Raw genomic sequence first — 46,667 nt, 5'->3', positions numbered from 1 at the left:
TTTTCCTACATTTTACGGGTGCCTTTTACACTTAGAAGGCTTTGAAGGTTTTATCAAGTTTATGGTTGGTTATACTGATGAGACTGGTGGATGGAATCCGTTTCATCCAATTGGTGTGATGGCCGTTGGAATTATCGTTGGGACCGACATTACCTATTGGCTTCAACAACGAATGGTGCTAAAAAATCAATAAAAATCCAAAAAAATAGCGTAGTTCTAAATGTCTTTGTTCAACATTTAAAACTACGCTATTTTTTTGGATTTTTATGAAGCTTCTACCAAATGTTTGTAAAAGGCAGTATAAACACCTTGAGAATATGGAATATACCAGATAAATCCAATTCCAAAACTGACTAAGCACAAGAGATACCAACCAATCATACTTAATTTCAAGGTGAAAAATTCAAATTTATGGCCCATCATCAATTTACGACTCATGGTAATACAATCAACGTATTCAATGCGATCAGCATTCCCAGAAGCCAACTGATCTTTGTAAATTAAATAGGATTGTGAGTATGAAAAGTATTTAATAATTCCTGGAATGATAAATAGTAAAGTCCAGAGGAATTGAAAGATAAATTGTAAAACAAAAATCGCTAATGCTGGAATAAAGTAACGTTTGGTGAAGACCTGGAATGCACCTTTAACCGGTGAAAATTTCAGCTCTGGATTTCGTAACCAATCGAGAAAAGTATAATTAATACCTACACCAATAAAAGTCATCAGTGCACCACGAACGAAATTCCAGACTTCACTGTGGTTATTTGAGCTGGTTACTTCTTTATAAAATTCTGAACTGGTTGAATCACCAGATGTTAAATTGGACCAATAACTCGGGTGGAAAATATCAGGATGGGTACTGATTAAGTAAATTGACATTAGGATTACCATGGAAATAATAAATCCGGCAACTGCTTGAATAATTATTGGGATAAGGGCGGTTAGAGATGCTTGACCCCAATGCCCCTTAAAAGTTTGTTTAACTTCATTTTTTAATTGGTGCCGTATACGATGGTTTGACATATGGTAGGCTCCTCCTCTTTTTATCTATTTTAACATTATCAAAGGAATTCACAATAATCATAAGGTAGCTTTATTAGGGCTTTGAACTTGCGGCGTGTTAAAATAAATTATTACTTACGAGGAGAATAGTGTTATGAAAGAAGTTGAATCAGTCCGTACGCAACTTCAGCAGTTACGTGCAAAACTACAAAATGGTGAGATTTATCAGTCGCTAATTCCTGAAGTGGATAATGTGATTAAGGCAATTAAACCTACTGCACCAACTAAGGTTGTTTTGCCAGATGATCAAGATGGGATTAAAGACTTGATTGAGAATCTTAGAGAGCAATTAAGTGCGCATAAACTAGACGAAATTAGTGATGCAGATTTAACCCAACTATTTCAACATATTGGATCAACCAATTTATTTATCCGTGATAAAGGGGTTTATTTTTTATTCAGTGATATCATCCAGCAACAAATTACATCTAAAGACCAGCTTAAGCTAATTTTTAAACATTTAATTCAAGACGAAAGCCTATTTCCACATATTACTGAGCCCCAAAATGATGCTGTTTTTCAGCGGTCATTCAGTGTGATGTTTTTGTCAACTTTACTTTATGTTGATCGGGCGGGGTCTAATTTCATTGATGACGAGAGTAAAAATACGTTAGTCGATCAAATGCTAACCTATATTGCGTTGGAGACGGATACTCGGGGGTATGCCGGTGAAAAAGGTTGGGCGCATGCGTATACGCATATTGGAAATGTTTTAGACGAATTAGCTTTTGATAAGAGTTTAGTACGTGCTGATAAATTGTTATTACTGGCTGTGTTGATTACGCGTTATAAACGACTCGCAACACCTTTAATTTTTGGAGAACCAGAACGTTTGGCCGGGTATATGGCTGATTTAACAAAACAAAATAAATTATATAGTGATTTTCTCTTGTTAGCTTTAAAAAATTGGCGGCATGAACTTGTCTCAATTCAAGCTCAAGAAAATGAACAGATGTGGACAAGCTTATACAATCGGCAACGGTTACTACAAGCGATGGTTTTAAATCCAGAAATGCCAAAAGAAATAACTACTTATTTGAATGAAGAAGACGATTTTCGATTTTAAGGAGTAAAGAAAAGATGAATGAACAGGTACAAGCAATTGGTTTTTATAAAGGATTACCAATTGAAGATGCAAGTAGTTTGATTGATTTAAAAGTGGCTCGCCAGACAGCAGCCGGTTACGATTTATTGATAAAAGTTAAGGCTGTTTCGGTGAATCCGGTTGATACTAAAACTCGGCAGAGTCACCCAGAAACGGAGATCCCAACTATTCTTGGGTTTGATGCTTGTGGCATAGTAGAAGAAGTTGGCGACCTGGTCAAAGGGTTTTCAGTTGGTGATTCTGTGTTTTATGCTGGGACCAATCAACGACCAGGAAGTGATCAGGCCTATCAGTTGGTAGACTCACGGCTGGTTGCCCAAGCACCAAAAAAAATTAGTATTGAAGAAGCTGCAGCAATGCCTTTGACTAGTTTAACGGCCTGGGAATCACTATTTGAACGAATGCCATTGGTGGCAAAAAAAGATGCTAATACGGGTCAAAAGATTTTAATTATTAATGGTGCTGGTGGGGTAGGATCGATTGCGATTCAGTTGGCAAAGTGGGCCGGTTTAACGGTAATTACAACCGCTTCACGGCCAGAAACTGTGGAATGGGTAAAAAAGATGGGGGCAGATGTTGTTCTCGATTACCATCATTCGCTTGAAGCGCAATTAAAAGAACAAAAAATTCAAAACATTAAATTTGGAGTAATCTTTCAATCAACTGATGCGTATTTACCAAAGTTAGCTAAATTGATTGCTCCTGAGGGCTACATTACTTCGATCGTGGAAAATGAAAAACCGTTACCAATGGGCGGGCTGTTAAAAGCTAAAAGTATCACGTTTGCCTGGGAGTTTATGTTTACAAAGAGTATTTATCAAACCGAAGATATGGCTTCACAAGGTGAAATCTTGAGTCAGGTTGCAGATCTTTTGGATCAAAAAGAATTACAGTCAACGTTAACCTTAACGTTGAACACCATTAATGCCCAAAATTTACGAAGAGCACATGAATTAGTGGAGAGTAATAAAATGATTGGTAAACTGGTGATAACTGGTGATTTTAACGCCAAGTAATTTGGATGTTAAAGTTTTTTTCTCTAGAAAACCGTGGTACAATTTAGATTCAATACAAAATCTATACGTTAGGATGAGATTTTATGAGTACGGACAAAAAAATTCATGTAGGACTACTATTTGGAGGTAATTCATCTGAACATGATGTTTCAAAGCGGTCTGCACATAATATTTATGATGCAATGGATAAAGATCGTTATGAAATCAGTTTGTTCATGTTTACCAAAGATGGTTATTTATTAAGTGATGCTTCATCAAGAAGAATTTTTGATGGCGAACCAGAAGAGCAAGTCGTTAAAGAGGCTGTTCAAACGATTGATGAAGGTAATCCATTATCGCCAATTTTAAACATGGGCGAGCAGAGAGATATTGACGTTTATTTTCCAATTATCCATGGTAATTTAGGGGAAGATGGCACGATTCAGGGGCTATTACGGCTACTTCAAAAACCTTATGTAGGTAGTGGTATTTTAGCTTCGGCAATTTCTTTTGATAAAGATGTTACAAAACAAATTTTGACTCATAATGGCATTCGAAATACTAAGTATGTTGTTGTTACACCTGAGAACCGCACTGAATATTCTTATGAAATTTGTCGTGATTTACTTGGCGAATTGATGTTTTTAAAGCCAGCTAATCAGGGATCTTCAGTAGGAATTCATAAGGCGACAAACGCCCAAGAATTTGAAGCTGGTCTGGATGACGCTTTTCGTTATGATTTTAAGGTTCTAGTAGAGCAATCTATTGAACAACCAGAAGAAGTTGAAGTCTCAATCTTAGGAAACGAGGCACCTAAAGCTTCTAAAGTGGGACGAATTGTGGTTCCTAAATCAGATACATTCTACGATTATAACAACAAGTTTGTGGATGCTAGTGGTGTTCAATTTGAATTGCCAGCCAGCATTACCCCCGAACTTGCTAAAGAAGTTCAACAAATGGCACTAGATGCGTTTCGAGTGCTTGGCTGTTGTGGGTTGGCCCGCATCGACTTCTTAGTGGATCATGATCAAGTACCTTATTTGAGTGAAATTAATACTTTGCCTGGTTTTACAAATATTAGTTTATATCCTCAGTTATGGGAAGTTTCAGGAATTAGTTATGAAAAACTGATTGATCAATTGATTGATTTAGCGTTTGCAGAATTTAAACGTCGTTCTAAAATTCATTACGATTTTACGCCGCTTGATGCTGAATAATCGGAAGGCTGCCATTTTTGGCGGCTTTTTATTTTGCCGATTTTTCAGACAGTTATTCAGTTCGTGTACCGCTGGTGGTAAGATTATAATAGTGGGGAGAGGTGTAAAATGAAGCAATTCTTTTTTCAAGATTATCGACGATTAAAACAGTTAGTTAATTACATGATTAATTCTGACGAGAACTTGTATTATGCCGTTTTGACTGGTCTAGTTGGTGTAGTCACTAGTATTTTAATTGAACATGCACTTTTTTTATCAGAGAATTTTTTATTGATTCCTTTGAAAATTGTTTTTGCAATTGTTATTATTTGGGGATTCTTTTCAGGATTATTAGCAACTTTATTAATGATTAGTGGATTCCAATCAAAACGACCGGTTAACTTTGGCCAGCTACGCCATCTAATCCAACGATTATTTGAGAAAAACTGGGTAATGACAGTGGCGTATTTTTTCTTCTACGCGGTGATCACAATTCCATTGGGGGGGTTTGGATTTTCAACGGTGATTCTGGCACACATTCCGACCACAATTGGATTCCAAAATTTTGTTTTTGCCAATCGCTGGGTAATGGGTTCCATTTTTGTTGTCCTGTATATAGGATTATGTTGGGTGGCATTACGCATGATTTTGGCCTTGCCAGCGATGGTTAGTCGTGAATGTTCTTTGTCCGAGGGGATTCGAACTAGCTGGCAGTTGACCAAGGGTCGAACGGTAAAAATGCTGTGGCAAATTTTATTAACTGTCGTGCGGGTTTCAATACCGATATTTGTTTTTGGTGGTCTAGTATTGCTAGGATTGGCTAAGTGGAATCAGTTACTTCGATCTGAACAAGTAGGCCTTATCTTAATGATTTTTGCAATTTCATTTGCAGAATTATTATACGTAGTCTGGTTTCTATTATTTTCGACAGGATTTTTGTCTGAATTAAATAAATGGGTCACAGATGTGAATCTACCACTCACGAGCGTGCCAGTTTTTAAAAAAAGTTCGCATTCCTACCCTAAATGGGATCTCAAGCAAATTAAGCAAACGGGGCTATCTTTGTTGGGACTTTTATTATTAATAACGCCGTCCTATGCATATTTTTCAATTCAGAAGAATGATAATCATCCGTTAAAAGTGCTCACAATTTCCCATCGGGGAGTTAGTGATGGAAACGGAGTTCAAAATACTACCATGGCTTTGAGGAAAACACATCGCCTTCATCCTGATTATATTGAGATGGATGTGCGTGAAACAAAAGATAACCAATTTGTGGTCATGCATGATTCAAATTTGGCCCATTTAGCCGGTAAAAATGTGATGCTAAGCAATCTTACCTTAAATCAGTTAACCCACATTACATTGCACGAGAATGGCTATCATGCCAAAATTAGTAGCTTTTCTGAATATCTTAAGACGGCTCATCAATTGCATCAACGTTTAATTGTTGAGATTAAGCCTAGTAAGGGTGATTCTTCCAATTTAGTAAAACTGTTTAATAAGCGTTACGGTGCGAGCTTGCAAAAGCATGGTGACAAAGTGCACTCGCTTAATGCTACGTTTATGAGGCAGCTAAAAAAGAAAAATCCAAAATTACAAACAGGGATTATCACGCCGTTTAATATTGCCAAAATTCCTAATAATTCTGCTAATTTCTATTCCTTAGAGTTTCATACGCTTAATCGGCAATTCATGCAGCAGGCTTGGGCTAAACACAAACAGGTTTTTGTTTGGCCAACAGATGGGACTTCACCGATGAAAAGAATGCTGGCCCTTCGAGTTGATGGAATCATTACTAATCATTTGGGAAGGCTGCAGCATGTTCTCAAGACGCAAACACGACAAGAACTCATGCAATATGAAGTTTTAAATAATTTAATTGAATTGTGGTAAAACAGCGAATCTTATTCATACTCGGGAAGGAGATAGAATATGAATCGTTGCTCATGGAGTACTAAAAATGATCGACTTATGCAATATCATGATTTGGAATGGGGGGTTCCAATATTAGAATCAAATCGGTTGTTTGAATGCTTTGCCTTAGAAATCTTTCAAGCTGGTCTAAACTGGTTAACTGTGTTACAACGCAGGCAGGCCTTGAGAATAGCCTTTTCTGAATTCGATCCGCTGAGATTAAGTAGCTACTCACCAGATGAAATTCAACAAGTGATTAAAGATCCAACGGTGATTCGTAATGCACGGAAGATTCAGGCTATTTTTCATAATGCGGACGTTGTCACACAATTACCAATGACCTTTTCTGACTATATCTGGCATTTCGTGGATTTTAAACCGATTCGTTGTCCAGAGATTTTATTCAATTCAAACAAGGCTCAGGAGTTATTAGCAAAACGCATAGTCCGGCAAATGAAACAAGATGGTTTTGTTTTTATTGGACGCAAAAATATATATGCATTTGTTCAGGCAGTTGGTTTGATAAACGATCATGAAGTTGCTTGTTTTCGTTATCATGATTTGGCAGTTTTATAAGTAAACAAAAAGTCGATCACTCCGTTACCGGGTTGATCGACTTTTGTTTACTTGTGAAAAAATTATTTATTAAGCTTAACGGGTTGGTTATCTAAATCAGTCCGAACAACCAAGACGTCACAACTTGCAGTTCTTGTAACATACTCAGTTACCGATCCAATTAAGAGACGTTCCACGGCATTTAATCCAGTTGCACCGATCATAATAAGATCAGTATGCAATTGTCTAGGCATGTCGTTTGCGATCACAACTTTTGGTGCGCCATATTCAATTGAATAGTCAACGTTTTCCAAGCCCTTGTCCTTTGCTTCTTTAATATATTTATCAAGGGTTGTCTTCGCTGTTTCTGTCACTTGTTCTACCATAGCTGTATCAAAACTCGAAATGTTTTGAAAAGCACGAGTGTCAACAATGTGAACCAAATGTAATTCGGCACCCTTATTTCGTCTGGCAACTGCCACGGCCTTTTCGAAAGCTAATTCTGCTTCTTGCGAACCATCTACAGGAACCAAAATATGTTTATATTGTTGTGTCATATAAATCACCTCTCCAACTTTATAACTTCATTTTACGTTAAAATTGCCAAAATAAAAAGAAAAAAGAGCGTTTTCTTTTTTTCTAGGGCATAAAATGAGTTAAACCAATTAGGATACCCGTAGTTGTAAAGCAACCAAGGAGTAAGATAATACAAATTAGGATCGTGACATGGGTCCAGGCAATAACAAAGGCAATGACTGCCATTAGGCAAAGGGCGATCCCACCGATACGTAAAAGCTCTTGGAGAGCAGGTTGATTTGTTGGATCAAAGAGTAAAAAGGGACGTTGTTGATGTCGATAAAGATAGATACCAATTGTACCTAATAAAATTGAAAAAACAACCATAAGGATTGAAATTAACATGGGAGACGCTCCATTCAACAGAATTATTATTTTTTGAGTTTATTTAAACTAAACAAAAAGGGATTAGTACGTAATGTCCTAATCCCGAAACCCTTCGTGGTGCCGTTAATCGTTTCCCAGTGAAAGCCCGCAAGTATATTTAGCGGTGGGACCAATTGATCTGGCTTTAAGTTTCCTAATTAAAGGCCTACATGCCACCAGATACCCTCAGTCCCTATACAAATTATTTGAACGGCAGTACATAAATGAAACAACGCGTACACCAAAGAAATTTCAAGTTCATTTTAGCATGAGTAAGCAGAAAGTTCAATTTTTTGCTTATCCCTTTTAGTCTCGTTGGGCGTGAAGAAGTCGTTTATATTGAGCGCCCAATGCTTGTTCAAATTTACCATTTTGTTTAGGCTCATAATACTCCGCAGATTTTATTTTATCTGGTAAGTACTGTTGTTTAACCCAATCATTAGGGTAGGCATGGGCGTATTTGTAATGATTGCCGTGCCCCAGTTTGGATGCGCCTTTATAATGAGCATCTTTTAAATCTGCTGGGATGTCTCCATAATTACCTGTCTTTACTTCATCTAGGGCAGCATCCATCGCTGAAATTCCTGAATTAGACTTGGGTGACAAACAAAGTTCGATAACAGCATCAGCTAAAGGAATTCTTGCCTCAGGAAATCCAAGCTTTTCGGCGGCTTGCACAGCCGTAACAGTTCGTGCACAGGCGGGCGGGTTTGCGAGGCCAACATCCTCATAGGCAATGACCATTAAACGACGGGTAATGCTTGGAAGATCACCGGCTTCAACAAGCCGTGCCATATAGTGAAGTGCTGCATTGACATCACTACCACGAATGGATTTTTGGAATGCAGAAATAACGTCGTAGTGCGCATCGCCATTTTTATCTTGGGTAAGTGCCTTTTTTTGCAAGCATTCTTCAATTACGTCAAGAGAAATTTTTATAATTCCTTTTTCATCAGGGGTAGTTGACATAACAGCCAGTTCTAGACCATTTAAAGCACTTCGTAAATCACCGTTAGTGGAATGAATCAAAAAATTCATTGCAGGTATTGTGACGTTAATATTAAGTTTACCAAGACCATTTTCTGAATCAGTTAGGGCCCGATTAATGGCTTTTTTTATATCATCCGCGTCTAACGGATGAACCTCAAAAATCTGGGTTCGACTTCTTATGGCGGGATTGATTGAAATGTAAGGATTCTCGGTTGTAGCTCCGATTAAAATGATGCGGCCACTTTCCAAATGGGGGAGTAAGAAATCTTGTTTAGTTTTGTCCAATCGGTGAATTTCATCGAGAAGCAAGATAACTGTGCCGCTCATTTTTGCTTCTTCCGCAACAATTTGCAGATCCTTTTTTGAATCAGTAGCTGCATTGAGCTTGCGAAAAGCATATTTGGTGGAACCAGCAATTGCACTGGCAATACTTGTTTTTCCGGTGCCCGGGGGACCATATAAAATCATCGAAGAAAGCAATTTTGCTTTGACCATTCGTGAAATTATTTTGCCTGGGCCAACTAATTGTTGCTGACCCACGACATCTTCAATTCTTTTGGGACGCATTCGGTACGCTAAAGGTTGTTGCATGATAAACTCCTACTTCAAAAAACTATTTTTCAATTTATCCAATAAAGATTTTGGCTTTTCTTGATTGCTAGTCGGTGTCTTTGATGATTGAAAGTGACTAATATCGATATCCTGCACATTGATTGATTCTTTAGACGCCAAGACTAAGGCTAGGCTCTGATCGGCAGTGGTATAAATATCATCAGTTTTAATTGTAAATTTTAGAGAAATTTGGCTAGCCGCTTTCATATAAGGACCGATCAATTCTTGTCCGACATTACCATTAATGAAGAGCTGATAATCAGGATGTTTCTTTAATTCTTGAATGAAGGTATCCTGGTACTGATTTGATTTTAACTGACTTACTGACATGGTAACGGCAACTCGTTCTCGAAAAGTTCCCAGATATTTTCGTTGTTCATCTGGATTTAGCTTTGGAGTGCCAAGAGCAGCATCCTGTAAACGGGTATTAACATCATTTGAATTATTAGCCATTGCGCTCACAATCCTTTCTAGATAGTATAATAAGTATAGCATTTTGAGGGAGTTCAATCTTGTTTTAAGATTAAGCGCACACGAGAAAGTGGGGAACTAGAAGATGTTCAGTGATCGATTGTTTTCAGTTTTTAAAGAACCTGATGTTGAAGGACGATTAGCTTTGATTCGGAAACAAGTTGATCCGTTTTTTGAAGAAGTTAGTCAGCAAATTTTACCTATTTTAAATACGAATGATCATCAATACCAAGCATTTATAGCAAAACACGCGCGCCGGCATGTTAATCCACCTATGAATACCTGGGTAGCATTTGGCGAGCACAAGCGTGGTTATAAAATGATTCCACATTATGAAGTTGGTATTTGGGATGATCGGTTATTTATTTGGCTCGATTTAGAAACAAATATCCAAGAACGCGAAACGGTTATAAAAAAATTGAAACAAAAACAGACAAACTTTTTAGATCTAGGAGCGCCATTTGTTCTTTCTAATAATCATATGATTAAAGGTGAGGTGTCATTAACACCTACAAATTATGAAAATCAGTTATCTAATTATGAAAAACACAAGCAAGCAGAGTTTTTGATTGGTCGGTGTGGGTTAGACGACGAGTTACAATTAAAAGATGAGCAGGAGGTTATGCGACTTATTGAACGAACGATTCAGCAACTGGCAGAAATTTGGGACAAATAAAAAAGCATTTGGAAGAAATCCCAAATGCTTTTTTGAAACAAACAATAATTAAAAATTAAAGTTTGTTATAGTATTCAACGATTAGTGATTCATCGATATCGGCCTCTAACTCTTCACGTTCTGGGAGACGAGTTAATGAACCTTCCAACTTATCAGCGTCGAATTTAACGAATTGAGGACGACCAACAACAGCTTCAACAGCTTCGCCAATGATCTTCAAATCTTTTGACTTTTCACGAACGCCAACAACTTGTCCAACTTCAACTTCGTAAGAAGGAATGTCAACACGTTTGCCATCAACCGTGATATGACCATGGTTAACTAATTGACGTGCTTGACGACGAGTTGTTGCCAAACCTAAACGATAAACAACGTTATCGAGACGACGTTCGAGCATGATCATGAAGTTAACACCATGTTTACCTTCATTGATCTTACCAGCACGTTTGAATAAGTTTGAGAATTGACGTTCAGTTAAACCGTACATCATACGCAACTTTTGTTTTTCACGAAGTTGTTGACCATATTCTGAAATGTTACGACGATTGTTTTGGCCGTGATCACCAGGGGCATATGGGCGACGAGCTAGTTCTTTACCAGTACCGCTTAATGAAATACCTAAACGGCGGGAAATTTTCCAACTTGGACCTGTATAACGAGACATAAAGTATATCCTCCAATATTTTTGTTGGAGTAAAATAATCCGATTGCGAGTTTAGTATTCGTGCAGACTGTTTTGCAATTTTCACCTTTTGCAGCCGCAGGTTACTAATTGAACCAAAGAAATGGCACCAGTCTGTTGACGAGCTTACCACTCGCCGCTGCATTATTTTACACAATGATCAGTTTACAACAAGTTAAGCCGGCATGTCAACGTGGGACAAGAAAACCGCAGCAAAACTTTCTAATTCTTCTTGGTTATCAGAAGTAAAACGATTAAGTGATTGTGAATCAATATCTAAAACGCCTAGCTTGTGACCATTTTTAATTAGTGGAACAACAATTTCTGAATTGCTGGCACTATCACAAGCAATGTGCCCGGCAAACTCATGAACATTAGCAATCCTTTGAACATTTTCCGTAGAAAGGGCAGTTCCACAAACACCACTTCCATTTGCAATGTGCATGCAAGCAACATTTCCTTGGAAAGGTCCGAGAACCAATTCATCAGCGGATGCATCGTACTGATAGAAACCTGCCCAATTAATATCTGAATAGCTAGATTTTAAGAGCGCTGATGCGTTGGACATGTTAGCGATTAAATTAGTTTCACCATGCAGAAGTGCATCTAATTGTTGATTCATCAGTGAAAGTGTTTTTTTTGCCATGATAAATTCCTCCATATTGAATTAGAAATATAAAAATCACATAGTGAAACAGCGAAATCCTATGCTATAATTTAACTTGGATATCATTTTATATTGAAAAAAACGAGAAAGCAACAAAATTCATTTTTAAATGAAAAAAATGGCATAAAAGGATGGGGTTCTCATGTTGGGTGTATTAATTGGTATAATCGTGGTGGCAATTCTAATATATATCGGAATTGTTCTCTATCAGCGATATTTATTAAAACAAATTACGGATCTTGTAAATAAGAAAAATGATTTGATGGATTTACCCGTTGCTAGCGATCTTGATGAAATTGGCAACATAAATTTGGCGGGTTCTTCCTTAGAGGAATACCAAAATCTTCAAGATGACTACCGCAATGTCAAAAACAATAAGTTTCCGGAAATTGATGAGTTAGCAGAAACGGGTCAACAAAATGTAAATGATATGAAGATCTTTGATGCTCGTTCAGATGTTGCGGGAATTAAAGACGCGATTCAAGTTATTCAGTCTGAATCTGATCGAATTCAAGCGGCTTTAGATCAAATTAAACAAGAAAATGAAGATCAGCAAAATGAAGTCAAGGTTTTACGTCATAAATATCAAGATTTAAGAAAAACGCTTTTGGCCAAAAATATGACTTATGGGCCAAGCATTGATATGTTAAATGACAATCTTCAACGTTTAGAAAATGCTTTTGAAAACTTTGCGCAAACTGTTGAGAGTGGTGATCACAAGAAGGCTCAAGGACAGTTACAACAATTACAAAGTAATACAAAAAATTTGGAAAGCAATTTAGAGGCAATTCCAGATTTGTACATTCAGTTAAATGAAACTTTTCCTGGTCAGTTAGATGAAATTAAGACTGCTTACAGTCAATTGATTAATCATAATTATGCATTCACGGACGAAAGAATTCCTGATGATATTAATGATATTTCACAGAAAGTTACTGAGAACTTGGATACGCTTAGTAATTTACGTTTAGATGCAGTCAAAGGAAACAACGAAACAATTGCTAATCGGATTGATGGTTTATACGACGCTATGCAAACAGAAATTGATGCTCGAACAGAGGTTGATGGAAGTTTTCAAACGATTGCGGACTATATTGAGCATGCTGAAAAGCAAAGTCATACTTTGTTAATTGAAATTGATCGACTTGGGCAAAGTTATGTTTTAAATGGTAAAGAAGATGACCAAGCACATGATCTTGAGGCACGTTTACAAGACATTCGCAATGAACATGATCAGGATGCAGAAGCTATTACTAATCAACCAGTTGTTTATTCAGAAATCTTACAGCGGATGCATGAAGAAAATGACCAGTTAGATGATATTGAATCAAAACAAACAGCAATTAATGATAGTATTCAAAAATTGATTGAGGAAGAAAAAGATTCACGAAGAACTCTGCATCAGTTTGATCTTGAAATTCATGAAATCAAACGACATATCGAAAATCTTAATTTACCGGGAATTCCGGCCAGCTATATGGATTACTTTTTCGTGGTTAGTGATGAAATTGAAAAGCTGTCAGAGAACATGAATCAAGTTAAAATTGATATGAAACAAATCGATCAGCAATTGGGTATGATTGATAAGGATATGAAGACATTAGCTAAAAAGACGACTGAAATTACTGACAATGCGGCATTGAGTGAACAAATCATTCAATATACAAATCGTTATCGCCACAGCAATGAAGCGGTTGATAATGCTAGCAAACGAGCACAAAAATTATTTGATGAAGATTATGACTACGCACAGAGCTTGAGTGTGATTAGTCGTGCTTTGGAGGCTGTTGAACCAGGCATGGTAGATAAGTTAACACAAAGTTACCAAGATCAGAAAAATACCCAGTATTAATTATTCGCTAGAAATTAAAAATAGCAGGAAGAATTTATTTTGAATTCTTCCTGCTATTTTTTAATTCATCATACTGGAACTCAATATGAATACTTTGTGTTTAAGACAGTTATTGAGTATTATAGTTAGGGTTGTTGTAATGACCTTGTTCAACATTGAATGGGTTGTTATAATTAGAAATGGTTTTTAACAAGGATTATGCCGAATAATGGTGGGAGAAATAGAATGATTTATTTTGATAATAGTGCAACAACAAAAGTTGCTCCTGAGGTTTTAAAGACCTATCAAACAGTGAGTGAAAAAATATGGGGAAATCCCTCAAGTTTGCACAACATGGGTGAACTTGCATTTAATTTATTGGAACAATCTAGAAAACAAATTGCTGATCTTCTAAATGTAAAACCACATGAGATCTTTTTTACGAGTGGTGGTACTGAGGGAGATAACTGGGTAGTAAAAGGTACGGCAATTGAAAAGCGTACTTTTGGTAAACATATCATTACGACGGCAGTTGAGCATCCAGCAATTACAAACAGTATGGAACAGTTAAAGCAACTAGGTTATGAGATTACCTACCTTCCCGTTGATAAAGAGGGAAGAATTTCGATTCAAGATTTAAAAGATGCTATCCGGCCAGACACAATTTTAGTTTCGATTATGGCTGTGAATAATGAAATTGGTACCTTACAACCAATCAAAGAGGCCGCTGAGGTTTTAAAAAAATATCCTAAAATTCATTTTCATATTGATGCTGTACAAGGAATTGGTAAGGGAATTCAGTCTCAGATTTTTAATGATCGGGTTGACTTCATTACATTTTCAGGGCACAAGTTTCATGCGCCAAGAGGAATTGGCTTTATTTATGCTCGTGAAGGCCGAAGAATCGCGCCATTGATGACCGGTGGCGGTCAGGAAAAGAATCAACGAAGTGGAACTGAAAATTTGCCTGCAATTGCTGGCATGGCAAAGGCTTTACGGTTGCTTTTACAGAACGAAAAGCAGAACGTGCAACAGCAGCAATCAGTCAAAGAAACGATTTATGACCATGTTAGCAAATTTGAAAATGTGACGATGTTCAGTCACCGAAACGAGGGGTTTGCACCACACATTCTCTGTTTTGCCATCAAAGGGGTTCGCGGGGAAACAGTGGTCCATGCTTTTGAGAAGTACGATATTTTTATATCAACAACTAGTGCTTGCTCTTCAAAAAAACAAGTAGAGTCAAGTACATTAGCTGCAATGAAAACGCCGGAAGACATCGCAACGAGTGCCATTCGAGTTAGTTTAGATGCAGAAAATACAGTGGCAGAAGCCGAAAAATTCAATCAAGTTTTTGATAAATTATACGCTGAATTTGCCAAATTAAATTAGCGGTTGAAAAGACAAGGAGTTACTCACAATATGCAGTATACAGAGATTATGGTTCGTTACGGCGAATTATCAACAAAAGGTAAAAATCAACGCGATTTTGTAAGCCGCTTGGGTGGCAACATCCGTAAGAGTCTTCATAACTTTCCCAAACTTGAGATTTATCCCAAACGAGATCGGACTCATGTGACATTGAATGGCGAAGACTCAGAAGCTGTTATTGAACGGCTGAAACAAGTGTTTGGGATTCAAAATTTTTCACCATCTCTTAAAGTTGATCGAAACATGAAGGCCATTCACGAGGGCGTTTTGAAAATGATGACTGACCAGCTAAAGCCAGGAATGACGTTTAAGATCAATACACGTCGATCAGATCACAACTTTGAAATGGATACCAATGAGCTTAATGACGATTTAGGCGGTTTTGTATTAGATCATTTTCCTGAAGCAGTGGTTAAAATGCATCATCCAGATCTTATTTTGCGAGTTGAAGTAAGAAATAACGGTGTGTTTCTTTCGAGTGAAACGATTCAAGGGGCTGGTGGATTGCCAGTGGGAACTGCTGGTAAAGGAATGATGATGTTATCCGGTGGAATTGACTCACCAGTTGCTAGTTACCTGGGAATGAAACGTGGCGTTGACATGGAAATGATCCACTTCTTTAGTCCGCCATATACCAGTGAACAGGCGTTGGCTAAGGCTAAAGAGCTTACTTCACACTTAGCAGCCTATGCCGGAAGTTTGCAATTTATTCAGGTACCTTTTACTAAAATTCAGGAAGAGATTAAAGAAAAGGTTCCTGAGGGTTACTTAATGACAGTTCAACGTCGAATGATGTTAAGGATTGCAGTGGCAATTGCTAAGAAACGTGGAGGAAAGGCCATTTTTAATGGTGAGTCTCTGGGGCAAGTTGCTTCCCAAACGATGGAGAGTATGGAAGCTATTAATGATGTGACTAATATGCCAATCTTGCGCCCAGTGATCTCTTTAGACAAAACTGAAATTATTAAAAAAGCAAAAGAGATTGGGACTTATGATTTATCAATTTTGCCATTTGAAGATTGTTGTACTATTTTTGCACCACCAGCGCCAAAGACAAAACCTGATACAGAACGAACCCGTTATTATGAAAAGCGGATTGATGTTGAAGGGTTAATGAAAGAGGCCATTGATGGCGTTCAGGTTAGCGAAATAAAAGCAGGCCAAAATTTCTTGAACCAAAATGAAGACGTTTTTGCGGAATTACTTTAAAAACAGTTTTTTTAATTGATTGTTGTTGTGGAATGGGTTATGTTTAACTTAATCTTTCGAGAGCCAAATTTACGGAATTTGAGGAGTGATAAGTGTGGATGTTTTAAGTGGTGGAGAAAAGGTTGCCCTTGTTGGTAACCCTCCAGAAGTTGGCGAGCAATTACCAAAGTTTAAATTATTTGATGCTAACAATCAAAAGGTAAAGACTAAGGATTTAATTGGCAAACCAACGTTAATTAGTACAGTTCCGGATCTAAATACGCCAGTTTGCAAACTTGAAACAAAGAAGTTCAATCAACAGGCTGATCATTATCCATCCGTTCGTTTTGTGACAGTTTCAAATAATACCATTGCAGAACAAAAGGCTTGGTGTGCCGCAGAAGGCGTTAAAAATTTAGAAATCTTATCAGATGAAGAGCTATCTTTAGGTTATGAAATGAATCTTTATATTCCTAATGACGGATTCTTAGCACGAACTATATTTATTATTGATGCTGAAGGCAAAATTGTGTATCGACAGATTGTGCCAGAAATTCACGATGAACCGAATTATGTAGAAGCATTGGACGCAATAAAAAAATATGCGACCGATGTTGACTAATCTATAATTGTTGTTATAAAATGCTTATACAGGCAATGAGCAATAGGGATGTTTTGGGTAAAAAGAGAGAAAATGATAGCTGAAAGTTTTCATCAAGACGTCTTGTAGATTGTGAGCCGCTATTCTGAATTATCTAGTAGGGATAGCCGGAAATTTTTAAATTCCGTTAAGAAAAAACTGAGTGGGGTTAAAAACCCAAATTAGGTGGTACCGCGAAGCATATTCGTCCTTTTTTTAGGATGGATATGCTTTTTGTATAGAAAGGACGATACAATGACAGGAAAAAAAGAAATGCCAACGAAGTATGATCCTAAAGCAGTTGAGCAGGGAAAATACCAACAATGGTTAGATCAAGGATTATTTAAACCAAGTGGTGACAAAAAGGCTAAACCGTATTCAATTGTTATTCCACCGCCAAACGTAACTGGAAAATTACATCTGGGTCACGCATGGGATACAACTTTACAAGATATGTTGATTCGTCAAAAACGGATGCAAGGCTATGATACTTTATGGTTGCCAGGGATGGACCACGCTGGAATTGCTACTCAAGCTAAAGTTGAGGCTAAGTTACGTGAACAAGGAATTTCTCGGTATGATCTTGGCCGTGAAAAGTTTGTTAAACAGGTATGGGAATGGAAAGATGAATACGCTGATGTTATCCATAAACAATGGGCAAAACTTGGCCTTTCATTAGATTATGCACGTGAACGGTTTACGCTTGATGATGGTCTTTCTAAGGCAGTGCGTAAGGTTTTTGTTGCGTTATATAACAAGGGACTAATCTACCGTGGTGAGTATATTATTAACTGGGATCCACAGGCTAGAACGGCTCTTTCTGATATTGAAGTTATTCATAAGGATGATAAGGGTGCCTTTTATCATGTGAAATACCCATTTCTTAATCCTGAAGATACATTTAATGGTAAACATTATATTGAAATTGCCACAACTCGTCCTGAAACCATGATGGGTGATACTGCGGTGGCGGTCAATCCAAGTGATAAACGGTATAAAGATATTGTCGGCAAGGAGCTTGTCTTGCCACTGCAGGGACGTCATATTCCAATTATTGCAGACCAATATGTAGATCCTGAGTTTGGAACTGGGATGGTAAAAATTACGCCAGCTCATGATCCTAATGATTTTAATGTTGGTAATCGTCATGATTTGGCACGAATTAACACCATGAATGAAGACGCTACAATGAATAGTAACGCCGGTAAATATGAAGGAATGGACCGTTTCACTGCTCGTAAAGCAATGGTGAAAGATTTAGACGATCAAGGATACTTAATATCGATTGATCCAATTGTGCATAGTGTGGGCCATTCAGAACGGACTGGGGTTCAGGTTGAAGCGCGTTTATCAACACAATGGTTTGTAAAGATGAAAGATTTATCTAAGTTGGCTTTAGATAATCAAAAAACGGATCAAAAAATTAATTTTATTCCGGAAAGATTTGAGCACACGTTTACGCAATGGATGGAAAATGCTCATGACTGGGTTATTTCACGTCAATTATGGTGGGGACATCAAATCCCTGCCTGGTACAACAAGAAAACCGGCGAAACCTATGTGGGTGAGACGGCTCCCAAAGATATCGAAAACTGGGAACAGGATCCAGACGTTTTGGACACCTGGTTTTCTAGTGCACTATGGCCATTTTCAACAATGGGTTGGCCAGATGAAGATGCACCAGATTATAAACGTTATTTCCCAACCAGCACGCTGGTAACTGGGTATGATATCATCTTCTTCTGGGTTTCTAGAATGATTTTCCAGAGTCTTGAATTTACTGGGAAACCACCGTTTAAAGATGTTTTGCTGCATGGTCTAATTCGTGATGAACAAGGACGCAAGATGAGTAAATCTCTGGGTAACGGGATTGACCCAATGGATGTGATTGATAAATACGGGGCTGATGCACTACGTTGGTTCTTATCACAAGGTTCAACGGCTGGCCAGGATATTCGTTTCAGTTATGACAAAATGGATGCGGCCTGGAACTTTATTAATAAAATCTGGAATGCTAGTCGTTATGTCATCATGAATCTTGGCGAAATGACTAAACCAGTTTTACCAGATCAAAAAGAATGGAATTTAACTGATAAGTGGATTCTGAGTCGTTTGAATACCACTGTTCAACAAGTTACCCATTTCTTTGATACTTATGAATTTGGTGAGGCCGGTCGCGCTCTTTACACCTTTATCTGGGATGACTTTTGTGACTGGTATATTGAAATGAGTAAAGAAATTTTAACTGGTGACAATGAGGAGGCTAAAGCAAACACAAGAAATATTTTGGCTTATGTTTTGGATCAAACTTTACGACTATTACATCCAATTATGCCATTTGTAACTGAAGAACTTTGGCAAGCAATGCCACATAAGGGCAATTCAATTGTGACGGCAGCTTATCCAACTGTTCACGATGAAATGGCTAATCCTCAGGCTGAAGCCGATATGGGTCATTTGATTGATTTGATCAAAGCAGTTCGAAATATCCGTGCAGATGCAAATGCGCCGATGTCTAGTTCTGTTGATTTACTTGTAAAAACGGATAATGAAAATCTGAAGAACTTGTTTGAGAGTAATCAAGATTACATCGACCGTTTCTGTCATCCAGCTAAGTTTGAGGTTGGTTCTAATCTAGAAGTGCCAAAACTAGCGATGTCTGCAGTTATTACGGATGCTGAAGTTTATATTCCATTAGCAGAGTTGGTTGATCTAAAAGAAGAGGCTGCTCGCCTTCAAAAAGAGGTCGATAAATATACAAATGAAGTTAAACGTTCGGTTAAGAAATTGGGAAATGAACGTTTTGTAGCCAATGCTCCTGATGAAGTTGTCGAAAGTGAACGTCAGAAACAGGCTGATTATCAATCTAAATTAGTGGCAACACAGGAAAGATTGAAGACAGTTCAAGAGGCAAAGTAGCTTTGGGAAATGCCTAATAAGAAATTTGATAAAAATGAAAAAGAGATGCGATCAAAACTTAACCGTTTGTTCGGTCTCTTTTTTCAGTTTGAGGAGATTAGTAAAGTGGCAGAAATAAATACTTATGAAGAGGCCGTTGCATTTATTCATGGCCGGACAAAATTTAAAAAGATTCCGACTTTAAAACGGATGAAAAAATTTATGGAAGTTCTTGGGAATCCACAAGATAAGCTTACAATGATTCACATTGCGGGAACTAATGGAAAGGGATCAACCCTGACCTTTTTACGAGGAATGCTACAAGAGACAGGTTACAAAGTTGGTACGTTTACTTCCCCGTTTTTAGTGCGATTTAACGAACGAATTAGTGTCGATGGCCAACCAATCAGTGATGCAGAAATATTGCGACTGGTGCAAAAATTGTATCCAGTAATTGCAAAATTGGATGCGCAGTTACCGGAGGGTGGCCCAACCGAGTTCGAAATTATCACTGCTATGATGTTTACTTATTTTGCTGAAGGACATGCCGACATTGTGTTGGTTGAAGTCGGCATTGGCGGGTTATTTGATTCTACTAATGTTTTAACGCCAGCTGTTTCAGTGATTGTCAATATTGGTTTTGATCACATGAAGTTGTTAGGAAACACCTTGACCGAAATTGCGACCCAAAAGGCTGGAATTATCAAAAATGGAATTCCGGCTGTAATTGGTCAGATGGATGAAGAGTCGCTCACAGCAATTACAAAAGTTGCTTCTGAAAAGCACAGCCCACTGTTGTGCTTTAATCGTGATTATCGTGTTTCTAAACGTCAATATCAAGATTTGTGGTCACAGCGGTTCAATTTTGAAACAGACACCGTGCAATTTAAAAAATTAAAAATTCAAATGTTAGGCGACTATCAAATTAATAATGCGGCTACTGCTTTGGAAGCATACTTGACTTTTATGGCAAAACAAAACATTTCGGTCACAGAAAAAAACGTGAAACAGGGATTGGCAAATGCTTTTTGGGCCGGTAGGTTTGAGCGTGTAAATGATCAGCCACTAGTTGTTTTAGATGGGGCTCACAATGAACCTGCCATGCAGGAAGTGACGAATTTGTTAGCTACGCACTTTAAGCAGATGGAAGTCTATGTGGTAATTGCGATTTTAGAAGATAAACAATATCATAAAATGATTGAAACACTGGGAAGCTTAACTAATGTGCATATTATTGCAACAACATTTGCGGGTCCCGGAAAACGAAAAGCAGCAAGTTTGTCGGAGTTACAAACTAGTGTCAAAACGGCAAATTCAGTTCAAACTGAGGAAAACTGGCAATTAGCCATTGACCAGGCAAGTCATGAAATGTCGAGTGACGACTTGCTCCTAATTACGGGTTCCCTGTATTTTATTTCTGATGTTCGTAAGTTATTCGTTTCCTAACCAATTCTGTGCGTACTTTCTTTTAGGGGAGAGTGAGAGCAGTGGAAAATGTAAAACAGATTAAAGAATCACGAAAAGCTTATGATGAGATGGATCAGTTCACGAATGAAGAATTTTTGCAAATATTTTTACAAAACCAAATTGGGATGGAACAACTTACAGAAACTATTGAACAATTCTGGAAAGTGGTTCCTGATTTATCATTGTTTTCGTTATTATATAATTCAGAGAAGAAAATGATTTTTCCCGGGGTGCCAGAAGTAAATCGACAATTTTTAGCTGCCGTTGAATTGGGCAGAAGGATTGAATTAGCGCCGCAAAAGATAATTGGCGAAATTTTTGGCAGTCGTCAAATTGGTGAAAAATTAATTTGCGTTCAACGAGGATATCGTCAAGAACGACTGACGTTACTATGTTTAAACACGAAAAATAAAATTATTTTTCAAAAAGTAATTTTTAAGGGCAGTTTAAATTCAGCAACGGTTCATCCGCGGGAAATCTTTTTCGAGGCTTTGCGAGTTGGAACTAATAAAATTATGGTTACCCATAATCATCCAAGTGGGGAAATTAATCCATCAGAACAAGATATCAAATTTACTAAACGTTTAAAAGAGTGCGGCATTTTAATGGGAATTGAAGTTTTGGATCATATTATTACTGGTAGTGATAATTACTATAGCTTTGCAGAACAACACCTTATTTAGAAGCTTAACAATTGATGTTGTCTTAAATTCTTAAGGTGTGTTAAATGGTGTGGAACGATATTCTATGGTGATTTTTTCTGTGGTATAATACAAACTGTGTTTAGGTGTCGTTAAGTATCTATGTGATACAAATAATCTTCGGAGGGTCTACCCATGCAAAAGTTTTTTTCGAATCGAAAGTTAGTAATCGCTGTAATTTGTGTGATTATCGCGGTTGGTTTAGTGACCCTATCTGTAACGACTCGAAAAAAGTCTACGACACCAATTGTTCAAAAAGTAGGTAACGATGCAGTTGCGTTAGTTGATCGTGTAGTTGCTTATCCAATGAATGCAATTAGCAATACTTCACGATCTCTAAATTCAATCATTAACACTTATCAAGAAAATGAGCGGTTAAAAGGGAAAGTGGATCAACTAGAAGCAGTTCGCTCACGGGATCAAGCATTAGAACAAGAAAATAAACAGTTAAAGCAACAAGTAAGTTTAAAGAAAACAATGACAGATTATAAGTTGGTGACGGCAACAGTAATTTCACGAGCTCCTTCGTCATGGCAAAATATTGTTGTGATCAACAAAGGAACGTTGTCAGGAATCAAAAAGAATCAATCAGTGATTGCAGGAGAGGGTTTAATCGGGCGAGTGATTGAAGCCAGCTATTCAACTAGTAAGGTGGAACTAATCAGTGACAGTAGTGATTCAGCTAACCGTTTTGCAATTCAAGTACAAGACGAAACTGGAAGTTCAGTTAATGGAATCGTTACAAGTTTTGATCGGGGTACAAATGAGATTGTGATGGGACAAGTCACTTCAAAAGCTAAGATCAAAAGGGGTTCTTTAGTGACAACTTCAGGTTTAGGCGGGGTAACTCCTAAGGGCCTATACGTTGGGAAAGTAGTGGATACTAAAAAGAACAGCAGTGGTTTAGCTACTGAAGTGTACATTAAACCTGCGGCAGATATGAGTAGTATTAATGTGGTCTCAGTTGCAGAATTAAATTAATCAATTGGGATGGAGGATACTTCAATGTTACAAAGCGCTAAATTAAAATATATTTTTCCAATTGGATTTTTCCTATCATTATTTTTAGATGGCTCGATTAATTTGATTTTTTCAGGATCCCTTTTTGCTTATCCCTATTCGATGGTTAGCAATTTAACTATCCTATGGTTGGTGTTAGGAATCTTCTTTGAAGGGGAGACTAGCTTACCAATTGCAACATGGGCTGCGGCTGTGGGACTTGTTTTTGATTGGTATTATACTGGCGTATTCGGAGTAAACATGTTTATTCTGCCGGTTATGGTGCTAATCATTCAGTGGGTCAAAGTATTTTTTAAACCAACGTTTCTTTCAATCTTATTAACTTTCTTTTTGGCATTGACCTTTTATGAAAGTGCATTTTACATTATTTTTGAAATGATTCACTACACAAGTATTAGTTCATCAGCCTTTGTGGCATATAATCTCGCACCAACATTGGCATTAAATTTATGTTTCTTTGTGATTTTGTATTTACCGATTAAAAGTCTCTTTCGGCACACGCGTGGGGCAAACTTTAGAAGCATAGAATAAAATTCTAAAAGTATTTTTTAAAAATCCTTGACGCGAACAAAAAAAAGTTTTATATTCAATACAACATTAAAAAACAATGAACGGAAGAGTAAAACAAGAAATCATTTCAGAGAGCTTTAAATGGTGAGATTAAAGCATGTATCTTGTTTGAAACACATCTGCGAGTTTACTTTCTGAGCTAATTAGGAAAGTACGGGTGATCGTTATCTCATAAAGTTGAACTTATAACTTGTTGAGCTGGTAATTGTGAGATTATCAGAAACATGAGGTGGAACCACGTTGATGCGTCCTCTTGGGTATTTTACCCAAGGGGATTTTTTTGTAGGTTTAACTTGCTGAGGTAATTGTTGTGAAGCAATTACGAACAGGGGTGGAATCGCGCTTACTCGTCCTCTTGAATTATTATTTATAGTTCAAGAGGCTTTTTTTATACATAAAATTGGAGGGGATAAGATGTTTTCTTTACACTATATATCAGAAATTTTGCCATCGCTATTATCTGGAACAACCATGACATTGAAGATCTTTTGTTGGACATTGATCGGTGCGTTACCAATCGGAATGATTTTTGGACTTGGACTTGTTTCTAAATTTCGTCCTATACGATATATATTGAATTTTTATGTTTGGTTGATGCGAGGGACACCATTACTATTACAATTAATTTTTGTTTTTTACGGTCTTCCAATTGTTGGAATTGTATTTCAAAGATATGATGCGGCCCTGTTTGCTTTTATTCTTAATTATGCGGCTTATTTTGCCGAAATATTCCGTGGTGGGCTTCAATCCGTTGATCGTGGTCAATATGAAGCAGCAAAAGTATTGCGGTTATCTTATTGGCAAACCATTCGAAAAATTGTTATTCCACAGGTAGCAAAAATTGTCTTACCATCGATTGGAAATGAAGTTATTAATTTGGTTAAGGATTCATCGTTAGTTTACGTCATTGGAATTGGTGATTTGCTACGGGCCGGAAATGTGGCTTCATCTCGAGATGTTACCTTAGTACCACTGCTACTTGTTGGTATTATTTATTTACTTTTAACAGCGATCTGTACGTATATTTTACGTCGAATTGAAAAACACTTTGCCTATTGGCGCTAAGGAGGTTCAAATATGTTAAAAATTAAGGATTTAACGAAAACGTTTGGCGGACGGGTTATTATTGATAAATTATCTTTTGATGTTCCGGATAGTGAAATTTTAACAATTGTTGGGCCTTCTGGAGCCGGTAAAACGACCTTGCTTCGTTGCATAAGTGGACTTGAAAAGATAGATGCTGGTGGGTTTTACATAAATGATCAAAAATTTGATCCTTATGAAAACAGTGGTAATGAAAGTGTTATTGGTGTTGTCTTTCAAGATTTTCAACTATTTCCCAATTTAACGGTTATGGATAATGTGACGTTGGCGCCTAAATTAGTTTTGAAAAAGGATGTGGCAACTGTAAAGAAAGAAGCGTTAGAAAGTTTTGCAAGATTGCAACTGGATGGCAAGGAAGATCTTTATCCTTATCAATTGTCTGGTGGTCAAAAGCAACGGGTTGCAATTGCCAGGGCTTTGGCAATGCATCCTCAAATTCTGTGTTACGATGAGCCTACCTCTGCGTTGGATCCTGAATTGCGCGGAGAAGTCAGCAAAATTATTAAAGGCTTAAAACAAGATGGTATGACTCAAATTGTGGTTACCCATGATATGGATTTTGCCAATGACGTTGCTGATAAGCAATTACATGTTTCACCGATCAAATAAGGGATGGGAGGTAATGAGATGAAAAAAAAGTTAAGATTAATTTTTCTCATGATGGCAGTTTGTCTAGTACTACTTCCTAGTTTGAGTGGTTGTGAAAATGCAACGAAACGGGCGAATACAACTGATTATTGGCAAACAATTAAAAAACGGGGAACCGTTGTTGTTGGATTAGATGATAGTTTTGTACCAATGGGCTTTCGTGAAAAAAACGGTAAATTGACTGGTTATGATATTGATCTAGCTAAAGCCGTATTTAAACTGTATGGAATTAAAGTCGATTTTCAAAGTATTGACTGGTCCATGAATACAACAGAACTGCGTAATCGGACGATCGATTTGATTTGGAATGGGTTTACGGTGACACCCGCACGCGCCAAAGTAGTTAGCTTTAGCCACACGTATTTAGCTAATCAACAGGTTTTAGTTAGTAAACGAAGTCAAAATATTACGAGCTTTCAAAAAATGACTGGAAAAACGCTGGGTGTTCAAAGCGGTTCTTCAGGTGCGGAGGATGTTGATAAACAACCTCAGCTTCTAAAAAATAAGATCAAAAATAAAACGCCTATTCTCTATGACTCCTTTAATGATGCATTTATCGATCTGGGAGCTAATCGGATTCAGGGCCTATTGATTGATGACGTTTATGCAGGTTATTACATTAAAAAAGAAAATGATCCAAATAGTTATCGAGAAATTCAGGGTAGCTTTCCAAAGGAACAATTTGCAGTTGGAATTCGTAAGGGTGATGTAACGCTCCGCAAAAAAATCAATCACGGGTTATATGTACTATACAAAAATGGTACTTTAAAAAAGATTAACGAAAAATGGTTTGGAAATACTGCACCAGTTGAAAAACAGCCCAAAAGTTAATTTTATAGTTGATAATGTTGATCTAGATTGGCGCGGACAAGGCCAATTTAAATCAACATTTTTGTTATCTCTTAAATTTCCTTTTAAATTGCATTTTTTAGGGTACTCAAAGGCAGTAAAGGTCGCGTATAATGAAATTAGTAAATAACTTTTTAAAATGAGGTAATTTTTAGTGCGAATACAAATTAAACAGGGAGTTGCGTTAACGGTTATTCCGGTATCCCAATTCAAAAATACCCAAATTTCGGTACACTTTTTAGAAAATGCATCAAAACTGAAAACAAGCTATCGTTCACTGCTAGCTAATATTTTGGAGACTAGTTCAAAAAAATATGTGACACAAATTTTAGTTTCGCGAGCACTATCACAATTGTATGGGGCTGGTTTTGGTACGACAGTCATGCGGAAACAGAATATTCATGATCTTACTTTTTCATTGTCGTTGCCAAATGATCACTATTTGGATTCTTCAGAGGATTTATTATCCGAGGGGATTCAGTTTTTACAAGAGATGATTTTCAATCCGCTCGCTAAGGATGACTGCTTTCATGAACAGACTTTTCAACGCCAGCAGGCTAATTTAATTGCGTACATTAATGCACTTCAGGATGACAAGCAATCCTATGCAGCACTGCAATTGCAAAAATTGGTATTTAACGAAGATGAGGTTCAAAGCGTGCCAGCCTTCGGGGATGCCAAAAGTTTAGCCGAAATAAAAAATCACGATTTGTTTGATTATTATCAGTTGGTTTTGGCACATGATCGTGTGGAGATCTATGTGGTAGGTGACGTTAATGCAAATCAGGTTGTTAATGAAATTAACCAATGGCCATTTGTAGATCGGTCAGCTAATTCGGTAGAACTAACAAATAGTGAAAAAAAAGAAAGATCATTCCAAGCACGTACTGAAAATCAGGATGTTGTTCAGGCTAAGCTAGATTTGGCCTACCAGTTTCCAACGGATTTTCGGAATGATAATTATTATGCTGGAATTGTTTTTAATGCGTTATTTGGTGGTTCCCCCTTATCAAAATTATTCATAAATGTGCGTGAAAGAGCGAGTTTAGCTTATTATGCAAACAGTAGTGTGGATATTTTTAATGGATTGATGGTTGTTCAAGCAGGGATTAATTCACAGGATAAAGAACAAGTTTTAACTATCATTGCCAAACAATTAACAGATATGCAGGCCGGTGACTTTACTGATGAACAGCTTGTTCAGATTAAAAAAGGATTAATTTCCAATTACGTCTCATCGTTAGATTTAGAGCGTGTTTATGCCAGTCGTGAGCTCACAAATGATTTAGTTGGTAGTCAAATTTCTGCTGAAGAATGGATTGACCAAATCCAGAAGGTTTCACGCGAGAGCATTATGAAAGTTGCGAAACAAGTAGAGTTACAAGCTGTTTATTTTTTGAGTTCAGAGGTGAAGACACATGCATAAACAAACGTATAAACAATTTGGTGAGAGTCTTTACACAGAAACTCTAGATAATGGCTTAACCGTTAATATCTTGCCAAAACAAGGGTTCCGTAAAACCTATGCGATTTTTACCACTAATTTTGGATCGATTGATCGGACCTTTATTCCTCAAGGGAAACAAACACATGTCACCCAACCTGGAGGGATTGCCCATTTTTTAGAACATAAGATGTTTGATAAAAAAGGGTATGATGCTTTTGATTTGTTTGGTAAGTATGGAGCTGATTCGAATGCTTTTACTAGTTTTACTAGAACAAGTTATTTATTCTCTGCAACGCAAAATATCAAGGAAAACTTGGATATTTTACTTAATTTTGTGCAAGAACCGTACTTTACGAAGCAGTCTGTTGAAAAAGAGAAGGGAATTATTGGTCAAGAAATTCAAATGTATGACGATGATCCTGATTGGAAATTGTATATGGGAATTTTAAATAACCTCTATCCTAAACATCCTGTGCATATTGATATTGCTGGGACTGTCAGTTCCATTGCAAAAATTACAGCTGACGATTTGTATCTGGCCCACAAGACGTTTTATCATCCAGCAAATATGGATTTATTTATTGTAGGAAACGTGGATCCAAATAAAACGTTGGAGTGGGTTATTCAGAATCAAAACGAAAAAGCATTTCCTAAATTTGAATTGCCAAAGGTTCAGTTGCCGCCAGAAGATCCGAATGGAAAAGATATTATTAAACGCCAAGTGGCTAAGATGGCTGTAAATCGTCCAAAAAGTATTATTGGACTTAAGGGTCTAGATCAAGTGCCTGATGGGCGAGCTGGACTCGCTTATAAACTGAAAGTTAATTTGTTACTTTACTTATTATTTGGTGACTCTTCACAGGAATATTTAAACTTGTACGATTCTGGTGTTGTTGACGATACATTTTCATATGAATTTGATCTGGCTCGGTCGTTCCATTATGTCAGCTTTAGTAGTGATACGGATCATCCGGATCAATTTAATGAACAAATCGAAAAAATACTGGCTAATGCGCAACAGATATTGCCTAAATTGAAAGCACAATTCGAACTTGCTAAAAAAGAAATGATGGGGCGTCTTTTATCACGAATGGATTCTATCGAGTCAATTGCTAACGGTTATGAAGGCCAATTGTTTGACCAGGCGACCATTTTTGATCAGGAAATGATTTACGAAAAGTTAACATTAGCGGACCTAGAGCAAGTTGCTGCAAGCTTATTTAAACCAGAAAGCTTGAGCACCTTTGAAATTATGCCAATGGAAGTGAAGTCATGAAACATGCTTTAGTTTTAGGTGCTTCGGGAGATATTGGGATTGCAACCGTTACCCAATTGGCTGCCGAGGGTTGGTCATTATATTTACACTATAATCATCAAAAAGAAAAGATCACACAATTGATTACGAAATTAAGCACCCAGTTTCCAACTCAGGATTTTTTAGGTGTTTCGTTTGATATGAGTACGCTTGACCATTTGCATGAATTTCTTGGAAATATTTTTGAGTTGGATACCATTATTTTTGCACAAGGAACAACATCGTATAAATTATTAACCGAGACAACGAGTGAAGAAATTCTTCATCAATGGAATATGCAAGTTGCGGTTCCAATTGAAATGATTAAAGCCTTACAAGATAAATTGGCTAGATCCTCACATGGACGAATCATATTTGTTGGATCTGTTTATGGAGCAGTGGGAAGTGCCATGGAGGTCAGTTATAGTACTGTAAAAGGGGCGCAAAGTGCTTTTGCTAACGCTTATGCAAAAGAAGTGGGATCCCTTGGTATTACGGTAAATGTGGTGGCTCCTGGTGCAGTAGATACACATATGAATCATTTTTTAACAAGTGATGATCGTCAATCAATTACAGAAGATATCCCGGCTGGAAAATTTGCAACTCCGGCTGACATTGCTTATTGGATTGTTCAGCTAACGAATCAAGCAGCTGGATACATGACGGGACAAACTATTTATATAGATGGTGGCTGGTTAAAATAAGAATGAGATTTCAGTTGATTTGAATATGCTATACTAATAGCGGACTAATTTAATAGTGGGTGAAAAGTGATGAGTGAGAGACAAAATAAAGAGATTGGAAAAAGGCTTCAAGCAGCCAGAATGGATCAAGGATTATCGATTGATTATATTCAAGAAAAAACCAAAATTCAAAAACGCTATTTAATGGCAATTGAGGCCGGACAAATGAATGATTTGCCAGGTGATTACTACGTGCAATCATTTGTCAGCCAGTATGCAAATGTGGTTGGACTGGATTCTCACAAATTATTGGCCGGTGAATTGCAAGAAACTAACGATAATGGCAAGCAAAGCGCGCCTGTAGCTACGGGACCATTACCTTCTAGAACAACGCAGCATAAGCAAGTTGTAAAAGAAAGTGAATTTTCTAGACGCTTTGGCAAATACGCAGCTTATTTACCAACGATAGTCGTAGTGGTCATTGTTGTTGTGGTTTTGGGAACAATTTGGGGAATGAGCCATTCCGGAAATTCTGCTCAGCCACATCTTACTAGTAGTAAGGTGAGTGTTACTGATGATGCAAGTAGTTCAAAAAAGAAACAATCAGCTTCAAGTAAATCATCAAGTTCATCATCTAAAGAAAAATCTCAAAAGATTACTCAAGTTGGGAGTTCTACGACAGAATATGATTTAAAGGATGGCCCTTCTGATGGATCGAGTTTGAACATTAAAGCGGGGACAAGTAATGCATGGGTCTCAGTTTCAAGCGACGGAACACAAAGCTGGATGGGGACTTTGCAAACGGGAGCGGCGCATACGGTGAAAGTTGCTAAAGGTGTCTCTAAGGTCTCAATAAGCTTGGGCAATGCCCCACAAACTACCATTACAGTTAACGGGAAGAAGTTTAATTTCAATCCTCAAAATGATACTACCCAAACTAAGACAATTACCTTAAATATTAAGGATTAAATGGAGGACATCTTTTGAATTTACCAAATAAATTAACAGTATTTCGTATTATTTTAATTCCGGTTTTTATTGTAATTATGGTTATCCCTTATACATGGGGAACAGTCACTTGGTTCGGCACATCAATTGCTGTTACAAAAATAATTGGTGCAATAATCTTCGCAGTGGCATCTCTAACCGATTTAGCTGATGGCAAAATTGCCCGTGCTAAACATTTAGTGACAAATTTCGGAAAGTTTGCCGATCCTCTGGCAGATAAAATGTTAGTCATGTCAGCCTTTATCATTTTAGTTTCGCTTGATAAAGTACCAGCGTGGGTGGCTGCAATTATTGTTTGTCGTGAATTAGCAGTTACCGGATTAAGATTACTGATTGTTGAAAATAATGGTCAAGTTATGGCGGCTGCTATGCCGGGAAAAATAAAAACAACTTCACAAATGATTGCAATTATTTTATTAATTCTAAATAATGTTCTGTTTGCAGCATTAGGAATTCCAATGGCCGACATTATGCTTTACATTTGCTTGTTTTTCACAATTTATTCCGGAATAGACTACTTTGTTCAAAATCGGGACGTTTTTTCCGATGGTTTCAAGTGAAAGATCAACTGAGTTTTAGTGAGGTTCTTACCAAACTCTTTTTTTAATCTGTTTAAATAAATTGTTTTAAAAAAAAGCGTATTTGATTATATAGGAGGTCGAATTTTGAAAGCAGAACTAATTGCCGTTGGGACAGAAATATTACTTGGTCAGATTACCGACACAAATACACCATTTATTGCACAAAAATTAGCGAACTTGGGGATTGATGTTTATTTCCAATCAACAGTTGGAGATAATCCGGAACGGTTGAAGGCAACCATTGAATTGGCGGCGCAACGTAGTGGCCTCATTATCTTATCTGGAGGATTGGGGCCAACAGAGGATGACCTAACAAAACAAACAGTTGCTGATTTTTTGCAGCAAAAGTTAGTTACCGATGCTCCTGCCATGGCCAAAATTGAACGGTATTTTAGGGAAACTGGCCGGGTAATGACAGAAAATAATCGCATACAGGCTATGTATCTGGCCAACGCACAACCGATTAGTAACCGAACTGGTTTTGCAGTTGGAATTTTTGCTAAGGAAACTAACGGACCAGACTTTTTACTTTTACCGGGACCGCCAAGTGAGCTTGAGCCGATGGTTTCGGAGCAAGTTTTGCCGTTATTAACAAAAAACTATTTTAGAGATCATATTTTACATTCAAGGGTTTTACGTTTCTTTGGAATTGGTGAATCTGAACTAACAACGCAATTAAGTGATTTAATTGATAAGCAAAAAAATCCCACAATTGCGCCGTATGCTAAGCAAAATGAAGTAACGTTACGACTTACGGCTCGGGGAAAGACTGTTTCTGAAGTTGATGGTGCTTTAAATAACTGTGAAAGCAAAATTCAAAAATTAGTTGGTGATTACTTTTATGGGTATGGTGATCATAATTCACTGTCCAAGGTCGTAATTAAGCAATTAAAAAAAGCACAATCGACGGTGAGCGCTGTTGAAGGTTTTACCGATGGCCGATTGTTGACAGCACTTACGGAGTCTGATGACAACAATCAAATTTCTAAAGGTGGCCGGGTTTTAACAACACTTTCATTAGTTACTGATCAAAATGAATTCCAGACGGATCTTAAATCAAAAAAAGATACGGAGCAGCTGGCTAAACAAATTAAACAGGATACTAATAGTAATTTGGGAATCGCCGTTTCTCAAGCACAACTTGACCAAGTAGCTAATGGTGAGCAGGTTGGATCAATTTGGATAGCTATTGTTGACAACAAAAACCAAATGAATTGTAAAAAGCTTAAATTCTCAACGATTCGGCCTTTTGTTAAAGAACGAGTTGTTATGAATGCATTGAGTATGATTAATCAAATTTTAAAGTGATGCGAACTTTTGTTCGTTTTTGCTTGCAATTCATGTTAAAAATCAGTATTATTATGACTGTTAGATATTCCCGTTAAGGAGGAAACAAATTGGCTGATGATCAAAGAAAAGCAGCATTAGATGCTGCGCTTAAAAAAATCGAAAAGAATTTTGGTAAGGGGTCTATTATGCGAATGGGTGATTCTGCCCAAACGCAGATTTCTACCATTTCTACTGGCTCATTAGCATTGGATGATGCACTTGGTGTGGGTGGCTACCCGCGTGGAAGAATCGTTGAAGTTTATGGACCAGAAAGTTCAGGAAAAACAACGGTTGCATTGCATGCAGTTGCTCAAGTACAAAAGGAAGGCGGCACAGCAGCTTATATTGATGCAGAAAATGCGTTAGATCCTGTTTATGCAGAGCATTTAGGCGTTAATATTGATGACTTGCTGTTATCTCAACCGGACACAGGTGAAGAAGGTCTTGAAATCACCGATGCATTAGTATCTAGTGGTGCTGTTGATTTGGTTGTTGTTGATTCAGTTGCGGCATTGGTTCCTCGTGCAGAAATTGAGGGTGAAATGGGTGATGCTCATGTTGGCCTTCAAGCTCGTCTCATGTCACAGGCTCTTCGTAAGCTTTCTGGTTCTATCAATAAAACGAAGACGATTGCCATTTTTATTAATCAAATTCGTGAAAAAGTTGGGGTTATGTTTGGTAATCCTGAGGTCACACCTGGTGGACGGGCTTTGAAATTCTATGCAACAATTCGATTAGAGATTCGTCGTGCAGAACAAATTAAAGATGGTACGAATATTATTGGAAATCGAGTTCGAATCAAGGTTGTTAAAAACAAGGTTGCGCCTCCATTTAAACGTGCCGAGGTCGATATCATGTACGGGCATGGAATTTCCCAAACCGGAGAAATTATTGATATGGCTGTTGAGAAAGATATCGTTGATAAAAGTGGTTCTTGGTATTCATATGGTGATGAACGAATTGGACAGGGCCGTGAAAATGCTAAGCAATATTTAGAAGATAACCCTGAAAAAAGAGAAGAAATTTACAAAAAAGTTCGTGCAGCCTATGGGATGGATGAAACAGCTGAAGAAAAAGATGAGGAAGAAGAACAGAAAAAAACTAAGGCTAAGGAAAAGGCAAAAGGAAAAGCAAAGAAAGAAAAGTCTGATCCTTCTAAGCTAGATCTTGAACCTTCTGATAAAAATAAATAATAAAAAGAGTAATTCACTGTTTAAACATGGTGGATTATTTTTTTAAGAAATATTTAACTTATTTTTTGGATTAAATCCGTAAAATTGATAATATAAATAGTGAGATAGCTTGATTAAACTGCCTTAGGAATGCTAAACTAAGTATTGTGTGAATAATCAAAATAACATCATAAAATTCGGTTAGAAGGTTAACCAACTATTGATGATTCGGAGGTGGAAACATGATTGTTTTCAATATAATCCTCGCAATCATCGCTATTGTTGTTGGCTATGGCATTGGTTATTATGTGCATAAACTCATTCAAGAGAGAAATGTACATGATGCTCAAGACACGGCTAGTGGTATTTTAGATAATGCCAAGAAACAAGCGGCAACTGAAAAAAGAGAAGCTCTTTTAGAAGCTAAAGACGAAAGTCACCGCTACCGAACTCGAGTAGAAAACGAACTTAAGAAACGGCGTGCAGATGCGCAAAAACAAGAGGAACGTTTGTTACAACGAGAAGAGGCTTTGGATCATAAAGATAATGCTTTCGAAAAACGTGAAGATAGTTTAGAACGCAAGGAAGAAAAATTGAGTTCCGAACAAAAGCGGATTGACGAACAACAACAAGCAGCATCCTCATTAGTTACAAAACGTACAGAAGAGTTGGAACGGGTTGCGGCAATGTCGCAAGACGACGCACAGTCCTTGATTCTGAACGAGGTTCGTGATGGCTTGGCAGACGAGCGTGCTAAAATGATTCGCGAAAGTGAAGATAAAGCACAAACAGATGCTAAAAAAGTGGCAACAGATTTAATTGCTCAAGCTATCGAGAGAAGTGCAGCCGATGTGGCTACAGAATCAACTGTTACCGTGGTGGATCTCCCCAGTGATGATATGAAAGGCCGAATTATTGGTCGTGAAGGTCGAAACATCAGAACTCTTGAAACTCTGACTGGTATCGACTTAATCATTGATGATACACCAAAGGCGGTTGTGCTAAGTGGATTTGATCCAGTTCGTCGTGAGATTGCTAAAATGGCACTTGAACGATTAATTCAAGATGGTCGAATCCATCCGGCTCGAATTGAGGAAATGGTTGAGAAGGCCCGCAAGGACATGGATGATAAAATCCGTGAAGTTGGGGAACAAACCATTTTTGATCTTGGTATTCATTCAATGAACCCAGAGTTGATCAAGTTAGTTGGTCGGCTTAAATTCCGTACTAGTTATGGACAAAACGTTTTGGATCATTCAATTGAAGTTGCTAAATTAACAGGTATTTTGGCAGCCGAATTAGGTGAGGATGTTACTTTAGCTAAACGCGCAGGATTATTACACGATATTGGAAAAGCGGTTGATCATGAGGTTGAAGGATCTCATGTGACAATCGGTGTAGAATTTGCAAAGAAGTATAAGGAAAGTCCAGTGGTTATTAATGCTATTGCTTCCCATCATGGGGATGTCGGTGCAGAGTATGTAACTTCAGTATTGGTTGCTGCAGCAGATTCAATTTCAGCTGCTCGACCAGGTGCCCGTAGCGATTCTCTAGAGAATTATATTCACAGACTTGAAAAGTTAGAGAATTTAGCTGATGGATTTAAAGGCGTTAGGAAGAGTTATGCGATTCAAGTCGGTCGAGAGATTCGGGTAATCGTTAAGCCTTCAAAGATTTCCGATTTACAGGCAACAACTTTGACTCACGATATTCGAACGGCGATTGAAAAACAACTAGAATATTCTGGGAAAGTTAAAGTTACGGTAATTCGAGAAGTTCGCGCTGTAAATTATGCTAAATAAATAGAATGTGAGAGAAGTTTGGCACATATGTTGCCAGGCTTTTTTTGTTTTTAATCGGTCAAATTAGTTAGTAGGCACTCTAAAAGTTAAATGTTAAAATAGAACAGATAGTTTTAAATATTTGAATTAGATAAAGAAGTAGAAAGCAGGAGAGAGTTTGCCACAAAAAACGAGTGATACGCCGATGATGCAACAATATATGGCGATAAAAAAAGAATATCCGGATGCCTTTTTGTTTTATCGAATTGGTGATTTTTATGAACTTTTTTATGATGACGCGATTAAAGGCGCCCAGATTCTCGAATTGACACTGACTTCTCGAAGTCATAGTGCGGTTGATCCAATTCCAATGTGTGGGATGCCTCATCATGCAGTTCAAAATTATATTGATATTTTAATTGAAAAAGGATACAAAGTTGCCATATGTGAACAAATGGAAGATCCACGATTAGCCAAAGGAATGGTGAAGCGGGAAGTTATTCAATTAATTACACCCGGGACAGTGACAGATTCCAATGTTACTGAAGCAAAATCAAACAATTATTTGACCGCATTGGTAATGACTAAAAATAATGAGTTCGGTTTTGCGTATACCGATCTATCAACTGGAGAACTAAAAACTAGTTGTTTAGAATCTTCTGAGGCCGTGATCAATGAAGTTGTGAATCTGCAATCTAAGGAAATTGTGGTGGACCCATCTGTTTCAGATGACATACAAGAACAATTTAAAAAGTTGAATATTATGGTCTCCCATCAAGACAAAATTGAAGTGAAGTCTGAATTGAGTTATTTAACGCAGGCACTTACTAAACCAGCAGAGAAAACTGTTGTCGAGACTTTGCTGACGTATATCACCGTAACTCAAAAGCGGAGTTTAGCGCATTTACAAAAAGCAGTTGCCTATGAACCGTCTTATTACTTACGAATGGATCACTATTCTAAATATAATTTGGAACTTACGCGCTCTATTCGGACAGGGAAAAAGCAAGGAACCCTTTTATGGTTGTTAGATGAAACACGTACAGCTATGGGAGGTCGATTACTGAAACGTTGGTTAGATCGACCATTGATTCGAAAAAAAGAAATTGAAGATCGGCAAACCAAAGTGGCAGAATTACTAGATCATTACTTTGAGCGGAGTAGTTTACAGGAAGAATTAGTAAAAGTTTATGATTTAGAGCGTCTGGCTGGCCGAGTAGCATTTGGAAACGTTAATGGGAGAGATCTTATTCAGTTGAAGACCTCATTACGTCAGATTCCTAAAATCAAACATGTTTTGGGAGAATTAGATGATAAAGTTTTCGGCTCAATGCTGGCCAAACTGGATCCTGTCGAAGATATTGCAGATTTGATTGAACGGGCCATTGTAGATGAGCCACCCATTTCGGTAACCGAAGGAAATGTGATTAAAGATGGTTATAACGAGCAACTTGATAGTTATCGGGATGCCATGACAAATGGAAAAAAATGGATGGCTGAATTACAAGCATCCGAACGAAAAGCAACAGGAATTAAAAATTTAAAAGTTGGCTACAATAAAGTTTTTGGTTATTACATTGAAATCACTAAATCTAATTTGAGCGCCGTTCCAGAGGGACGTTATGAGCGTAAACAGACGCTGACAAATGCTGAACGTTTTATTACGCCGGCGCTAAAAGAAAAAGAAAGCTTAATTCTAGAGGCAGAGGAAAAATCTACAACCCTTGAATATGACCTATTTAGCAAGATTCGGGAACAAATTAAGCAAGTCATTGATCGGCTACAGAAGTTGGCTCAACAAGTTGCGACCTTAGATGTTCTTCAGAGTTTTGCAGTTGTTAGTGAAAATTATCATTTTGTTAAACCAAAGCTGATTAAAAATCACAGCATTGACATTGTTGGTGGACGGCATCCTGTCGTTGAAAAAGTTATGGGTCGGCAAAGTTATGTACCAAATGATGTTAAAATGCCTGAAGATGTTGATATTCTTTTAATTACAGGGCCGAATATGTCTGGTAAAAGTACGTATATGCGGCAATTGGCTCTAACAGTTGTCCTTGCTCAAATGGGTTGTTTTGTACCGGCTGATTCGGCTACGTTACCGATTTTTGATCAAATTTTCACAAGGATTGGTGCGGCAGATGATTTAATTGCCGGACAAAGTACATTTATGGTGGAGATGCAAGAAGCTAATCGAGCAATTCAAAATGCCACTCCGCAGAGCTTGATTTTATTTGACGAGATTGGTCGTGGAACAGCTACCTATGATGGAATGGCAATTGCTCAGGCAATTATTGAATTTGTTCATAATCATGTCCATGCCAAAACGCTTTTTTCTACCCACTATCATGAGTTGACAGCCCTGGATAAAACATTAAATAAATTAAAAAATGTCCATGTTGGGGCAGTTGAAAAAGATGGCGATCTAGTCTTTTTGCATAAAATGGAAGATGGGCCTGCCGATAAATCATATGGGATTCACGTTGCAAAGTTAGCTGGCATGCCCAAAGAATTATTGAGCCGGGCCGATAAAATCTTGAAACAACTGGAAATTCAAAATAAGGATACGGATCAAGTGATTACGAATGAGGTTCAAGGCGATTCAAATGAAGAACCAACTAAAAAAGATAAGGGGACTAGTCAGTCTGGAGAAAAAAGCGAAATTGATGAACAACTTGCGCTATTCAAAACAGAGCCAGTTGATCCTGAAAATGCAGAAGTAGTTGCCCAAATTCGTAATCTTAATTTGATGTCTATGACCCCTATGGATGTCATGAATCAATTATATAAGTGGCAGAAAAAATTAGGAAATAAATAGAAGGTTGAGATAATATGGCAAAAATTCATGAACTTTCTGATGTTCTTGCTGACCAAATTGCTGCTGGCGAAGTAGTTGAACGACCAGCTTCAGTTGTAAAAGAGTTAGTTGAAAATGCCATCGATGCCAACAGTACACAAATTGATATTTTGGTTGAAGAAGCAGGATTAAAATCAATTGAAGTTGTGGATAATGGGGATGGCATCGCAGCCGAAGATGTGTCAATGGCTTTTGAACGGCATGCGACAAGTAAAATCACCACTCGTGAGGACCTATTTAAGGTACACTCTCTGGGTTTTCGTGGTGAAGCCTTACCAAGTATCGCTTCAGTTGCAGACGTCCTCTTAGAGACATCAACTGGCGATGAGGCCGGGACTCAAATGCATATCAAAGGTGGTCAGGTGATTGGCCAGTCGTTATCAGCGGTTAGAAAAGGAACAGATATTAGTGTGAAGGATCTTTTTTTCAACACACCAGCACGTCTGAAGTATATGAAATCGCCACAAACCGAATTAGCAAATATTAGTGATATTGTAAATCGGCTGGCTTTAAGTTATCCACAAATTGCGTTTACGCTGAGTCATGAAGGAAGAGAACTTATTCGGACCTCTGGCAGAGGAGATTTACTCCAAGTAATTGCAGGAATTTATGGTGTTCAAAACGCCCGTAAAATGGTGAAGTTCAAAGGTGAAGACGTTGATTTTGAGATTTATGGGTACACGAGTTTACCTGAATTCACACGAGCTTCACGGCAATATATTTCCGTTCTGATTAACGGGCGTTATGTTAAAAATTTTCAAGTAACGAAAGCGATCATTGAAGGATACGGGTCAAAATTAATGGTTGGTCGTTATCCGGTGGCGGTTTTAAATATAAAAATGGATCCCTTATTGGTTGATGTCAATGTTCATCCAGCTAAGCAAGAGGTTAGAATTAGTCAAGAATCTCAGTTGCAAGATCTAATTACAAAAGTAATTTATAAGGAGTTATCTAAAGAAAACTTGATTCCGTCGGCGGTTAAAAATCTTAGTACCAATCGTAAAGTTAACACAGACCAATTACAGTTTAATCTAAATGAAGCTTCTGCAAAATATTCAGAATCCACAAAACCTGCAAGTGATTCTACTAACTCGACGGAACAGCAGGCGGATCCGTCAACTGAGTTGTTTCAAGCACTGCCCAAAAATGGAACCCAACCAATTGTGATCAAACACGAAACGGAATTGCAAAGTGCTGCTTTAACCAATTTTCAAAAGAAATATACCGAAGAACCAAAGCTATCTCCTTTTGAAGAGAATGCAACGACGAATGAGACGGAAATTGCAGAAGACTTATCTGAAGAAAAGTCTAAAGAAAAGAGATTTCCTACTTTGCATTATGTAGGCCAAATGCATGGCACTTTTTTATTTGCTGAATCAGAGGATGGATTATATATTTTGGATCAGCATGCCGCTCAGGAACGTATCAATTACGAGTATTATCGGAAAGAGATTGGAAAGGTTTCAACTGATTCTCAGAGCCTATTGGTTCCAATTGTGCTCGATTATTCGACTAGTGATATATTAAAAATCCAAGAAAAGCAGGATGTTTTGGCAAGCTGTGGAATCCAATTAGAATCTTTTGGACCGAACAGTTTTGTGGTTCGACAACATCCAACTTGGTTTAAGGCTGGTCAAGAAGAAGATACGGTTCGTGAAATGATTGATTATGTTCTTAATGATTCGCGAATGACAGTAGCTAAATTTCGTGAGAAAACAGCAATTATGATGAGTTGTAAGCGGGCAATTAAGGCCAATCACCACTTAGATGATCAGCAAGCGCGTCAATTACTTAAGGATTTGGCTAAAACAGAGAATCCATTTAATTGTCCCCACGGCCGTCCTGTTCTGGTTCATTTTTCCAACTCAGACATGAAAAAAATGTTCAAACGTATTCAAGATCCTCATCGTCCCTTAGAAGAGCAAGAATAAAAAATAAATATGGTACAATGAATAAAGGCAAACGTATGTTTATTTTAGGATAATGGAGAAAATTTGAATGTATGAATATTTAATTGGTTATGTCACACAAATCACACCAGAATTTTTGGTGTTAGAAGTTCAAGGCGTGGGGTACAAACTTTTTGTGGGTAATCCTTATCGCTATGAAATTAATAAAAAAAAGTTAGTAAAGATTTTTGTCCATGAAGCTGTTTCAGAAACAGAAATTAGTCTTTATGGATTATATGATGCAGAAGATAAGGAACTATTTGAAAAATTAATTTTAGTAAAGGGAATTGGTCCTAAAAGTGCTTTAGCAATTCTTGCAAATGAAGATCATTCTGGCCTTGTTGACGCAATTAATCATGATGATGTGGCTTATTTGAAAAAATTCCCTAAAATTGGGCCTAAAGCTGCGCAACAGATTATTTTGGATTTGAAAGGGAAAATGAATTTATTTTCTGATAACCCGACGGAGCCGGTAGTTAAACCGGCATCTAATCGTAATTTAGCAGACGCTTTGGATGCGTTATCTGCTTTAGGATATTCAACAAAAGTCATTGCAAAAATCAAACCGGAATTAGAAGATCAAGAATCTATGACAACAGATCACTACTTGAGTTATGGGCTTAAGCTATTGATGAAGAAATAAGAGGGAAGGTGAAATGAATGGACGATTCTGATGACGAACGACTTGTTTCAAATGAAACAGGAAATAATGAAGAAGCGTCAATTGAAAAATCCTTACGTCCCGCTACATTAGATCAGTATATTGGCCAGGATCGCGTTAAACATGAACTGTCAGTTTATATCCAAGCAACCAAGCAACGTGAAGAATCATTAGATCATGTTTTACTTTATGGTCCGCCTGGTTTGGGAAAAACTACATTGGCGATGGTAATTGCCAACGAGATGGCAGTGCACATTCGGACGACAAGTGGTCCGGCCATTGAAAAACCTGGTGACTTAGTGGCTTTATTGAATGAACTGCAACCAGGTGATATTTTGTTTATTGATGAAATTCATCGTTTGCCAAAGATTGTTGAAGAGATGCTTTATTCAGCAATGGAGGATTTCTTTGTAGATATCGTTGTTGGTCAAGGACCTACTGCTCATCCTATTCATTTTCCATTGCCTCCTTTTACATTGATTGGGGCAACAACCCGAGCCGGATTGCTGTCAGCGCCATTAAGAGATCGATTTGGAATTGTGGCACATATGAGCTATTACACGATTGATGATCTTACGGAAATTGTGAAACGGTCTGCAGATATCTTTAATACCAAAATTACAGATAAAGGCGCCCATGAGCTTGCAAGAAGATCGCGTGGCACACCAAGAATAGCCAACCGGTTGCTTAAGCGAGTGCGTGATTTTATGGAAGTATCTGATAAACACGCAATTGATGACGAAATTGTTGCTAAATCCTTACGCTTTTTGCGTGTTGATGAAGAAGGTTTGGATGAAATTGATAATAAAATCTTGAAAACAATGGTTGAATATTATCATGGTGGTCCCGTAGGCTTAGGTACCATTGCGGCTAATATCGGTGAAGAATCGGATACGATTGCTGAGATGTACGAGCCTTACCTTATGCAAATTGGTTATCTGAATCGAACACCTCGTGGTCGCGTGGTTACCGAAAAAGGATATGAACATCTTGGATTGTCAGCACCACAAAGTGATTAGGCCCAGAAATGTAATTTTGAGAACTTGTATTTGTAGTGAAATAAATAAGTGAGCACTAAGAAATGGAGAATTTGTGTGGAACCTGCAATCAAATATCATTTAATAAAAACAGAAAAACATACTGGGGCTCGGTTAGGCGAGATTGAAACTCCGCATGGAACGTTTCCAACCCCAATTTTTATGCCAGTAGGAACTCAAGCAACGGTTAAATCAATGTCTCCAGAGGAACTAGAAGATATTGGTGCAGATATTATCCTTTCTAATACGTATCATTTATGGGTTCGCCCGGGAGAAGACATTATTAAAGAGGCTGGCGGCCTTCATAAATTTATGAATTGGAAAAAGGGAATTTTGACTGATTCTGGTGGTTTTCAAGTTTTTTCACTTGCTAACTTGCGTGACATTTCTGAAGAGGGTGTTCATTTTCGGAATGAAATTAGTGGTGCAAAAATGTTTCTGAGCCCGGAAAAAGCAATTCAAATTGAAAATGATCTCGGGCCAGATATTATGATGAGTTTCGACGAATGCCCACCGTTTTTTGAGAGTTATGAATATGTAAAACATTCAGTGGAACGAACTAGTCGCTGGGCAGAACGAGGTTTAAAAGCACATCAAAATCCTGATTGGCAAGCATTGTTTGGAATTGTTCAGGGAGCTGGATTTAAAGCGTTACGTGAACAAAGTGCTAAGGATCTTGTTAGCATGGATTTCCCTGGGTATTCCATCGGCGGTCTGTCTGTGGGCGAATCGAAGGATGAAATGAATCGGGTTCTAAGCTTCACAACACCAATGCTGCCGGAAAACAAGCCACGTTATTTAATGGGGGTTGGCTCTCCTGATGCTTTAATTGATGGCGTGATGCGTGGAATTGATATGTTTGATTGTGTGCTACCCACCCGAATTGCCCGCAACGGGACATGCATGACGTCACACGGAAGATTAGTTGTGAAAAATGCCAAGTATGCGCGTGATTTTACACCCTTAGATGATAATTGTCAGTGTTATACTTGTCGTAATTATACGCGGGCTTACGTACGTCATTTAATTAAAACTAATGAGTCATTTGGAATTCGTTTGACGAGTATTCATAATATTTACTTTTTAGTGCATCTAATGAAACAGGTGCATCAGGCAATTATTGAAGATAATTTGCTTGAATTTAGAGAAAACTTCTTTGAAGAGTATGGATATAATAAAGAAGATGCAAAGAATTTTTAAATACACTGGAAGTAAACGTTAATATTTGATACAGTTAATATAAAGAAAATGAGGTGTTTATATTGTTATTAGCAGCAAACGCAGGTTTAGGTGGAGGCGCAGGTACAATTGTCTTCATTATCTTAATTTTTGGATTGATGTATTTTATGATGATCCGTCCACAAAAGAAACAACAACAAAAGCATCAAGATATGATGAGTAAACTTCAAGTTGGTGACAAGATCGTTACCATTGGTCGTTTACATGGAGTTGTTGATTCAATTGATGAAGATGCAAAAACAGTTACTTTAGACTGTGATGGTATCTACTTGGTTTTTGATCGAACTGCTATTATGCGAGTGGATCATGTGGAAGCTGTTAAACCAGCTGAAAAAGAGGAAACTTCTGCCACAGAACCAGAAGCAGCAGCAAAAGATGTCAAAGAAACTCCTGATGCAGATGATGCTCAGGAATCAACTGACAAACCAGAAAATAAGGAATAATCAGTTAAATTTAAAGGATTGAGACATTTTTTGTTTCAAATCTTTTTTTTTAGGGTTAAAAAGTTGTGTATTCAAAACGAAAGTTTCATAATTAAAGCGGACTTATATTGTGAAAGAGAGGCAAATGAAATGACACAACAAGCGTTGTTTATAATTTTTGGAGGAACAGGTGATTTGGCCTATCGCAAATTATATCCTTCATTATTTCGTTTGTATGAAAAAGGCTATTTAAAGGATGATTTTGCCGTAATTGGAACAGCACGTCGTCCTTGGACTAACGATCATTATCATGAGGTTGTGATGAATGCCATTGCAGATGATGGTCATGAGTCCGATCGAACAAATAGTGAGATCGCACGAAAATTTGCGAGTCATTTCTATTATCAATCGCATAATGTCAATGATACGGAACACTATGTGGCGTTACGAAAATTAGCTGATAAATTAGATGAAAAATATAAACTTAATGGCAACCGAATTTATTATTTGGCCATGGCACCGAGATTCTTTGGAACCATTGCTGGCCATTTAAAATCAGAAAAGTTAATTACTGATCATGGCTATAATCGGTTAATTATTGAAAAACCATTTGGCCGTGACTTTGAAACTGCTAAAGAACTTAATGATGATATTTCCGCCGCTTTTTCTGAAGATCAAATTTATCGAATTGATCATTATTTGGGGAAGGAAGCCATTCAAAGTATTGCGGCTTTGAGGTTTGGAAACCAAGTGATTGAATCGCTTTGGAACAAGGAACATATCGATAATATTCAAATTACCTTAGCGGAATCATTAGGTGTCGAGGAGCGGGCTGGCTATTACGAAACGGCTGGTGCGTTGCGAGACATGGTGCAAAACCATATTCTGCAAATTGTGTCATTACTTACCATGCAAAAGCCTAGTGAATACACAGCAAAAGAACTACGTGATCGCAAAGTAGAGGCCCTTCAAAATATTAAAGTTTATTCAGCCAAAGAAGCTTCAAAGAACTTTGTTCGCGGTCAATACGGTGAAGATGCTGAACATGAGCAATTGGATTACCGACATGAAGAGGGAACCGATGAGCATTCACAGATTGAAACGTTTGTGGCCGGAAAATTGGAAACTACAAATGGTAATTTAACCGGTGTTCCTATTTACATTAGAACTGGAAAACGGCTTGCCCGAAAATCTACGCAAATTAATGTAGTTTTTAAGGATACAACGGATAATATTTTTACAGCAACAGGTGAGCAGGATACCAAACTTGAACAAAATGTCCTAACTCTTTATGTTGAACCAGATCAAGGGTATCAATTAGATCTAAATGTAAAAAATGGTAGTCAAGGCTATGGAATTATGCCAATTCATTTAGAATATCATAAGACATCTGCTGAAAAAGCAAAAGTTCCGGAAGCATATGAAAAACTAATTCATGATGCCTTAGATGGTAATCGAACCAACTTTGCCCATTGGCATGAAGTAGCACAAGCTTGGCGGATTGTTGATGTTGTTAGACAAAATTGGGATAGTCAAAAGACTGATTTCCCGAATTATGTAAGTGGTACAATGGGGCCTAAAGCTGCCCAAGAATTATTGACCCGTGATCATCGTGATTGGGTATTTGGGGCAACCAAACATTAAATGAAATAATTGGAGCGGTTAATTGACAATTTGTTGATTAGTCGCTTTTTGAATTTATTTTGCTTGTTTTCAAACGTACGTTCGATTAAACTGAAAAGAGATTAAGAAATCGTTACGTCATTTAATTTTATAAAATGATATTAAAAGTAATTTTTAGAAGTGGTATGAATCCAGGTGATAAAGTTGTCCCAAGCTCAAAATGAAGATATTCTTCCTATTAACATAAATACATCAAGAAAGATCATTCATGTTGATATGGATGCTTTTTACGCTTCAATCGAAGAACGTGAACGACCAGAGCTCAAAAAAAAGCCCCTTATTATCGCGAAAGATCCACGTAGAACGGGTGGAAAAGGAGTTGTCGCTACTGCAAACTATATGGCACGGCAGTCGGGTGTTCATTCAGCAATGAGTGCGCAAAAAGCTTTAGAACTATGTCCTAAGGCTTTCTTTCAGACACCAAATTTTACGTTATATCGAGCGGTATCAGATCAAATCCATAAAATCTTTCATGAGTATACTGAAAAAATTGAACCAGTCGCGTTTGATGAAGCATATCTGGATATTACAGACAATAAAAAACATATTGAAAGTGCGGTGGAAGTGGCCCATCAAATTCAAAGTGAAATATTTGCAAAAACTAACTTAACTTGTTCTACTGGCATCTCTTACAATAAGTTTTTGGCCAAGTTGGCTTCTGAGTATCAAAAGCCAATCGGTGTTGCCGTTGTTTTGCCTGAGGATGTGCGTGAATTTTTAGATAAATTACCAATTGAAAAATTTCGCGGAGTTGGTAAAAAGACCGTTCCTAAAATGTACGATTTAAAGATTTTTAATGGAGCAGATCTCTATCAAAAAAGTGAACTGTATTTGATTCATCATTTTGGAAGATTTGGAGATGTCTTGTATCATCATGTGCGTGGAGCAGATGATCGGCCCGTTGAATATTTGCGAGAACGAAAATCGATTGGTAAAGAAAGTACTTATAATCCTAATTTAACAACGGATTCTGAGGCAGAACAGGCGCTGACCATATTAGCAAAAAATGTGGCGCTTGCTATGAAACAAAGACAAAAGCATGGTAAAACTTTAGTTCTCAAGGTGAGATATGCAGATTTTGAAACGATTACCAAAAGACAAACTTTAACTGAATTTATTGAGAATAGCGAGGAAGCTTATCTTTTTTATGCACAACAACTTTTTGATGAATTTGGTGATAGTAAGCGGGGAATCAGATTATTAGGAATTACAATGACAAATCTGGCTAGTATTAACTTTGAAAACATTACGTTACCGTTATTTAAATCAGATTAATTGTTAGTGTAAAGTTTTAGTAGGAAAGT

Annotated in this window: 42 protein-coding genes and 2 other annotated features; of the genes, 35 read left to right on the top strand and 7 right to left on the bottom strand. The window is 37.5% G+C overall.

Annotated features, from left to right (window positions below):
• A partial coding sequence (locus IV84_RS11000) for a hypothetical protein (protein WP_162261345.1) occupies nucleotides 1–193 on the top strand: 193 nt, incomplete at its 5' end.
• Nucleotides 194–264: 71 nt separating this feature from the next.
• Here IV84_RS11000 and IV84_RS03055 read toward each other — a convergent pair.
• Complete coding sequence (locus IV84_RS03055; protein ID WP_046871387.1) at nucleotides 265–1,026, bottom strand: DUF975 family protein; 762 nt, start codon at nucleotides 1,024–1,026, stop codon at nucleotides 265–267.
• A gap of 133 nt (nucleotides 1,027–1,159) precedes the next feature.
• Here IV84_RS03055 and IV84_RS03050 point away from each other — a divergent pair, with 133 nt between their 5' ends.
• The 5 genes from IV84_RS03050 (at nucleotide 1,160) to IV84_RS03030 (ending at nucleotide 6,854) form a co-directional block, all read left to right on the top strand.
• Nucleotides 1,160–2,131 carry a DUF2785 domain-containing protein gene (locus tag IV84_RS03050; protein ID WP_046871386.1) on the top strand — a complete coding sequence of 324 codons (972 nt, stop codon included), beginning with the start codon at nucleotides 1,160–1,162 and terminating at the stop codon, nucleotides 2,129–2,131.
• Between the two features lie 14 nt (nucleotides 2,132–2,145).
• On the top strand, nucleotides 2,146–3,186 hold the full coding sequence (locus IV84_RS03045) for a zinc-binding alcohol dehydrogenase family protein (RefSeq protein ID WP_046871385.1): 1,041 nt from the start codon (nucleotides 2,146–2,148) through the stop codon (nucleotides 3,184–3,186).
• Nucleotides 3,187–3,269: 83 nt separating this feature from the next.
• Nucleotides 3,270–4,382: a D-alanine--D-alanine ligase family protein gene (locus tag IV84_RS03040; RefSeq protein ID WP_046871384.1), complete on the top strand. Its 1,113-nt coding sequence runs from the start codon at nucleotides 3,270–3,272 to the stop codon at nucleotides 4,380–4,382.
• Nucleotides 4,383–4,490: 108 nt separating this feature from the next.
• Complete coding sequence (locus tag IV84_RS03035) at nucleotides 4,491–6,257, top strand: glycerophosphodiester phosphodiesterase (protein ID WP_052694495.1); 1,767 nt, start codon at nucleotides 4,491–4,493, stop codon at nucleotides 6,255–6,257.
• 39 nt (nucleotides 6,258–6,296) lie between these two features.
• On the top strand, nucleotides 6,297–6,854 hold the full coding sequence (locus IV84_RS03030) for a DNA-3-methyladenine glycosylase I (RefSeq protein WP_056986087.1): 558 nt from the start codon (nucleotides 6,297–6,299) through the stop codon (nucleotides 6,852–6,854).
• A gap of 62 nt (nucleotides 6,855–6,916) precedes the next feature.
• Here the strand turns inward: IV84_RS03030 and IV84_RS03025 are convergent, their stop codons facing one another.
• From IV84_RS03025 to IV84_RS03010, 4 genes are all read right to left on the bottom strand, one after another.
• Nucleotides 6,917–7,390 carry a universal stress protein gene (locus IV84_RS03025; RefSeq protein ID WP_056986086.1) on the bottom strand — a complete coding sequence of 158 codons (474 nt, stop codon included), beginning with the start codon at nucleotides 7,388–7,390 and terminating at the stop codon, nucleotides 6,917–6,919.
• Between the two features lie 82 nt (nucleotides 7,391–7,472).
• The gene (locus tag IV84_RS03020; RefSeq protein WP_046871381.1) at nucleotides 7,473–7,754 is read right to left on the bottom strand and encodes a hypothetical protein; all 282 of its coding nucleotides are present in this window, start codon (nucleotides 7,752–7,754) and stop codon (nucleotides 7,473–7,475) included.
• 327 nt (nucleotides 7,755–8,081) lie between these two features.
• Nucleotides 8,082–9,356, bottom strand: a complete 1,275-nt coding sequence (locus IV84_RS03015; protein ID WP_046871380.1) for a replication-associated recombination protein A — start codon at nucleotides 9,354–9,356, stop codon at nucleotides 8,082–8,084.
• A gap of 9 nt (nucleotides 9,357–9,365) precedes the next feature.
• The gene (locus IV84_RS03010; protein ID WP_046871379.1) at nucleotides 9,366–9,830 is read right to left on the bottom strand and encodes a YueI family protein; all 465 of its coding nucleotides are present in this window, start codon (nucleotides 9,828–9,830) and stop codon (nucleotides 9,366–9,368) included.
• Between the two features lie 103 nt (nucleotides 9,831–9,933).
• Here IV84_RS03010 and IV84_RS03005 point away from each other — a divergent pair, with 103 nt between their 5' ends.
• Complete coding sequence (locus IV84_RS03005) at nucleotides 9,934–10,524, top strand: DUF1054 family protein (RefSeq protein ID WP_052694494.1); 591 nt, start codon at nucleotides 9,934–9,936, stop codon at nucleotides 10,522–10,524.
• Nucleotides 10,525–10,579: 55 nt separating this feature from the next.
• Here IV84_RS03005 and rpsD read toward each other — a convergent pair whose 3' ends face one another.
• The gene (rpsD, locus tag IV84_RS03000; RefSeq protein ID WP_046871378.1) at nucleotides 10,580–11,188 is read right to left on the bottom strand and encodes a 30S ribosomal protein S4; all 609 of its coding nucleotides are present in this window, start codon (nucleotides 11,186–11,188) and stop codon (nucleotides 10,580–10,582) included.
• Nucleotides 11,189–11,381: 193 nt separating this feature from the next.
• Nucleotides 11,382–11,852, bottom strand: a complete 471-nt coding sequence (locus IV84_RS02995; protein ID WP_046871377.1) for a GAF domain-containing protein — start codon at nucleotides 11,850–11,852, stop codon at nucleotides 11,382–11,384.
• Nucleotides 11,853–12,015: 163 nt separating this feature from the next.
• On the opposite strand from IV84_RS02995, the gene ezrA reads away from it, so the two are divergent.
• The 28 genes from ezrA (at nucleotide 12,016) to dinB (ending at nucleotide 46,638) form a co-directional block, all read left to right on the top strand.
• The gene (gene ezrA / locus IV84_RS02990) at nucleotides 12,016–13,725 is read left to right on the top strand and encodes a septation ring formation regulator EzrA (RefSeq protein ID WP_046871376.1); all 1,710 of its coding nucleotides are present in this window, start codon (nucleotides 12,016–12,018) and stop codon (nucleotides 13,723–13,725) included.
• Nucleotides 13,726–13,950: 225 nt separating this feature from the next.
• Nucleotides 13,951–15,096 (top strand): cysteine desulfurase family protein, encoded by a 1,146-nt coding sequence (locus IV84_RS02985; protein WP_056986085.1) that lies wholly within the window; start codon nucleotides 13,951–13,953, stop codon nucleotides 15,094–15,096.
• A 30-nt stretch (nucleotides 15,097–15,126) separates the two neighbouring features.
• Complete coding sequence (gene thiI / locus IV84_RS02980) at nucleotides 15,127–16,344, top strand: tRNA uracil 4-sulfurtransferase ThiI (protein ID WP_046871374.1); 1,218 nt, start codon at nucleotides 15,127–15,129, stop codon at nucleotides 16,342–16,344.
• Nucleotides 16,345–16,438: 94 nt separating this feature from the next.
• Nucleotides 16,439–16,945 carry a peroxiredoxin gene (locus tag IV84_RS02975; protein ID WP_046871373.1) on the top strand — a complete coding sequence of 169 codons (507 nt, stop codon included), beginning with the start codon at nucleotides 16,439–16,441 and terminating at the stop codon, nucleotides 16,943–16,945.
• A gap of 26 nt (nucleotides 16,946–16,971) precedes the next feature.
• Nucleotides 16,972–17,179: a binding site (T-box leader), on the top strand.
• Nucleotides 17,180–17,218: 39 nt separating this feature from the next.
• A complete protein-coding gene (locus tag IV84_RS02970; protein ID WP_056986084.1) occupies nucleotides 17,219–19,882 on the top strand; it encodes a valine--tRNA ligase in 2,664 nt (887 codons plus the stop codon).
• Nucleotides 19,883–19,987: 105 nt separating this feature from the next.
• Nucleotides 19,988–21,307, top strand: coding sequence for a bifunctional folylpolyglutamate synthase/dihydrofolate synthase (locus IV84_RS02965; RefSeq protein WP_226996043.1), 1,320 nt, complete (start codon nucleotides 19,988–19,990; stop codon nucleotides 21,305–21,307).
• 41 nt (nucleotides 21,308–21,348) lie between these two features.
• The gene (gene radC, locus IV84_RS02960; protein WP_052694493.1) at nucleotides 21,349–22,011 is read left to right on the top strand and encodes a RadC family protein; all 663 of its coding nucleotides are present in this window, start codon (nucleotides 21,349–21,351) and stop codon (nucleotides 22,009–22,011) included.
• 153 nt (nucleotides 22,012–22,164) lie between these two features.
• Nucleotides 22,165–23,010, top strand: a complete 846-nt coding sequence (mreC, locus tag IV84_RS02955; RefSeq protein ID WP_056986083.1) for a rod shape-determining protein MreC — start codon at nucleotides 22,165–22,167, stop codon at nucleotides 23,008–23,010.
• Nucleotides 23,011–23,034: 24 nt separating this feature from the next.
• Nucleotides 23,035–23,580: a rod shape-determining protein MreD gene (gene mreD / locus IV84_RS02950; RefSeq protein WP_056986082.1), complete on the top strand. Its 546-nt coding sequence runs from the start codon at nucleotides 23,035–23,037 to the stop codon at nucleotides 23,578–23,580.
• A gap of 67 nt (nucleotides 23,581–23,647) precedes the next feature.
• Nucleotides 23,648–23,875 (top strand) — a binding site (T-box leader).
• 158 nt (nucleotides 23,876–24,033) lie between these two features.
• Nucleotides 24,034–24,684, top strand: a complete 651-nt coding sequence (locus IV84_RS02945; RefSeq protein WP_046870896.1) for an amino acid ABC transporter permease — start codon at nucleotides 24,034–24,036, stop codon at nucleotides 24,682–24,684.
• 12 nt (nucleotides 24,685–24,696) lie between these two features.
• The gene (locus IV84_RS02940) at nucleotides 24,697–25,332 is read left to right on the top strand and encodes an amino acid ABC transporter ATP-binding protein (RefSeq protein ID WP_046870897.1); all 636 of its coding nucleotides are present in this window, start codon (nucleotides 24,697–24,699) and stop codon (nucleotides 25,330–25,332) included.
• Nucleotides 25,333–25,350: 18 nt separating this feature from the next.
• Nucleotides 25,351–26,202: an amino acid ABC transporter substrate-binding protein gene (locus IV84_RS02935; protein WP_056986081.1), complete on the top strand. Its 852-nt coding sequence runs from the start codon at nucleotides 25,351–25,353 to the stop codon at nucleotides 26,200–26,202.
• 172 nt (nucleotides 26,203–26,374) lie between these two features.
• Nucleotides 26,375–27,646: an EF-P 5-aminopentanol modification-associated protein YfmF gene (gene yfmF / locus IV84_RS02930; RefSeq protein WP_046870899.1), complete on the top strand. Its 1,272-nt coding sequence runs from the start codon at nucleotides 26,375–26,377 to the stop codon at nucleotides 27,644–27,646.
• A complete protein-coding gene (gene yfmH, locus IV84_RS02925) occupies nucleotides 27,639–28,943 on the top strand; it encodes an EF-P 5-aminopentanol modification-associated protein YfmH (protein ID WP_056986080.1) in 1,305 nt (434 codons plus the stop codon). Before yfmF ends, yfmH begins: the two co-directional genes overlap by 8 nt.
• A complete protein-coding gene (ymfI, locus tag IV84_RS02920; RefSeq protein WP_046870901.1) occupies nucleotides 28,940–29,665 on the top strand; it encodes an elongation factor P 5-aminopentanone reductase in 726 nt (241 codons plus the stop codon). Before yfmH ends, ymfI begins: the two co-directional genes overlap by 4 nt.
• Before the next feature lie 69 nt (nucleotides 29,666–29,734).
• Complete coding sequence (locus IV84_RS02915) at nucleotides 29,735–30,613, top strand: helix-turn-helix domain-containing protein (protein WP_046870902.1); 879 nt, start codon at nucleotides 29,735–29,737, stop codon at nucleotides 30,611–30,613.
• A gap of 14 nt (nucleotides 30,614–30,627) precedes the next feature.
• The gene (gene pgsA, locus IV84_RS02910) at nucleotides 30,628–31,212 is read left to right on the top strand and encodes a CDP-diacylglycerol--glycerol-3-phosphate 3-phosphatidyltransferase (protein ID WP_046870903.1); all 585 of its coding nucleotides are present in this window, start codon (nucleotides 30,628–30,630) and stop codon (nucleotides 31,210–31,212) included.
• Nucleotides 31,213–31,317: 105 nt separating this feature from the next.
• Entirely contained in the window at nucleotides 31,318–32,541 is a 1,224-nt protein-coding gene (locus tag IV84_RS02905; RefSeq protein ID WP_056986079.1) for a competence/damage-inducible protein A, read from the top strand.
• 89 nt (nucleotides 32,542–32,630) lie between these two features.
• On the top strand, nucleotides 32,631–33,755 hold the full coding sequence (recA, locus tag IV84_RS02900; RefSeq protein ID WP_056986078.1) for a recombinase RecA: 1,125 nt from the start codon (nucleotides 32,631–32,633) through the stop codon (nucleotides 33,753–33,755).
• 221 nt (nucleotides 33,756–33,976) lie between these two features.
• Nucleotides 33,977–35,536 (top strand): ribonuclease Y, encoded by a 1,560-nt coding sequence (gene rny, locus IV84_RS02895; RefSeq protein WP_056986077.1) that lies wholly within the window; start codon nucleotides 33,977–33,979, stop codon nucleotides 35,534–35,536.
• A gap of 157 nt (nucleotides 35,537–35,693) precedes the next feature.
• On the top strand, nucleotides 35,694–38,333 hold the full coding sequence (mutS, locus tag IV84_RS02890; protein WP_046870907.1) for a DNA mismatch repair protein MutS: 2,640 nt from the start codon (nucleotides 35,694–35,696) through the stop codon (nucleotides 38,331–38,333).
• A 14-nt stretch (nucleotides 38,334–38,347) separates the two neighbouring features.
• The gene (gene mutL / locus IV84_RS02885) at nucleotides 38,348–40,303 is read left to right on the top strand and encodes a DNA mismatch repair endonuclease MutL (RefSeq protein WP_046870908.1); all 1,956 of its coding nucleotides are present in this window, start codon (nucleotides 38,348–38,350) and stop codon (nucleotides 40,301–40,303) included.
• 67 nt (nucleotides 40,304–40,370) lie between these two features.
• Entirely contained in the window at nucleotides 40,371–40,964 is a 594-nt protein-coding gene (ruvA, locus tag IV84_RS02880) for a Holliday junction branch migration protein RuvA (protein ID WP_046870909.1), read from the top strand.
• Between the two features lie 17 nt (nucleotides 40,965–40,981).
• Nucleotides 40,982–42,001 (top strand): Holliday junction branch migration DNA helicase RuvB, encoded by a 1,020-nt coding sequence (ruvB, locus tag IV84_RS02875; protein ID WP_046870910.1) that lies wholly within the window; start codon nucleotides 40,982–40,984, stop codon nucleotides 41,999–42,001.
• Between the two features lie 75 nt (nucleotides 42,002–42,076).
• Entirely contained in the window at nucleotides 42,077–43,219 is a 1,143-nt protein-coding gene (gene tgt, locus IV84_RS02870) for a tRNA guanosine(34) transglycosylase Tgt (protein WP_046870911.1), read from the top strand.
• A gap of 59 nt (nucleotides 43,220–43,278) precedes the next feature.
• A complete protein-coding gene (gene yajC / locus IV84_RS02865) occupies nucleotides 43,279–43,701 on the top strand; it encodes a preprotein translocase subunit YajC (protein WP_046870914.1) in 423 nt (140 codons plus the stop codon).
• A gap of 129 nt (nucleotides 43,702–43,830) precedes the next feature.
• The gene (gene zwf, locus IV84_RS02860) at nucleotides 43,831–45,324 is read left to right on the top strand and encodes a glucose-6-phosphate dehydrogenase (protein WP_056986076.1); all 1,494 of its coding nucleotides are present in this window, start codon (nucleotides 43,831–43,833) and stop codon (nucleotides 45,322–45,324) included.
• A gap of 255 nt (nucleotides 45,325–45,579) precedes the next feature.
• The gene (gene dinB, locus IV84_RS02855) at nucleotides 45,580–46,638 is read left to right on the top strand and encodes a DNA polymerase IV (RefSeq protein ID WP_236699005.1); all 1,059 of its coding nucleotides are present in this window, start codon (nucleotides 45,580–45,582) and stop codon (nucleotides 46,636–46,638) included.
• Nucleotides 46,639–46,667: the final 29 nt, after the last annotated feature.

It is taken from the genome of Pediococcus damnosus (genome assembly GCF_001437255.1).
GTDB lineage: Bacteria > Bacillota > Bacilli > Lactobacillales > Lactobacillaceae > Pediococcus > Pediococcus damnosus.
This window is presented reverse-complemented; position numbering and strand designations above follow the sequence as displayed.

Coding starts and splice junctions, on each gene's coding strand:
- IV84_RS03055 (WP_046871387.1), bottom strand. CDS start 1,026: ATGTCAAACCATCGTATACGGCACCAATTAAAAAATGAAGTTAAACAA.
- IV84_RS03050 (WP_046871386.1), top strand. CDS start 1,160: ATGAAAGAAGTTGAATCAGTCCGTACGCAACTTCAGCAGTTACGTGCA.
- IV84_RS03045 (WP_046871385.1), top strand. CDS start 2,146: ATGAATGAACAGGTACAAGCAATTGGTTTTTATAAAGGATTACCAATT.
- IV84_RS03040 (WP_046871384.1), top strand. CDS start 3,270: ATGAGTACGGACAAAAAAATTCATGTAGGACTACTATTTGGAGGTAAT.
- IV84_RS03035 (WP_052694495.1), top strand. CDS start 4,491: ATGAAGCAATTCTTTTTTCAAGATTATCGACGATTAAAACAGTTAGTT.
- IV84_RS03030 (WP_056986087.1), top strand. CDS start 6,297: ATGAATCGTTGCTCATGGAGTACTAAAAATGATCGACTTATGCAATAT.
- IV84_RS03025 (WP_056986086.1), bottom strand. CDS start 7,390: ATGACACAACAATATAAACATATTTTGGTTCCTGTAGATGGTTCGCAA.
- IV84_RS03020 (WP_046871381.1), bottom strand. CDS start 7,754: ATGTTAATTTCAATCCTTATGGTTGTTTTTTCAATTTTATTAGGTACA.
- IV84_RS03015 (WP_046871380.1), bottom strand. CDS start 9,356: ATGCAACAACCTTTAGCGTACCGAATGCGTCCCAAAAGAATTGAAGAT.
- IV84_RS03010 (WP_046871379.1), bottom strand. CDS start 9,830: ATGGCTAATAATTCAAATGATGTTAATACCCGTTTACAGGATGCTGCT.
- IV84_RS03005 (WP_052694494.1), top strand. CDS start 9,934: ATGTTCAGTGATCGATTGTTTTCAGTTTTTAAAGAACCTGATGTTGAA.
- rpsD (WP_046871378.1), bottom strand. CDS start 11,188: ATGTCTCGTTATACAGGTCCAAGTTGGAAAATTTCCCGCCGTTTAGGT.
- IV84_RS02995 (WP_046871377.1), bottom strand. CDS start 11,852: ATGGCAAAAAAAACACTTTCACTGATGAATCAACAATTAGATGCACTT.
- ezrA (WP_046871376.1), top strand. CDS start 12,016: ATGTTGGGTGTATTAATTGGTATAATCGTGGTGGCAATTCTAATATAT.
- IV84_RS02985 (WP_056986085.1), top strand. CDS start 13,951: ATGATTTATTTTGATAATAGTGCAACAACAAAAGTTGCTCCTGAGGTT.
- thiI (WP_046871374.1), top strand. CDS start 15,127: ATGCAGTATACAGAGATTATGGTTCGTTACGGCGAATTATCAACAAAA.
- IV84_RS02970 (WP_056986084.1), top strand. CDS start 17,219: ATGACAGGAAAAAAAGAAATGCCAACGAAGTATGATCCTAAAGCAGTT.
- mreC (WP_056986083.1), top strand. CDS start 22,165: ATGCAAAAGTTTTTTTCGAATCGAAAGTTAGTAATCGCTGTAATTTGT.
- mreD (WP_056986082.1), top strand. CDS start 23,035: ATGTTACAAAGCGCTAAATTAAAATATATTTTTCCAATTGGATTTTTC.
- IV84_RS02945 (WP_046870896.1), top strand. CDS start 24,034: ATGTTTTCTTTACACTATATATCAGAAATTTTGCCATCGCTATTATCT.
- IV84_RS02940 (WP_046870897.1), top strand. CDS start 24,697: ATGTTAAAAATTAAGGATTTAACGAAAACGTTTGGCGGACGGGTTATT.
- IV84_RS02935 (WP_056986081.1), top strand. CDS start 25,351: ATGAAAAAAAAGTTAAGATTAATTTTTCTCATGATGGCAGTTTGTCTA.
- yfmH (WP_056986080.1), top strand. CDS start 27,639: ATGCATAAACAAACGTATAAACAATTTGGTGAGAGTCTTTACACAGAA.
- ymfI (WP_046870901.1), top strand. CDS start 28,940: ATGAAACATGCTTTAGTTTTAGGTGCTTCGGGAGATATTGGGATTGCA.
- IV84_RS02915 (WP_046870902.1), top strand. CDS start 29,735: ATGAGTGAGAGACAAAATAAAGAGATTGGAAAAAGGCTTCAAGCAGCC.
- rny (WP_056986077.1), top strand. CDS start 33,977: ATGATTGTTTTCAATATAATCCTCGCAATCATCGCTATTGTTGTTGGC.
- mutL (WP_046870908.1), top strand. CDS start 38,348: ATGGCAAAAATTCATGAACTTTCTGATGTTCTTGCTGACCAAATTGCT.
- ruvA (WP_046870909.1), top strand. CDS start 40,371: ATGTATGAATATTTAATTGGTTATGTCACACAAATCACACCAGAATTT.
- ruvB (WP_046870910.1), top strand. CDS start 40,982: ATGGACGATTCTGATGACGAACGACTTGTTTCAAATGAAACAGGAAAT.
- zwf (WP_056986076.1), top strand. CDS start 43,831: ATGACACAACAAGCGTTGTTTATAATTTTTGGAGGAACAGGTGATTTG.
- dinB (WP_236699005.1), top strand. CDS start 45,580: ATGGATGCTTTTTACGCTTCAATCGAAGAACGTGAACGACCAGAGCTC.